General features: G+C 71.1%; 51 protein-coding genes (2 of these 51 running past the window's edge). 33 read left to right on the forward strand and 18 right to left on the reverse strand.

Annotated elements, in window-relative coordinates; genetic code table 11:
* From ABZU91_RS08595 to ABZU91_RS08660, 14 genes are all read left to right on the forward strand, one after another.
* Positions 1-1,133: the 3' portion of a biotin carboxylase N-terminal domain-containing protein gene (locus tag ABZU91_RS08595; RefSeq protein WP_355236345.1), read on the forward strand. The gene continues 631 nt to the left of window position 1, outside the view; the window shows 1,133 of its 1,764 coding nt (coding positions 632-1,764); its start codon lies beyond the left edge, outside the window; it ends in the stop codon at positions 1,131-1,133.
* A 158-nt stretch (positions 1,134-1,291) separates the two neighbouring features.
* Complete coding sequence (locus ABZU91_RS08600) at positions 1,292-2,755, forward strand: FAD-dependent monooxygenase (RefSeq protein ID WP_355236002.1); 1,464 nt, start codon at positions 1,292-1,294, stop codon at positions 2,753-2,755.
* A 47-nt stretch (positions 2,756-2,802) separates the two neighbouring features.
* Positions 2,803-3,132, forward strand: coding sequence for a TcmI family type II polyketide cyclase (locus tag ABZU91_RS08605; protein WP_355236005.1), 330 nt, complete (start codon positions 2,803-2,805; stop codon positions 3,130-3,132).
* Complete coding sequence (locus tag ABZU91_RS08610) at positions 3,129-4,400, forward strand: beta-ketoacyl-[acyl-carrier-protein] synthase family protein (RefSeq protein WP_355236008.1); 1,272 nt, start codon at positions 3,129-3,131, stop codon at positions 4,398-4,400. The genes ABZU91_RS08605 and ABZU91_RS08610 overlap by 4 nt, the downstream gene beginning before the upstream one ends.
* Complete coding sequence (locus ABZU91_RS08615) at positions 4,397-5,614, forward strand: ketosynthase chain-length factor (RefSeq protein WP_355236011.1); 1,218 nt, start codon at positions 4,397-4,399, stop codon at positions 5,612-5,614. Before ABZU91_RS08610 ends, ABZU91_RS08615 begins: the two co-directional genes overlap by 4 nt.
* Before the next feature lie 54 nt (positions 5,615-5,668).
* Entirely contained in the window at positions 5,669-5,917 is a 249-nt protein-coding gene (locus ABZU91_RS08620) for an acyl carrier protein (protein WP_355236348.1), read from the forward strand.
* Positions 5,918-5,943: 26 nt separating this feature from the next.
* Positions 5,944-6,726, forward strand: a complete 783-nt coding sequence (gene fabG, locus ABZU91_RS08625; RefSeq protein ID WP_355236014.1) for a 3-oxoacyl-ACP reductase FabG — start codon at positions 5,944-5,946, stop codon at positions 6,724-6,726.
* Positions 6,727-6,741: 15 nt separating this feature from the next.
* Complete coding sequence (locus ABZU91_RS08630; protein WP_355236017.1) at positions 6,742-7,677, forward strand: aromatase/cyclase; 936 nt, start codon at positions 6,742-6,744, stop codon at positions 7,675-7,677.
* A 2-nt stretch (positions 7,678-7,679) separates the two neighbouring features.
* Positions 7,680-9,935: an SDR family oxidoreductase gene (locus tag ABZU91_RS08635; RefSeq protein ID WP_355236020.1), complete on the forward strand. Its 2,256-nt coding sequence runs from the start codon at positions 7,680-7,682 to the stop codon at positions 9,933-9,935.
* 34 nt (positions 9,936-9,969) lie between these two features.
* On the forward strand, positions 9,970-11,184 hold the full coding sequence (locus ABZU91_RS08640) for an MFS transporter (RefSeq protein WP_355236023.1): 1,215 nt from the start codon (positions 9,970-9,972) through the stop codon (positions 11,182-11,184).
* A gap of 4 nt (positions 11,185-11,188) precedes the next feature.
* Positions 11,189-12,754 carry an acyl-CoA carboxylase subunit beta gene (locus ABZU91_RS08645; protein ID WP_355236026.1) on the forward strand — a complete coding sequence of 522 codons (1,566 nt, stop codon included), beginning with the start codon at positions 11,189-11,191 and terminating at the stop codon, positions 12,752-12,754.
* Entirely contained in the window at positions 12,751-12,990 is a 240-nt protein-coding gene (locus ABZU91_RS08650; RefSeq protein WP_355236029.1) for an acyl-CoA carboxylase subunit epsilon, read from the forward strand. Before ABZU91_RS08645 ends, ABZU91_RS08650 begins: the two co-directional genes overlap by 4 nt.
* Complete coding sequence (locus ABZU91_RS08655) at positions 12,987-13,853, forward strand: NAD(P)H-binding protein (protein ID WP_355236032.1); 867 nt, start codon at positions 12,987-12,989, stop codon at positions 13,851-13,853. The genes ABZU91_RS08650 and ABZU91_RS08655 overlap by 4 nt, the downstream gene beginning before the upstream one ends.
* An 11-nt stretch (positions 13,854-13,864) precedes the next feature.
* The gene (locus tag ABZU91_RS08660) at positions 13,865-14,515 is read left to right on the forward strand and encodes an antibiotic biosynthesis monooxygenase (RefSeq protein WP_355236035.1); all 651 of its coding nucleotides are present in this window, start codon (positions 13,865-13,867) and stop codon (positions 14,513-14,515) included.
* A 30-nt stretch (positions 14,516-14,545) separates the two neighbouring features.
* Here ABZU91_RS08660 and soxR read toward each other — a convergent pair whose 3' ends face one another.
* Entirely contained in the window at positions 14,546-14,992 is a 447-nt protein-coding gene (soxR, locus tag ABZU91_RS08665) for a redox-sensitive transcriptional activator SoxR (RefSeq protein ID WP_355236350.1), read from the reverse strand.
* Positions 14,993-15,124: 132 nt separating this feature from the next.
* Between soxR and ABZU91_RS08670 the strand changes: the two genes are divergently transcribed.
* The 6 genes from ABZU91_RS08670 to ABZU91_RS08695 all read left to right on the forward strand — a co-directional run bounded on the left by ABZU91_RS08670 (position 15,125) and on the right by ABZU91_RS08695 (position 19,984).
* Positions 15,125-16,345 carry a cytochrome P450 gene (locus ABZU91_RS08670; protein ID WP_355236038.1) on the forward strand — a complete coding sequence of 407 codons (1,221 nt, stop codon included), beginning with the start codon at positions 15,125-15,127 and terminating at the stop codon, positions 16,343-16,345.
* Positions 16,342-16,599 carry a ferredoxin gene (locus ABZU91_RS08675; RefSeq protein ID WP_355236041.1) on the forward strand — a complete coding sequence of 86 codons (258 nt, stop codon included), beginning with the start codon at positions 16,342-16,344 and terminating at the stop codon, positions 16,597-16,599. Before ABZU91_RS08670 ends, ABZU91_RS08675 begins: the two co-directional genes overlap by 4 nt.
* Before the next feature lie 3 nt (positions 16,600-16,602).
* Positions 16,603-17,373 (forward strand): class I SAM-dependent methyltransferase, encoded by a 771-nt coding sequence (locus tag ABZU91_RS08680; protein WP_355236044.1) that lies wholly within the window; start codon positions 16,603-16,605, stop codon positions 17,371-17,373.
* 83 nt (positions 17,374-17,456) lie between these two features.
* On the forward strand, positions 17,457-18,734 hold the full coding sequence (locus ABZU91_RS08685) for an MFS transporter (RefSeq protein WP_355236047.1): 1,278 nt from the start codon (positions 17,457-17,459) through the stop codon (positions 18,732-18,734).
* A complete protein-coding gene (locus ABZU91_RS08690) occupies positions 18,724-19,356 on the forward strand; it encodes a DsbA family oxidoreductase (protein WP_355236050.1) in 633 nt (210 codons plus the stop codon). The genes ABZU91_RS08685 and ABZU91_RS08690 overlap by 11 nt, the downstream gene beginning before the upstream one ends.
* Positions 19,357-19,405: 49 nt before the next feature.
* The gene (locus ABZU91_RS08695; RefSeq protein ID WP_355236053.1) at positions 19,406-19,984 is read left to right on the forward strand and encodes an NAD(P)H-dependent oxidoreductase; all 579 of its coding nucleotides are present in this window, start codon (positions 19,406-19,408) and stop codon (positions 19,982-19,984) included.
* Positions 19,985-19,987: 3 nt separating this feature from the next.
* Here ABZU91_RS08695 and ABZU91_RS08700 read toward each other — a convergent pair whose 3' ends face one another.
* Positions 19,988-20,659, reverse strand: a complete 672-nt coding sequence (locus ABZU91_RS08700) for a response regulator transcription factor (RefSeq protein ID WP_355236056.1) — start codon at positions 20,657-20,659, stop codon at positions 19,988-19,990.
* A gap of 251 nt (positions 20,660-20,910) precedes the next feature.
* Here ABZU91_RS08700 and ABZU91_RS08705 point away from each other — a divergent pair, with 251 nt between their 5' ends.
* The 4 genes from ABZU91_RS08705 to ABZU91_RS08720 are packed head-to-tail and all read left to right on the forward strand — an operon-like array spanning position 20,911 to position 25,639.
* Entirely contained in the window at positions 20,911-22,278 is a 1,368-nt protein-coding gene (locus ABZU91_RS08705) for a polysaccharide biosynthesis protein (protein WP_355236059.1), read from the forward strand.
* Positions 22,275-23,471: a hypothetical protein gene (locus ABZU91_RS08710; protein ID WP_355236062.1), complete on the forward strand. Its 1,197-nt coding sequence runs from the start codon at positions 22,275-22,277 to the stop codon at positions 23,469-23,471. The genes ABZU91_RS08705 and ABZU91_RS08710 overlap by 4 nt, the downstream gene beginning before the upstream one ends.
* Positions 23,468-24,151: an HAD family hydrolase gene (locus tag ABZU91_RS08715; protein WP_355236065.1), complete on the forward strand. Its 684-nt coding sequence runs from the start codon at positions 23,468-23,470 to the stop codon at positions 24,149-24,151. Before ABZU91_RS08710 ends, ABZU91_RS08715 begins: the two co-directional genes overlap by 4 nt.
* A gap of 6 nt (positions 24,152-24,157) precedes the next feature.
* Complete coding sequence (locus ABZU91_RS08720; RefSeq protein ID WP_355236068.1) at positions 24,158-25,639, forward strand: trehalose-6-phosphate synthase; 1,482 nt, start codon at positions 24,158-24,160, stop codon at positions 25,637-25,639.
* A gap of 46 nt (positions 25,640-25,685) precedes the next feature.
* Here the strand turns inward: ABZU91_RS08720 and ABZU91_RS08725 are convergent, their stop codons facing one another.
* The gene (locus tag ABZU91_RS08725) at positions 25,686-26,318 is read right to left on the reverse strand and encodes an NAD(P)H-binding protein (protein ID WP_355236071.1); all 633 of its coding nucleotides are present in this window, start codon (positions 26,316-26,318) and stop codon (positions 25,686-25,688) included.
* A complete protein-coding gene (locus ABZU91_RS08730; protein ID WP_355236074.1) occupies positions 26,309-27,286 on the reverse strand; it encodes an NAD-dependent epimerase/dehydratase family protein in 978 nt (325 codons plus the stop codon). The genes ABZU91_RS08725 and ABZU91_RS08730 overlap by 10 nt, the downstream gene beginning before the upstream one ends.
* Before the next feature lie 86 nt (positions 27,287-27,372).
* On the opposite strand from ABZU91_RS08730, the gene ABZU91_RS08735 reads away from it, so the two are divergent.
* Positions 27,373-28,017, forward strand: coding sequence for a ScbR family autoregulator-binding transcription factor (locus ABZU91_RS08735; protein ID WP_355236077.1), 645 nt, complete (start codon positions 27,373-27,375; stop codon positions 28,015-28,017).
* A gap of 5 nt (positions 28,018-28,022) precedes the next feature.
* On the opposite strand, the gene ABZU91_RS08740 is transcribed toward ABZU91_RS08735, so the two are convergent.
* Positions 28,023-28,910, reverse strand: coding sequence for a ScbA/BarX family gamma-butyrolactone biosynthesis protein (locus tag ABZU91_RS08740; protein ID WP_355236080.1), 888 nt, complete (start codon positions 28,908-28,910; stop codon positions 28,023-28,025).
* A 485-nt stretch (positions 28,911-29,395) separates the two neighbouring features.
* On the opposite strand from ABZU91_RS08740, the gene ABZU91_RS08745 reads away from it, so the two are divergent.
* Together ABZU91_RS08745 and ABZU91_RS08750 are read left to right on the forward strand one after the other, a co-directional pair.
* Positions 29,396-30,091: a response regulator transcription factor gene (locus tag ABZU91_RS08745; RefSeq protein ID WP_355236083.1), complete on the forward strand. Its 696-nt coding sequence runs from the start codon at positions 29,396-29,398 to the stop codon at positions 30,089-30,091.
* A gap of 75 nt (positions 30,092-30,166) precedes the next feature.
* Positions 30,167-30,379 (forward strand): DUF1737 domain-containing protein, encoded by a 213-nt coding sequence (locus ABZU91_RS08750; RefSeq protein ID WP_355236086.1) that lies wholly within the window; start codon positions 30,167-30,169, stop codon positions 30,377-30,379.
* Positions 30,380-30,473: 94 nt separating this feature from the next.
* Here the strand turns inward: ABZU91_RS08750 and ABZU91_RS08755 are convergent, their stop codons facing one another.
* Positions 30,474-31,718 (reverse strand): PQQ-dependent sugar dehydrogenase, encoded by a 1,245-nt coding sequence (locus ABZU91_RS08755; protein WP_355236089.1) that lies wholly within the window; start codon positions 31,716-31,718, stop codon positions 30,474-30,476.
* 404 nt (positions 31,719-32,122) lie between these two features.
* On the opposite strand from ABZU91_RS08755, the gene ABZU91_RS08760 reads away from it, so the two are divergent.
* A complete protein-coding gene (locus ABZU91_RS08760; RefSeq protein ID WP_355236092.1) occupies positions 32,123-33,628 on the forward strand; it encodes an endo-1,4-beta-xylanase in 1,506 nt (501 codons plus the stop codon).
* A gap of 146 nt (positions 33,629-33,774) precedes the next feature.
* Positions 33,775-34,548, forward strand: a complete 774-nt coding sequence (locus ABZU91_RS08765) for a hypothetical protein (protein ID WP_355236095.1) — start codon at positions 33,775-33,777, stop codon at positions 34,546-34,548.
* Positions 34,549-34,705: 157 nt separating this feature from the next.
* On the opposite strand, the gene ABZU91_RS08770 is transcribed toward ABZU91_RS08765, so the two are convergent.
* From ABZU91_RS08770 to ABZU91_RS08815, 10 genes are all read right to left on the reverse strand, one after another.
* The gene (locus tag ABZU91_RS08770; RefSeq protein ID WP_355236098.1) at positions 34,706-35,254 is read right to left on the reverse strand and encodes a copper resistance CopC family protein; all 549 of its coding nucleotides are present in this window, start codon (positions 35,252-35,254) and stop codon (positions 34,706-34,708) included.
* A gap of 23 nt (positions 35,255-35,277) precedes the next feature.
* Positions 35,278-36,483 carry a Dyp-type peroxidase gene (locus ABZU91_RS08775; protein WP_355236101.1) on the reverse strand — a complete coding sequence of 402 codons (1,206 nt, stop codon included), beginning with the start codon at positions 36,481-36,483 and terminating at the stop codon, positions 35,278-35,280.
* Positions 36,484-36,506: 23 nt separating this feature from the next.
* Positions 36,507-37,109, reverse strand: coding sequence for a copper chaperone PCu(A)C (locus tag ABZU91_RS08780; protein WP_355236104.1), 603 nt, complete (start codon positions 37,107-37,109; stop codon positions 36,507-36,509).
* Positions 37,110-37,419: 310 nt separating this feature from the next.
* Complete coding sequence (locus ABZU91_RS08785) at positions 37,420-38,730, reverse strand: ricin-type beta-trefoil lectin domain protein (RefSeq protein WP_355236106.1); 1,311 nt, start codon at positions 38,728-38,730, stop codon at positions 37,420-37,422.
* A 375-nt stretch (positions 38,731-39,105) separates the two neighbouring features.
* Positions 39,106-40,320 (reverse strand): nucleotide disphospho-sugar-binding domain-containing protein, encoded by a 1,215-nt coding sequence (locus ABZU91_RS08790; protein ID WP_355236109.1) that lies wholly within the window; start codon positions 40,318-40,320, stop codon positions 39,106-39,108.
* Entirely contained in the window at positions 40,317-40,994 is a 678-nt protein-coding gene (locus ABZU91_RS08795) for a VC0807 family protein (RefSeq protein ID WP_355236112.1), read from the reverse strand. Before ABZU91_RS08795 ends, ABZU91_RS08790 begins: the two co-directional genes overlap by 4 nt.
* On the reverse strand, positions 40,991-41,608 hold the full coding sequence (locus ABZU91_RS08800; protein WP_355236115.1) for a TetR/AcrR family transcriptional regulator: 618 nt from the start codon (positions 41,606-41,608) through the stop codon (positions 40,991-40,993). The genes ABZU91_RS08795 and ABZU91_RS08800 overlap by 4 nt, the downstream gene beginning before the upstream one ends.
* Before the next feature lie 120 nt (positions 41,609-41,728).
* Positions 41,729-47,923 (reverse strand): S8 family serine peptidase, encoded by a 6,195-nt coding sequence (locus tag ABZU91_RS08805; protein ID WP_355236117.1) that lies wholly within the window; start codon positions 47,921-47,923, stop codon positions 41,729-41,731.
* Between the two features lie 13 nt (positions 47,924-47,936).
* Complete coding sequence (locus ABZU91_RS08810; protein WP_355236120.1) at positions 47,937-48,080, reverse strand: hypothetical protein; 144 nt, start codon at positions 48,078-48,080, stop codon at positions 47,937-47,939.
* A 98-nt stretch (positions 48,081-48,178) separates the two neighbouring features.
* On the reverse strand, positions 48,179-51,133 hold the full coding sequence (locus ABZU91_RS08815; RefSeq protein WP_355236123.1) for an AAA family ATPase: 2,955 nt from the start codon (positions 51,131-51,133) through the stop codon (positions 48,179-48,181).
* 99 nt (positions 51,134-51,232) lie between these two features.
* Between ABZU91_RS08815 and ABZU91_RS08820 the strand changes: the two genes are divergently transcribed.
* Positions 51,233-52,480, forward strand: a complete 1,248-nt coding sequence (locus tag ABZU91_RS08820; protein WP_355236126.1) for an NAD(P)/FAD-dependent oxidoreductase — start codon at positions 51,233-51,235, stop codon at positions 52,478-52,480.
* 8 nt (positions 52,481-52,488) lie between these two features.
* Entirely contained in the window at positions 52,489-53,001 is a 513-nt protein-coding gene (locus tag ABZU91_RS08825) for a MarR family transcriptional regulator (protein ID WP_355236129.1), read from the forward strand.
* Here ABZU91_RS08825 and ABZU91_RS08830 read toward each other — a convergent pair.
* Entirely contained in the window at positions 52,977-53,738 is a 762-nt protein-coding gene (locus tag ABZU91_RS08830; RefSeq protein WP_355236131.1) for an IclR family transcriptional regulator, read from the reverse strand. The two genes, ABZU91_RS08825 and ABZU91_RS08830, sit on opposite strands and share 25 nt — an antisense overlap.
* A gap of 219 nt (positions 53,739-53,957) precedes the next feature.
* Between ABZU91_RS08830 and ABZU91_RS08835 the strand changes: the two genes are divergently transcribed.
* A complete protein-coding gene (locus ABZU91_RS08835; RefSeq protein ID WP_355236134.1) occupies positions 53,958-55,196 on the forward strand; it encodes a fumarylacetoacetate hydrolase family protein in 1,239 nt (412 codons plus the stop codon).
* Positions 55,193-56,710 carry an aldehyde dehydrogenase family protein gene (locus ABZU91_RS08840; protein ID WP_355236137.1) on the forward strand — a complete coding sequence of 506 codons (1,518 nt, stop codon included), beginning with the start codon at positions 55,193-55,195 and terminating at the stop codon, positions 56,708-56,710. Before ABZU91_RS08835 ends, ABZU91_RS08840 begins: the two co-directional genes overlap by 4 nt.
* A gap of 244 nt (positions 56,711-56,954) precedes the next feature.
* Here ABZU91_RS08840 and ABZU91_RS08845 read toward each other — a convergent pair whose 3' ends face one another.
* A protein-coding gene (locus tag ABZU91_RS08845; protein WP_355236140.1) for an alpha-N-arabinofuranosidase crosses the window boundary here: on the reverse strand, positions 56,955-57,152 show its 3' portion. 1,326 nt of this gene lie beyond the right edge of the window; only the last 198 of its 1,524 coding nucleotides appear in the window; its start codon lies off the right edge, out of view; the stop codon is at positions 56,955-56,957.

The following is a 57,152-nucleotide window of genomic DNA, read 5'->3' on the forward strand; positions in this document are numbered from 1 at the left end:
AGTGTCTGGCCGACCGGCACGGCGGCGTGGTCGTGGTGTCCACCCGGGACTGCTCGCTGCAGCGACGGCACCAGAAGCTGGTCGAGGAGGCGCCGGCGCCGTTCCTCTCCGACGCGCAGGTCACGCAGCTCCGGGAGTCGTCGAAGGCGATCCTGCGCGAGGCCGGCTACGTCGGCGCGGGCACCGTGGAGTTCCTCGTCGGCGCCGACGGCGCCGTCTCGTTCCTCGAGGTCAACACGCGGCTGCAGGTGGAGCATCCGGTGACCGAGGAGGTGACCGGCATCGACCTGGTCCGGGAGCAACTGCGGATTGCCGAGGGGGAGCCGCTCGGCTACGACGACCCGGTCCCGCACGGGCACGCCATGGAGTTCCGGATCAACGGCGAGGACGCGGGCCGCAACTTCCTGCCCGCGCCGGGCACGATCACCCGGTTCGCGCCGCCTTCCGGGCCCGGCGTGCGTCTGGACAGCGGGGTGCAGACCGGCACCGTGATCGGGCCGGCCTGGGACTCGCTGCTGGCCAAGCTGATCGTCACCGGGCGCACGCGCGCCGAGGTGCTGCAGCGGGCGGCGCGAGCGCTCGCCGAGTTCGAGGTGACGGGCCTGCCCACGGTCATCCCGTTCCATCGTCGGGTCGTCGCCGACCCGGCCTTCGCCCCCGAACTGACCGGCTCCGACCGGCCGTTCACCGTGCACACCCGGTGGATCGAGACGGATTTCGCGAACGACATCCCGCCGTACGCGGGCGGCGTCGAGGCCGCCGAGCCGCCGGACCGCGAGACGGTGGTGGTCGAGGTGGAGGGCCGGCGGCTGGAGGTGACGCTGCCGGCGGCACCGGTCGGCGCCGCGGCGCCGGTCGCGGCCGGGGCGGTCCGGGTGCGGCGAGGCCAGGACCGCCCCGCGAGCCGGGCCGGGTCCGGCGACGCGGTGACCGCGCCCATGCAGGGCACGGTCGTCAAGGTCGCGGTGGCCGACGGCCAAGCCGTCACGCCGGGGGAGGTACTGGTCGTCCTCGAGGCGATGAAGATGGAACAGCCGGTGACCGCGCACCGGGCTGGGGTCGTATGCGATCTGCGGGCCACCGTCGGGGACGCGATCGCGACCGGCGCCGCGATCTGCCGCGTCGTGGACTGAGCGGTCCGGGGCAGTTTGCATTCGCCGACGCGACCTTGCAGTTATCTGCACATGTTCCCGTTGACCCACGCGGTCGGTCTGGTGACGATGAAATGGCGTCACGAATAGTCGCTCTCACCATTCTTGCCCGATATTCATCAACCGATGAGGGAGCATGCATGGATCCCGAAGTAATTGTCGTGGGCGCCGGTCCCGCGGGGCTGATGCTGGCCGGGGAACTGCGGCTGGCCGGGGTCCCCGTGACCGTCCTCGAACGGCTCGCGGCGCGCACCGGGGAGTCCCGAGGGCTCGGGTTCACCGCACGCACGATGGAGGTGTTCGACCAGCGCGGCCTGCTGAGCCGCTTCGGCGACGTCGACATCAGCAACCAGGGCCACTTCGGCGGCCTGCCGATCGACTTCGGGCTGCTCGACGGCGCGCACCAGGCTGCCAAGACCGTGCCGCAGTCGCACACCGAGAGCGTGCTCGAGGAGTGGGCCGTCGGGCTCGGGGCGGACATCCGCCGAGGTTGGGAGGTCACCGCGATCGCCGACGAGGGCGACGTGGTGACGGCCCAGGTCCGCGGACCCGACGGGGAGCAGCGGCTGAGCGCGCGCTACCTGGTGGGCTGCGACGGCGGCCGCAGCACGGTCCGTAAGGCGGCCGGGTTCGACTTCCCCGGCACGCCCGCCACGATGGAGATGTTCCTGGCGGACGTCAAGGGCCTCGACCTTGCCCCGCGCATGATCGGTGAGACGCTCCCGGGTGGGATGGTGATGGTCGGCCCGCTGCCCGGCGGCGTCACCCGGCTGATCGTCTGCGAGCGCGGCGCGCCTCCGCAGCGGCGTACCGCCCCGCCCGAGTACGACGAGGTCGCCTCCGCCTGGAAACGGCTGACCGGCGACGACATCTCGCACGGCGAGCCGGTGTGGGTCAGCGCGTTCGGCGACGCCACCAGGCAGGTCACGCGTTACCGCAAGGGTCGGGTCCTGCTGGCCGGCGACGCCGCGCACATCCACCTGCCGGCTGGTGGCCAGGGTATGAACGCCAGCATCCAGGACACGGTGAACCTGGGCTGGAAACTGGCCGCGGTGGTCCGCGGCCGCGCGCCCGAACGCCTGCTGGACACCTACCACGACGAGCGGCACCCGGTGGGTCGACGGCTGTTGATGAACACCCGGGCCCAGGGCCTGCTGTTCCTCAGCGGCCCCGAGGTCCAACCGCTGCGCGATGTCATCACCGAACTCATCAGGTACCCGGAGGTCAGCCGGCATCTGGCCGGCATGGTCAGCGGCCTCGAGATCCGGTACGACGTCGGTGGCGGCACCAACCCGTTGCTCGGCGCACGGATGCCGCACGTGGCGCTCGTCGGCGACGTGGCCAGCAGCACCGCAGCGTTGCACGGAGGCCGGGGCGTGCTGCTGGACACCGAGGACAACGCCGCTCTGCGCCGCCGGGCCGCAGGCTGGCGGGACCGGGTCGACATCGTCACCGCGACCCCTGCCGGGCAGGCCGACATCCGGCGGCTCGCCGGCAGTACGGCGGTGCTGGTCCGGCCGGACGGCTACGTCGCCTGGGCCGCGCCCGGCAGCCACAGTGACCTGCCGGCGGCCCTGGACCGCTGGTTCGGCCCGTCGCGATGACCCGCCACGGCATCGCCGGCAGTCATCAGGAACAGCCAGGAGGAGACATGTACAGCACGCTCATCGTCGCCCGGATGGACCCGGGCAGCTCCGACGCCGTCGCCGAGGCGTTCGGCGCGTTCGACCGCACCGAGATGCCGCATCTGATGGGTACCCGGCGACGGCAGCTGTTCACCTACCGCGGGCTCTACTTCCACCTCCAGGACTTCGCGTCCGAGGAGGGCGACCGGCGGATCGAGGAGGCCAAGACGGACCCCCGGTTCGTCGCGATCAGCACCGACCTCAAGCCGTACATCCAGGCCTTCGACCCGGCCACCTGGCGCTCGCCGGCCGACGCGATGGCCACGCGCTTCTACCGGTGGGAGGCCTCGGCATGAGCCAGCGGCGTGTGGTGATCACCGGCATCGGCGTGCTCGCGCCCGGTGGCCTCGGCGCGAAGAACTTCTGGAGCCTGCTCAGTGAGGGCCGTACGGCCACCCGCGGCATCACGTCCTTCGACCCGGCGCCCTTCCGGTCCCGGGTCGCGGCCGAGATCGACTTCGATCCGGAGGCGCACGGCCTGAGCCCGCAGCAGATCCGCCGCATGGACCGCGCCGCCCAACTGGCCGTGGTGGCCGCGCGGGAGGCCGTCACGGACAGCGGGCTGGAACTGTCCGAACTCGACCCGCACCGCATCGGCGTCACCGTGGGCAGCGCGGTCGGGGCCACGATGGGACTCGACCAGGAGTACCGGGTGGTCAGCGACGGCGGACGGCTGGATCTCGTCGAGCACGAGTACGCGGTGCCGCACCTCTACAACTACTTCGTGCCCAGCTCGTTCGCCGCCGAGGTGGCCTGGTCGGTGGGCGCCGAGGGACCGGGCACGGTGGTGTCCACCGGCTGCACGTCCGGACTGGACGCGGTCGCCTACGCGGTCGAGTTGATCCGGGAGGGCTCCGCCGACGTCATGATCGCCGGGGCGACCGATGCGCCGATCTCACCGATCACGCTCGCCTGCTTCGACGCGATCAAAGCCACGACACCGCGCAACGACGACCCGGAGCACGCGTCCCGCCCGTTCGACGGCACCCGTAACGGGTTCGTGCTCGGCGAGGGCTCGGCGATCTTCGTACTGGAGGAGCTGAGCAGTGCCCGGCGACGGCGGGCGCACCTCTACGCCGAGATCGCCGGCTACGCCTCGCGGTGCAACGCGTTCCACATGACCGGCCTGCGGCCCGACGGCGCCGAGATGGCCGAGGCGATCCGGGTGGCGCTCGACGAGGCGCGGCTGGACGCCACTGCCGTCGACTACGTCAACGCGCACGGCTCCGGCACCAAACAGAACGACCGGCACGAGACGGCCGCCTTCAAGCGCAGCCTGGGCGACCACGCGTACCGGACGCCGGTCAGCTCGATCAAGTCGATGGTCGGCCATTCGCTGGGCGCCATCGGTTCCATCGAGATCGCCGCATCGGCCCTGGCCATGGAGCACAGCGTCGTCCCGCCCACGGCCAACCTGCGCACCCCCGACCCGGAGTGCGACCTCGACTACGTGCCCGTGACCGCCCGCGACCAGCGCATCGACACCGTCCTGACCGTCGGCAGCGGCTTCGGCGGCTTCCAGACCGCGATGGTGCTCACCAGGCCGGATCGGGGGCGGGCATGAGTGCGACCGCGGTGATCACCGGCCTCGGCGTCGCCGCGCCCACCGGTCTGGGCGCCGAGCGGCACTGGGACGCCACCCTGCGGGGCGAGAACGCGATCAGCACCATCGAACGGTTCGACGCACGCCGCTACCCGACCCGGCTCGCCGGCCAGATCACCGGCTACACCGCCGAGGAGCACCTGCCCAGCCGGCTGCTGCCGCAGACCGACCGGATGACCCGGATCGCCCTCACCGCCACGGACTGGGCGCTCGCCGACGCCGGCGTCCGCCCGGAGGAGTTCGACGACTACGACATGGGTGTGGTGACGGCCAGCTCGGCCGGCGGCTTCGAGTTCGGTCAGAACGAACTGCGGAAGCTGTGGAGCAAGGGCAGCCAGCACGTCAGCGCGTACCAGTCCTTTGCCTGGTTCTATGCCGTCAACAGTGGCCAGATCTCGATCCGCAACGGCATGAAGGGCCCCAGCGGCGTGGTCGTGAGCGACCAGGCGGGCGGGCTGGACGCGCTGGCCCACGCCCGCCGGCAGATTCGCCGCGGCACCCCGGTCCTGGTCACCGGCAGCATCGACGCCTCGGTGTGCCCGTGGGGGTGGGTGGCCCAGATCGCCGGTGGCCGCCTGAGCACCGAGCCTGATCCCGACCGCGCCTACCGGCCGTTCGACGCGGACGCGTGCGGGCAGGTGCCCGGCGAGGGTGGCGCCGTGCTGATTCTCGAGGACCTCGGCGCGGCCCGGCGGCGCGGTGCTCGGATCTACGGCGAGATCGCCGGGTACGGTGCCGCGCTCGATCCGCCGCCGGGCAGCGGTCGCGGGCCGAACCTGCGCCACGCGATCGACCTCGCCCTGGCCGACGCCGGGGCCGCTCCCGCCGACATCGACGTGGTCTTCGCCGACGCCTCCGGACTGCCGGCCGAGGATCGCGCCGAGGCGGACGCGATCACCGCCGTCTTCGGCCCCCGGGGTGTCCCGGTCACCGTCCCCAAGACCATGACCGGGCGGCTCAACTCCGGCGCGGCACCGCTCGACCTGGCGACGGCCGTGCTCGCCATCGCCGAGGGCCGGATTCCGCCCACGATCAACGTCACGCCGGCCACGGAGTACCGGCTCGATCTGGTCATCGGGGAACCGCGTCCGGCGCTGGTGCGTGCCGCCCTGGTGCTCGCCCGCGGCCACGGCGGCTTCAACGCCGCGATGGTCGTCCGGGCCGTCGCTTCCTGATCTTCTTCCCGCTCAGAGCCGGCCCGCCGGGCCAGCTCCCGCACGACGGAGGACATCTTGCAGATCAATCTGGACGACCTGCGGCGCATCCTGCGCGAGGCGGCCGGCGCCGACGAGGGCACCGACCTCGACGCGGAGATCCTCGACCACACCTTCATCGAGCTCGGCTACGACTCGCTCGCCCTGCTCGAGACGGCCGGGCGCATCGAGCGCGAGTACCACGTCGCCCTCGACGACGCCGTGGTGGTCGAGGCCGAGACCCCACGGGCGCTGCTCGACGTCGTCAACGCCCAGCTCGCCTGACCCACCCGCCCGCGAAAGGAACCACCATGTCGCAGCAGCAGCGCGTCGTGCTCGTCTCGGGCGCGACAAGCGGTATCGGCCTCGCGATCGCCCGTAGCCTGGCCGCGCAGGGCCACCGGGTCTACCTCGGCGCCCGCAACGCGGAGAACGTCGCCACCACGGTCAAGCAGCTGACCGAGCAGGGTCACACCGTCGGCGGCAGCGCGCTGGACGTGCGCTCCGGGGAGTCGGTAGGGGCGTTCGTGCGGGCCGCGGTCGCCCACTTCGGCCCGGTCGACGTGCTCGTCAACAACGCCGGGCGCAGCGGTGGCGGTGTCACCGCCGACATCACCGACGAGCTGTGGGAGGACGTCGTGGAGACGAACCTCACCAGCGTCTTCCGGATGACCCGGGAGGTCCTCACCACCGGGGGTCTGCGCGACCGGTCGTGGGGCCGCATCATCAACATCGCCTCCACCGCCGGTAAGCAGGGCGTGGTGCTCGGCGCCCCGTACTCGGCGTCCAAGCACGGGGTGGTCGGGTTCACCAAGGCGCTGGGAAACGAGCTGGCGCCTACCGGCATCACGGTCAACGCGGTCTGCCCGGGCTACGTGGAGACCCCGATGGCCCAACGGGTGCGCCAGGGCTACGCGGCCGCGTACGACACCACCGAGGACGCGATCCTCAGCAGGTTCGAGGCGAAGATCCCGCTCGGGCGCTACTCCACCCCCGAGGAGGTCGCCGGGCTGGTCGGATACCTGGTCTCGGACACCGCCTCCTCGATCACCTCCCAGGCCCTGAACGTCTGCGGCGGCCTGGGCAACTTCTGAGCCACGGAGGACGACATGACCACCCGTCAGGTAGAGCACGAGATCGTCGCCGAGGCCCCGGCGTCCACCGTCTACGACCTGATCGCCCAGGTCGGGAACTGGCCGCGGCTCTTCCCGCCGACCATCTACGCCGAGCAGGTGGAGGCCGGCGACGGTGCGGAGCGGATCAGGATCTGGGCGACCGCCAACAACACCGCCAAGACCTGGACCTCGCGCCGGACCCTGGACCCCGAACGGCTGACGATCGGATTCCGCCAGGAAATCTCGGCGCCGCCGGTGGCCGCCATGGGCGGCACCTGGAAGATCGAGCCGCTGACCACCACCCGCTGCCGCATCCGACTGCTGCACGACTACCGCGCGGTCGACGACGAGCCGGACTCGCTGCGCTGGATCGACGAGGCCGTGGACCGCAACTCGCGCTCCGAACTGGCCGCGCTACGGGCCAGCGTCGAGGCGACGGTCGCCGACGCCGGACTGTCGTTCTCGTTCGAGGACACGGTCCGCGTCGACGGCTCGGCCAAGGACGTCTACGACTTCATCAACGAGGCCGGGTTGTGGGAGCAGCGGTTGCCGCACGTCGCCCGGGTCACGCTCACCGAGGACACTCCCGGGCTGCAGGTGCTCGAGATGGACACGCGGGCGCGGGACGGCTCCACGCACACCACCAAGTCGTACCGGGTGACGCTGCCGTACCACCGGATCGCCTACAAGCAGGTGACTCTGCCCGCGCTGATGACCCTCCACACGGGCGTGTGGACGTTCACCGACGACGACCAGGGCGTGACCGCCACCTCGCAGCACACGGTCGTCCTCAACCCGGCCGCCATCGCCCGGGTGCTGGGCGAGGACGCGACAGTCGACGACGCCCGGACGTACGTCCGCGAGGCGCTGAGCGCGAACAGCCGGGCGACCCTGGGGCACGCCAAGGATTACGCCGAGAAGAAGCGCTGACCATGGCCACCCCCGGACGGGAGTGCGAGGTGCTCGTCGTCGGCGCCGGCCCGGTCGGGCTCATGCTGGCCGGGGAACTGCGGCTCGCCGGCGTCGAGGTGGCGGTCGTCGACCGGCTGCCCGCGCCGACCAGCGAATCCCGGGCCTCGACCCTGCACGCCCGCACGATGGAGCTGCTGGACAACCGGGGCCTGCTGGCCCGCTTCGGCACGTTGCCCAACGACGTGATGGGCCACCTCAGTGGCATCCCGCTGAGCCTGGACCTGGACACGCCGTACCCCGGGCAGTGGAAGGTGCCGCAGACCCGGACCGAGGCGATTCTCGGGGAGTGGGCCGGTGACCTCGGCGCGCACGTCGCGCGGAGCCGCGAGCTCGTCGGGTTGACCGAGCGGGCCGGCACGGTGGAGGCCGTCGTCACCGGTCCCGCCGGCACCGCGACCGTGCGCGCCCGTTACGTCGTCGGCTGCGACGGTGAGGACAGCACCGTCCGCCGCCTGGCCGGGATCGACTTCCCTGGTCACGGCACCGCGCGGGAGATGATCCGGGCCGACGTGGCCGGCATCGACATCCCGAACCGCCGGTTCCAGCGTCTCCCGGCCGGGCTGGCGATCGCGGCGCGTTCCCGCGACGGGGTGACCCGGGTGATGGTGCACGTCTTCGACCGGCGGGACACCGGCCGGCGGGACGCGCCCGACTTCGCCGAGGTCTGTGCCGACTGGCAGGCGGTGACCGGCGAGGACATCAGCGGTGGCACGCCGTTGTGGGTGAACGCCTTCGGTGACGCCTGCCGGTTGGCAGCCCGATACCGGCGGGGCCGGGTGCTGCTCGCCGGGGACGCGGCCCACCAGCAGATGCCGATCGGCGGACAGGCGTTGAACCTGGGCGTGCACGACGCTGTCAACCTCGGCTGGAAGCTGGCCGCGGTGGTGCGGGGCCGGGCCCCGGAGCGACTGCTGGAGACCTACCACGACGAGCGGCACGCGGTCGCCGCCCGGGTTCTCACCGGCATCGAGGCGCAGGCGGCGCTGCTGCTCGGCGGTCCCGAGGTGGAGCCCGTGCGGGAGGTACTCGCCGAGCTGGCTGCCTACGAGCCGGTCCGACGGCACCTGGCCGCCACGATCTCCGGATTGGACGTGCGCTACGGCGCTGACAGGGATGACCAACCGCTGCTCGGTGGCCGGCTGGCCCCCGTCGCCCTGCGGACCGCATCCGGCCCGACCACCTCGGCCCGACTGCTGCGCGACGGCCGAGGGCTGCTGCTGATCCCCGCGTCCGACGACGACCGAAAGGCCCGTCTGGTCCGGGCCGTCCACGGGTGGCGGGACCGCGTCCAGGCGGTCCCCACCGAGGCGGCCCCTGGTCTGCCGGACCCGGTGCTCGTGCGGCCCGACGGCCACGTTGCCTGGACCGCACCCGACGGCACCGCCGGGCTGACCGAGGCCCTCGAACGCTGGTTCGGGCCGTCCGCGCCCGATCACCTCACGGAAGGAACCACAATGGATCGACTGGCTGGCAAGACAGCCCTGGTCACCGGTGCGAGTCGGGGTATCGGCCGCGCGATCGCGGTGCGCCTGGCCGCCGAGGGGGCCCTCGTCGCGGTGCACTACACCGCCCGCGCCGACGCCGCCGAGGAGGTCGTCGCGACCATCGAGAAGGACGGCGGTCGCGCTTTCGCTGTCCGCGCCGAACTCGGGGTCAGCGGCGACGTCCACGAGCTGTTCCTCGCCCTGGAAGAAGGCCTCAAGGAGCGCACCGGCGACACCCGACTCGACATCCTGGTCAACAACGCCGGCCAGATGGGCGGGGTGGCGCCCGAGGAGACCACGTCCGAGCAGTTCGACAGGCTGTTCGCGGTCAACGCCAAGGCGCCGTTCTTCCTCATCCAGCGCGCCCTGCGCAACCTCGCCGCCGGTGGCCGCATCGTCAACATCTCCTCCGGGCTGACCCGGGTCGCCAACCCCTCGGAGATCGCGTACGCGATGACCAAGGGCGCGGTCGAGCAGCTCAGCCTGCACTTCGCGAAGCACCTGGCACCACGTGGCATCACCGTGAACAGCGTCGCGCCGGGCATCACCCGCAACGGCAACCCGGTTTTCGACATCCCCGAGGCGGTGGAGCAGATGGCGCAGCTGTCGGCGTTCCAACGGGTCGGCGAGCCGGAGGACGTGGCCGATGTGGTGGCCTTCCTGGCGTCCCCGGACGGCCGCTGGGTGACCGGTGCCTTCCTCGACGCGACCGGGGGCACGCTGCTCGGCTGAGCCGCCCCGCCGCCCTCCGTTCCGGGAGCTTCCGATGCGAACCTCTGCCCGCTGGGCTCTTCTGCTGGTGCTGGCCGGCACCATGCTCATCGACTCTCTCGAGGTGTCGATGATGGTCGTGGTGCTGCCCTCGGCCGGCCGCTCCCTGAACCTGGCGGTGACGCAGGTGCAGGCCCTGGTCACCGGGTTCGCGCTCGGCTTCGCCGCGCTGTTGCCGCTCGGTGGCCGGGCCGTGCACCGGTTCGGCCGACGGCGGGTGTACCTCGGCGCGCTGTTGCTGTTCGCCGCCGCCTCGGTGCTCGGTGGCCTGTCCGCCGACTTCCCGCTCATCGTGGCCACCCGCGTGGTCAAGGGGTGCTGCGCGGCGCTGACCGCACCGGCAGGGCTCACCATCATCGCCACGGCCTTCCCGCCGGGCCGGGAGCGCGACCGGGCGATCTCGGTCTACACGATCGTGGCCGCTACCGGCTTCACCGGTGGGCTGCTGTTGGCCGGGGCCGTGGGCGCGGCGGACTGGCGCTGGACGCTCATCGCTCCGGCGCCGGCGGCGCTCCTGCTGTTCCTGCTCGGGCTGGCCGTCCTTCCGGACGTCGCCGCGCCCCCACCGGTACGCCTCGGCGCGGGTGCGGTCGCCGCCGCGCCAGGGCTGCTGCGCGCGATGGCCGGGGCGGCCACGCTCAACGGCTCGTACCTGGGTCTGCTGCTACTGGCCACGGTGTGGCTACAGAGCAGTGCGGGCTGGTCGCCGCTGCGGACGGCAGTGGCGCTCCTGCCCGTCAGCGTGCCACTCGCGCTGGCCGCACCGTTCTCGGGCCGGGTGGTCAACCGGTTCGGTGTCCGCTGGCCGATCCTGGCCGGGGCAGTCACCGTCTGTCTGGGTTATCTGGTGTTCGGGCGGGTCCTGCGGCCGGGGCCCGTCGACGCGTCCGCGGTGCTGCTCCCGCTGCTGCTCGTGGGCATCGGGTTCGCCCTGAGCTTCACCGCCCTCAACGTGCAGACGGCCACCGCCGTGCCGCCCGAGCAGCGCGCCGCGGCCACGAGCCGGTACCAGACCGCGGTGCAGGCGGCCGCGGTGGTGGTGCCGTTGGCGGTGGCCGTCCTGCTGAGCTGGTCCGCCCCGCAGGCGCTGTGGCTCGTGATCGCCCTCGGCTCGCTCGGTGTGGCGGTTGCCGTCACGGGCCTGCTGCGACCGGCCAGGGCCGCCGGATATCCCCTGCCCACCCCCATCCGTACCGAGCACAGGAGTTAGCCGTATGACAACCGCCACCGATCCGGTTCGTCCGGGCGCGGACGAGCTCTCCCGGATGAAGGACGAGATCCGCCGTGGCCCCGACCCGGCGGCCACCGAACGCCAGCACGCCAAGGGCAAGCTGACCGCGTACGAACGTATCGACCTGCTGCTCGACCCGGGGTCGTTCCACGAGGTGGAGGCGCTGCGCCGGCACCGGGCCACCGGCTTCGGTCTGGAGGACAAACGCCCGTACACCGACGGTGTGGTGACCGGCTGGGGCACCGTGCACGGACGCACGGTCTTCGTCTACGCCCACGACTTCCGCATCTTCGGCGGTGCCCTCGGCGAGGCGCACGCAACCAAGATCCACAAGATCATGGACATGGCCCTGGCGGCTGGCGCCCCGTTGGTGTCGCTCAACGACGGCGCCGGCGCCCGCATCCAGGAAGGGGTCGCGGCGCTGGCCGGGTACGGCGGCATCTTCGAGCGCAACACCCGGGCTTCGGGCGTCATCCCGCAGCTCAGCGTCATGCTGGGGCCGTGCGCGGGCGGGGCGGCCTACTCGCCGGCGCTCACCGACTTCGTGCTCATGGTGCGCGGCACCGCGCAGATGTTCATCACCGGCCCCGACGTCGTGCAGGCGGTCACCGGCGAGGTCATCACCCACGACGGCCTCGGCGGCGCCGACGTGCACGCCGGGTCGTCAGGGGTCGCTCACCTGGCGTACGACGACGAGCGCGCCTGCCTGGCGGACACCCGGTATCTGTTGTCGCTGCTGCCGTCCAACAATCGCGTGCTCGCACCGGCGGTGCCCTGCGACGATCCCGGGGATCGTCCCAACGACGGCCTGCTCGACCTGGTGCCCGAGGATCCCAGCCGCGGTTACGACATCCGGTCCGTGATCGAGGAGATCGCCGACGACGGCGAGTACTTCGAGGTGCATCCCGACTTCGCCGGCAACGTCGTGTGTGCGCTGACGCGGTTCGGCGGCGAGGTCGCCGGCGTCGTCGCCAACCAGCCGGCCGTGCTCGCCGGCGTGCTCGACATCCATGCCAGTGAGAAGGCGGCGCGGTTCGTGCAGTTCTGCGACGCGTTCAACATCCCGCTGGTGACTCTTGTCGACGTGCCCGGCTTCCTGCCCGGTGTGGACCAGGAGCACGACGGCATCATCCGGCACGGGGCGAAGCTGCTGTACGCGTACTGCAACGCCACCGTGCCGCGCATCTCGATCGTGCTGCGCAAGGCGTACGGCGGTGCCTACATCGTCATGGACTCACGCTCGCTCGGCGCTGACCTCGCCTTCGCCTGGCCCGGCAACGAGATCGCGGTGATGGGCGCCGAGGGGGCGGCCAACGTCATCTTCCGGCGCGAGATCCAGGCCGCCGACGACCCGGAGGCGGTACGACAGCAGAGGGTCAAGGAGTACCGGACCCAGCTCATGCACCCCTACTACGCGGCCGAGCGCGGGCTGGTCGACGACGTGATCGACCCGCGCCAGACCCGGCAGACCGTCGTCCGCGCGTTGGCCATGCTGCGCGACAAGCACCGCGACCGGCCGTCGCGCAAGCACGGCAACCCGCCGCAATGAGCACCGCAAGCACCCCCACCCACGTCCGTGTCGAGCGGGGACAGCCGAGCCCGCAGGAACTGGCCGCCGTGGTCGCGGTCCTGCTGACGCGTCGCGTCGCCTCCCCGGCTCCCGCCCCGGCGTCCCGTGACCGGACCGCGGGCTGGCACCGGCACGGGCTGATCGCGGAACAGTACTGCCCGCGGAGCTGGCGCACCGCCGCACGGGCCTCGGACCGAGAAGGAGAACTGCGATGAACGATCAACGGACCGTGCTGGTGACGGGGGCGACCGGCAACGTCGGCCCACACGCCGTCAGTCAGTTGCTGGCGGCCGGCGCCCGGGTGCGGGCGCTGGTGCTCGCCGACGACCCGAACGTGGATCGCCTCCCCGCCGGCGTGCAGCTGTGCACCGGCGACCTGGCGGACCCGGACAGCCTCGACGCGGCCCTGGACGGAGTGGACGGCGTCTTCTGGATGTGGCCGTTCTTCTCGCTCAGCACCGCCACCGCCCCGGCGGTGCTGAAGAAGATGGAGCAGCAGGTCGACCGGGTCGTGGTGGTCTCCTCGGTCGGCGTCCACATCGGACTGGAGCCGGTCGACAACAACTGCCACGCCTACCTGGAGCACCTCCTCGAGCAGAGCACGCTGACCTGGACCTTTCTGCGCACGACCGGCTTCATGGCCAACGCCCTGGGCTTCGCGGCGCAGATCCGCGGCGACGGGCGGGTGGTCCGCTTCCCGTACGGGGACGCCGCCCGCACCTCCGTGCACGAGGCCGACCTGGCTGCGGTCGGGGTACGGGCGCTGCTCGACGACGGGCACGAGCACCGTAGATATCTGGTGTCCGGCCCGGAGGTGCTGACCCAACGCGAGCAGGTCGAGATCATCGGTGAGGTCGTCGGTCGCCCGCTCCAGTGGCAGGACGTACACGCCGAGGAGGCCCGGCGGCAGATGGTGGCGACCGGCTGGCCCCCGTCGTACGCCGACGGCGCCCTCGACTACTTCGCGATGCTGACCAAGGAGTCGGAGGTCGGGTCCACCGTGGTGGCGGAGGTGACCGGGCAGCCCGCCCGGACGTTCCGCCAGTGGGCGCACGAGCACGCTGCGGCGTTCCGCTGAGCGGGGCGGACATGGGACACTTCGCCGCCTTCGACATCTTCCGCCTCGCCGAGCCGGCGGACGCCGGGGAGGTCGTTGCCGCGCTGGCCGCCGTCGTGGACGCCCGCGCGCGGACCACCCCCGGATTTCTGCTCTCCCGGGTGCATCTGACCCTCGACGGCTCGACGTTGGTGCACCACACCCGGTGGACCAGTGAGCGGAACTACCGCCTCTGGTGTCCCGACGACGCCGCGGTCGGAGAGCCGGGCCCCCCGTACCGGCATGCGGCGGTGCGTACGGCCGTCACCGTGACCGGCATCGCGGCCGGCGGAATCCAGGGTCCAGCCGTCGGCCAGCCCCCACGGGTGGCGGCGGTCGCGATCCGACACTTCGCCGGCCCCGAACCGGCGGCGGCGGTGCTCGGCCTGCTGCACCGTTCCGGGCAGTGGAAGCGCGATCATCCCGGGTTCATCGCCGCCGACGTCTGCCTCAGCGCCGACGGCCGGACGTTCGTCAACTATCCGGCGTGGACCGGGCGCAGCGCGTACGAGGCGTGGATGGCCGATCCGCGCATCAGTGCTGGTCAGGCCGAGGTCGCGCGGCTGGAGCTGGCACCCCCGCAGTACTTCGTGTGCACCGTGGAGCACGAGGTGGTGGGGCACCACATCAGCCCGCAACGGTGACCGCGATGGCTCCACCGGTAGAGGAGCGCCTCACTCGATCTGCAGGCGGCGCGGGCCGGCACCCTGCCGGCCCAGCACGTCGTACGGGTTGACCAGGACGCACCTCTCCAGGGTCAGGCAGCCGCAGCCGATGCAGTCGATCAACTCGTCGCGCAGTTTGAGTAGCTGGGCGATGCGCCGGTCGAGGTCGGTCCGCCACTCCTCCGACAACTGCACCCACTGCTCCTGACTGGGCGCCCGGTCCGTCGGCAGGATGCTCAGCGCCTCGGCGATCTCGGTGAGCGGGATGCCGACCCGCTGGGACACCCGGATGAACGCCACCCGGCGCAGCGTGTCGCGCGAGTAGCGACGCTGATTGCCCGGGGTGCGACGGCTGCGGATCAGCCCCTCGCGTTCGTAGAAGCGCAGGGCCGAGGTGGAGACGCCACTGCGCCGGGCCAGCTCGCCGACCGTCAGCTCCTTGGCGATGGGGGACATCTGCGTCATGCCCGCCAGCGTATGCCCTGTCGATTCTTTGCATTTCTTGACGTGGCTCTGGCACGGGTGCCGTTGCTGGTGCCGGAGTCGACAACCAGACTCGGTCCGAATGGTTCCGGAGGGACGTAAACAATGGATACCTTGCCTGCTCCGCTGTTCAGTGCGACGTATTTCCAAGACCCCTATCCGACGCTCGGATGGCTGCGCGACACCTCGCCGGTGCACGAATTCGCGTTCCCGGTCGGCGGCGTGCGTACCTGGATCGTGACCCGCTTCGACGACGTGCGGACGCTCCTGGCCGACCAGCGGTTCAGCTCCGAGGGCGGCACCTGGGGCAACCCGGAGTTCCAGGCGGCGGGCCTGGTCAGCGGGGCCGGCAGTGTGCTCGAGAAGGCGGTCACGGTGGTCGACCCGCCGGCACACACCCGCCTGCGGCGGTTGGTGATGAGCGCGTTCACGCCGAGTCGGATCGCCCAGTGGCAGACCGTTGTCGAGAAGGCTGTGGCGGCGGCGCTCGACCGTTGCGAGGCGCGCGGCTCGTTCGACGTGATGGAGCACTACGCCGGGCCGGTCTCGTCCGCCGTGATGGGCGAGATCCTGGGCCTGCGCATCGACCGCCACGAGCAACTCGTGCAGGCGCTCGCCCAGGCGTTCCCGTCCGACGACGCGCAGATGGCCCAGGTCGCCGAGGGCTTCGCCCGGATCTGTGACTACGCCGCCGACCTGGTCGCCGAGAAGCGCCGGCGGCCGGACGACGACCTGACCACGGCGCTGCTGCAGGCGCGCGAGGACGGGGACCAGCTCTCCGAGGAGGAACTCGTCGCCACCGTCGCGGCCATGATCCTGGCCGGCAGCGACACCATCCGGGCCTTCGTCGGCAACGCGGCACTCGCCCTGCTCGACCACCCGGACCAGCGCGACCTGCTGGTCGAGCGGCCCGGCATCGAGGAATCGGCGGTCGAGGAACTGCTCCGGTACGAGGGCGCGCTCAGCACGGCGCTGTTCCGGGTCACGACCGAGGAGCTCACGTTCGCGGGCACGGTGCTGCCGGCCGGCGCTCCGGTGATCGCTGCCCTCCTGTCGGCCAACCGCGACCCACGCCAGTTCGACGAGCCGGACCGTCTCGATCTGACCCGGACCCGGCTGCGCCACGTCGGGCTCGGCCACGGCCTGCACAACTGCCTCGGTGCGGCGCTGGCCCGGTTAGAGGGACGGATCGCCATCCCGGCGCTGTTCCGCCGGTTCCCCCAGCTGGACCTCGCCGTTGCCCGGCAGGACCTGCGCTACATCGAGAACTGGGCGATGCGCCGCCTGGTCACGCTGCCGGTACGGACGACGGGCACGCAACGGTGATCTCCGGCGACCGGGAGACCGAAGCCACCGTGCACGTGAACCCGCGGCTGTGCCGCGGCACCGGGCTGTGCCAGGCGATGTCGCCAGCGCTGTTCCGGCTGACTGCGGCCGGTCATGCCGTGGCCGTCGAGGCCCGGTTGACCGGCCCGGAAGAACTCGAAACCGCCCGTTCTGTCGCGGACTGCTGCCCGATGGGAGCCGTCGAGCTCACCGTCGGGCCAGCCACCGGCGGATCGGGCCGACCGGAGAGGTGAGCCATGACGTTGACCCAACCGACGGCGCAGGAGGCCGAGGCCATCCTCGCGGCGTTGTGGGAGCGTAACTACGACCCCCTGACGACCGAGTTGATCGGCCGGTTGCCGCTCGGGCCCGGCGCCCGCTGCCTCGACATCGGCGCCGGCGCCGGCTCGATGACGAAATGGCTCGCCGCGCGGGTTCCGCAGGGATCGGTGCTCGCCGTCGACGTCAACACCGATGGCCTCGACGACGTGCGCGTCCCCGGGGTGACGGTGCGGCAGGGCGACATCGAGACCGAGCAGTTCGCGCCCGGATCGTTCGACTTCATCCTGGCCCGTGGGGTGTTCTCGGTCCTCAAGAGCCCCGACGAGCTGCTGAGCCGGGCCGTGCGGTGGCTGGCTCCGGGCGGTTGGGTGCTTGTCGAGGACTTCTACTTCATGCCGGCCGAGGACGCGGCCACCCCGCTGGGTCACCGGGTCATCGAGGCCTACCTGCGTGCGTTCCGGGCACAGGGTGCTGACATGCGGTTCGCCCGCCGGCTGCCGGCCCGGCTGGCCGCCGAAGGGCTCGCCGGGGTGGACTTCCACCTGCGGCCGCTCGGCCCCGGTCAGGGGCAGTACGAGAACGAGCTGATGCGTCGCCGGCTTGAGCTGCAGGGCCAGCCGCTGGTCGACAACGGCTGGGTCAGCGCGCAGGACCTGGCCGACTTCGTCGCCACCATCGAGGCGCCGGCGTCCCGGGATGTCACGACCCTGCTCTTCTCGGTCTGGGGCCAGCGACCACCGGTCTGACGGAACTTGACTTCATCCTTGGTTCAGCTTCTACGGTGTGAATGTCCGTGATTGCACTGCGAAACCGAGGAAAGGAGCCTGGCGTGCACCCTCCCGACAGCCCCGGCCGGACGGCGGGACCGCCCCCGGGCGCGCAGGCAGCGGTCCTGGTCCTTGCGGGCATGCTGACGATCATGGCGGGAGCGGTCGTGTCACCCGCCATTCCCGGCATCCGGGCCGCGTTCGCCGACACGGCCGACGCCGACCTGCTGTCCCGCATGATCACCAGCACCCACGCGCTGGCGATCGTGGTGTTCGCCCCGTTCGCTGGCGCGCTGTCCGAGCGGATCGGGCGGAAGCGGGCTCTGGTCATCGGCATGCTCGCGTTCGCCCTGGGCGGCAGCTCCGGGTTCTACCTGTCCGACCTCTACAGCATCCTGGTCGGTCGGATCGTGCTCGGCCTCGGGGTCGCGCTCGTGATGACCACCAGCGTCGCCATGGTGGCCGACCTCTACGAGGGGTCCCAGCGGCAGCGGTTGCTCGGCCGGCAGACCTCCGCCGGGGCGTTCGGTGGAGTGCTCCTGCTGGTCGGCGGTGGCGCGCTGGCCGGGCTGGGCTGGCGCAGCGTCTTCCTGGTCTACCTGCTCGGCGCGGTGCTCGCCGTCGCCGCGCTGCGCTACCTGCCCGGTGGTGCCCGCCCGCCCGGCTCCGCCGACAGGGACGCCGGCTCCGGCGTCCCCGCCCGGCGCTGGTGGCCGGTGGGCATCACCGCGGCGCTCGTCGCGATGCTGCTCGGTCAGGTCGCGTTCTACTCGGTACCGGTGCAGGTGCCGTTCCTGGTGGAGAACGACTTCCACGCGACCTCGATCGCCACCGGCGCGGTCATCGCGGTGCAGACCCTGACCACCGGCCTGGTGTCGCTGCGCTTCGCCGCGATCCGGCGGCTGGCCGGTGAGTACGTGCTCGTCGCCGTGGCCTTCGCCGCGATCGGAGCCGGTTATCTGGTGCTGTTCGCGGCCCCGCACGTCGTCGTGCTGGGCGTGGGCACCCTGGTCATGGGCGTCGGTCTGGGCATCCTGATGCCGACGCTGAACAACTGGGTGGTCAACACCGCGCCGGAGGACTCCCGTGGCCGGTACGCCGGCTTCCTGACCACCGCCCTGTTCCTGGGTCAGTTCCTGGCGCCGATCGTGACCCAGCCGGCCGTGAGCCGCCTCGGCATCCAGCCGCTGTTCCTGATCATCGCGACCGGCGCGCTGATCGTCGCCGCCGGCTACCTCGCCGCGTCCCGGCGTCGTGCCCGCGCGGACGCCGAACCCGACACCGACCGGGCCGACGTGCTCGCGTCCCGACTCGACCAAGGATCTCCCCATGCCCGCTGACGCCGACCGCTCGACGCGGGTCGAGTTCGTCCTCGACCTCATCTGCGTGCACTCGTACCTGGCCTTCACCCGCTTCGAGAAGGCCGCCGCCCGTCGGCGCGCGGACGGCCGGACGATCGAGGTGACGTTCCGGCCGTTCCAGATCGACGCCGGGGCCCCCGAGGAGGGCGAGCCGCTGACCGAGCGCCACCGCCGGGACTTCGGTGCCGCTGCTGAGGAGATGGTGCAGCGCATGACCGGCACCGCCGCCCGCGACGGCCTCAGCCTCGACTTCGGCCGGGCCGTCTTCGTCAACACGTTCCGGGCCCACCTGCTGCTGGCGACGGCGCAACGACAGGGGCGGGCGGAGGCGGCCGCGGAACGGCTGTTCCGGGCCTACTTCAGCGAGGGCCGCAACATCGGAGATCCGGACACGCTGGACGAACTAGCCGCCGACGCCGGTGTCACGCCGGTGACGGCCGGCGGAAGCGGTCCCGGACCGGACGAGGTCGCCGCCGCCCTTCTCGCAGTGCGGGAGCGAGGCGTCACGTCGGTGCCGCTGGTGCGGGTGGACGACGGCCCGGAGCTGTCCGGCGCCCGCTCGGAAGACGAGTACCTGGACGCGCTGTCCCCGACCAGGTGACGCGCGTACCGCCACCGATCACGCCCCCAGACGAAAGGAACACCCGCACATGGCTTCCCTGCGGCTCGCAGTGATTTGCGGCAGCGTCCGCGACGGCCGGTTCGGTCCCACGGCCGCCCGGTGGATCGCCGACCAGGCCGGCAGTCGTGACGATCTCGAGGTCGACTACATCGATCTGATCGACCATCCGCTGCCGGTGGGACTGACCCAGTCGCCGGACCCGGACGTCGCCGAGACGCTCTCCCGGATCGGGCCCCGGCTGGCCGAGGCGGACGCGTTCGTCGTTGTCACGCCGGAGTACAACCACAGCTACCCCGCGTCGCTCAAGTCCTTCATCGACTGGCACTACACCCAGTGGCAGGCCAAGCCGGTCGCCCTGGTCTCCTACGGTGGCATGGCGGGTGGCCTGCGTGCCGCCGAGCACCTGCGGCTCGTCTTCGCCGAGCTGCACGCCATGACGATCCGCGAGCAGGTGAGTTTCCACATGGCGTGGGAGAAGTTCGGCCCGGACGGCAACCCGGTCGATCCGGAGGCGGTCGGTGCGGCCGTCAAGACGATGTTCGACCAGCTCGTGTGGTGGGGCGAGGCGCTGCGCGCGGCACGCGAACGGCACCCGTACGGCAAGTAGCGCTCACGCCGCAGCGCTGAAGCCGCGGCCGAGCTGGAAACCGACACCCCGTACGGTGACGATCCACCTGGTGTCGCCCAGCTTGGCCCGCAGGCTGTTGACGTGGGTGTCGATGGTCCGGCCGGTGGCCGTGGCGCTGTCGTGCCACACCTGGGCCCGTAGTTCCCGCCGGCTGAACACGACCCCGGGGCGGGCGGCGAGCAGCTGCAGCAGGTCGAACTCCTTACGGGTCAGCGCGAGCGCCCGGTCGCCGAGCCGGGCCTCACGCCGGGCCACGTCGATGTGCAGCGGGCCGTGCGAGATGGTGTGGGCGTCCGGGGCCGGGCGCAGCCGCCGCAGCACGGCATCGACCCGGGCCAGCAGTTCCTCTGCGCCGAACGGCTTGTCGAGGCAGTCGTCGCAGCCGGCCCAGAAGGCCAGCACGCGTTCGACCTCGGTGCCCCGGCCGGTGAGGGCGATGATCGGGGTGTCCGACTCGCGGCGGATCTCGGTGCAGACCAGCAGACCGTCGATGTCGGGTACGTCCATGTCGAGCACCACCAGATCCACCCGGTGGTGCTGTTGCAGGGCCGACTTGCCGGTGCCGGCGCTCCATGCCTCGTATCCGTGCTGTTCCAGCCGGTGTACGAGGTGACGACGGCCGGCGAGGTCGTCCTGTACGACGAGGACGCGCATGTCGAAAGACCCTCCAATAGCGATTGACATCGATGAACCGTCACTGAGTATGCCTCGAATCGAGGGGGGTGGCATAACAATGTGATTCGGTTCCGACGCGTTCAGTGATTGGTGTGGGCAATGCAAAATGAGCGTCAATTGACTGCAAAGTTCACCAATTTGGCTTGATGGATGAACATTGCGATCGTAGCGTTCCCCGGGGGCGATCAGTCGCGTTGTCGCGACGACCGGCTGCAACGGGGAGGATGATCATGCAGAGTGCGTTGGACACGCTGTGCCGGATGACTCAGGTCGCACCGCCCGGGCGGACGCCCGCCGGCGAGGAACTCGACCGGCTGCGTCGGCTGACGGGGCAGCTGATGGCGTCGCAACCGGACAGCCACACCGAACTGGCCCGCTATCTGTCCGTTCAGGAGCGCGGCATACCGGTACCCGAACAAGAGGCTGGAGCAGCGATCCGCGGCCGACGGGTGCTGGTGACCGGTGGCAGCGGCTGCATCGGCACCGAACTGCTGCGTACGCTGGCAGCCCTGCAGCCGTCGGTGCTCGTGAGTGCCGCCAACACGCCGCCGGCCCACAGCGTTCCCGGCGTCCGCTACCTGCACCTCGACGTCGGCGACCGCCGGCGCACCGAGGAGTGCCTGCGGGCCCTCCGGCCGGACGTGGTGTTCCACCTGGCCGCCCAGCGTGACCCCGGGCGGGCCGAGGAGGAGGCCGCCCTGACCGTGTACTCGAACGTGCTGGGCACGCGCAACGTCGCCGAGGCGGCCGAGCGCGCCGAGGTCCCCGACCTGGTCTACGCCTCCACCGGCAAGGCGCTACGACCGTGGACCAACGACGTCTACGCCGAGTCGAAGCGGATGGGCGAGTACGTCCTGAGCCGGGTGGCCGCGCGCGGTCGCATGCGCTGCACCGGGGTGCGCTTCACCCACGTGGTGGACAACTCGATCGTGTTGAACCGGTTCCGTAGCGCCTGTCACCTCGGACTGCCGCTGCGGCTGCACTCCGCCGAGACCGTGTTCTACGTCCAGTCGGCCAAGGAGTCGGCCCAGCTGATGCTTGTCGCCCTCGCCGAGTCGACGCACCGGCCCAACCGGGAGATGCGGATGTTCATGATCCGCGACCTCGGATGGCCGGTGAGCCTGCTCGACCTGGCTCTCGGCATCATCGAGGAGTCGGGCAGCGACTCACCGCTGTACGTTGCCGGTTACGACCCCGGCTACGAGCAGGCGCCCTACCCGGGCCTCTACGATCCGGCGCTCGCGGGCGACGTCAGTCCACTGATCAACGCGATCGAGGCCCACGAGGCCAGGGAGAGCCTCTCGCCGGCCGTCGACATGATCCCGGTACGCGCCGCCAACAGCCCGGCCTTCGACGCCTTCCTCGCCGAGGCGGAACGCGGTTGCGCCACGAACGACGATCAGGCGGTGCGCGAGGTCTTCCAGTCGGCGGCGTGGGCGCTGCTCGAGGCGACCGTGCAGACGGTCTCCCCGGCGATCCTGCACCGCATCACCGGACTGACCGCAGCCCACCGTCCGGTGATGGGCCCCAACCACCTCCGGATGGACGACATGTTCCGCCGGTTCGCGGGATTGGCCCAGCCGGTGTCCTTCTCGTGACCGTCGATACGCGACAGCCGTCCCGTACCGGAGCACCCGTCCTGCTCTACGCCGCCCAGGCGGTGGCCGCCGTCGGCATGGCGGCGGGCGGCTCGGCCGGTGGCTTGCTGGCCACCGACCTCACCGGCTCGGCCGCCGCGGCCGTGCTCCCGCTGGGCGCGATCGCCGTGGGGGCCACGGTGGCGGTCCTGCCGGTCGGCGCGACCATGCGCTGGCGCAGCCGAAAGGCCGGGCTCCTGCTCGGGCTGGTGGCGGCGGTCGCCGGTGCGGTCGCCGTGGTGGCGGGTGCCCGACTGGCCGACCTGTCCCTCGTCCTGGCCGGCAATGCGCTGCTCGCCGCTGGCAACACTGCTGTCATGTTCGGCCGCTACGCGGCGGCCGACTTCGTCCCGGCCGAGGCGCGGACCCGCGCGGTGGGCGCGGCGCTGACCGCGGCATCGGTCGGTGCGGTACTCGGACCGAACCTGCTCGGGCCCGCCGGTGGCCTCGCCGTGGCGGCCGGGCTGCCCGCCGCGGCGGGCCTCTACCTGCTGGCCGTGCCCGCCTTCGGCATCGCCGCCCTGCTCGTAGCCCGAATGCCGGCGCCTACGGCGCTGCCGGTGGCAGCCCGATCCGATCCGACCCCCACGGCCCGGATCGGGCTGCCACCCCTGCCGGTGCTGGTGCTCGGTGGCGCGAACGCGACAATGGTGACGATGATGGCGGTGGTCCCCCCGGCCATGCACCACCACGGGTGGGGCCTGGGAATGGTGGGCGCGGTGGTCAGCGCGCACGTGGCGGCGATGTTCGGCTTCTCCTCGGTAACCGCCCGGCTCTGCGACACCTTCGGGGCGGTCACGGTGGCCGCGGCGGGCGCGATCCTGTCCGCTGTCGGCGCGCTCGGCGCCGGCCTGACCGCTGGCCGGCCGCACAGCGGCGCGGCGGCGGCCGGGTTCCTCCTCGTGCTGGGGTTGGCGTGGAACGTACAACTGGTCAGCGGCACCGCGCTGCTGCTGGCCCGCACCCGCGAGTCCGCCCGGCGGCGGGCCGAGGACCTCGGCGAGATCATCATGGGTACGGCCGCTGCGGCCGGCACGCTGCTCGCCGCGCCGCTGCTCGGCGTCGCCGGCCTGACCGGCGTGGCGGTCGCCGCATTCGCCCTCAACGCCGGCACGGCCCTGGTCCTGAACCGCTCCCGAGGTGGCCTGCCGTGACCATCGAGACGGTGCTGTTCGACTTCTCGGGCACGCTGTTCGACCCGGCGCGGGTCGTCGACGGCCCAGCTTTCGCCGCCTGCGCGAAGCGACGTGGCAGGGAACTCGCGGAATCGCGGGCCCACACCCTGGGGCACCGGATCCTCGAGTACGGCGAGAGTCCGGCCGGCCTGCGGGAGCGCGTGCGGTGCGACCTGTCCGCGGCCGAGCACCGGGCCGGCTGGGTGGCGACCGCCGTCCTCGTGCCGGGCGTCGACCCGGTCCTGGCCGAGGCGTTCCACGACTGCATCACCGACCCCGCGCGCTGGCGCCCCTATCAGGACACGGGACCGGTGCTGCGGGCGCTGCGCGACGACGGCGTACGGGTCGGCGTGGTCTCCAACTGCGGCTGGGATCTGCGGGGGTCGTTCGAACGGGCCGGGCTCGCCGACCTCGTCGACGCCTACGCGCTGTCCTTCGAGCACGGCTGCGCCAAACCGGGCCCCGAACTCTTCCGCGTCGCCCTCGACGCGTTGGCCGCCGACCCTGCCCGCACGGTCATGGTCGGCGACGATGCCCGCACCGATTCCGGCGCGCTGTCGGTTGGTATAGCCGTACGTCTGCTGCCCGCCGCCCCACCGCACCCGGCGCCCCGTGGCCTGGGCCGGGTGCTGTCGGCCGCGACTCTCCTGAGGGAATGATCATTCATGTCGCACGCACTCGTCATCGCCTGCAACCGGGGTCCGGTCGACTTCCGTACCGACCCGAGCGGGACGATCAGCTACCGCCGGGGCGAGGGCGGGCTGATCGCCGTGCTCACGCCGGTGCTCGCCGACGGCGAGGGCGTGTGGATCGCCGGTGCGCGCACCGACGGCGACCGGATCGTCGCCCGCCGCGCGACGTCGTCCGGTGAGCCCACCGCTGTCGACCTGCCGGACGGGGTCGTGGCCGTCCGCTACCTCGACCTCGACCCCCGGGCCTACGCCGCCTACTACGGGACGATCGGGACCGAGACTCTCTGGTTCCTGCACCACCACCTGCCGATCCCGGCGTCCGGTCCCGCGTTCGAGGCTGCCTGGCAGGACTACGAGCGGGTCAACGACGAGTTCGCCGCCGCCTGCGCCGATGCCGCCGCCCCGGGCGCGACCGTGCTCCTGCAGGACTACCACCTGGCGCTGGCACCGTCGCAGTTGCGGCGGCGGCGTCCGGACGTGCGGACCGCCCACTTCACCATGTGTCCGTGGGCCGATCCCGCCCACTTCCGGCAACTGCCGGAGCACACAGCCCGGTCGCTGATCCACGGCATGCTCGGCGCCGACCTGCTCGCCTTCCTGACGCCGCGTTGGGCACAGGCGTTCCTGGCCTCCTGCGCGGACCTCGGTTACGCCGTCGACCCGGCACGGCGCGAGGTGCGACTCCCCGGGCGTACGGTGTCGGTGCGCGTCTATCCGGTCGGGGTCGACGTTCCCATGCTGCGGGAACGCGCTGCCGCCGGTCCGGCCCGCGTCGAGGGGGAACGGCTCGACGAGGTGGTCGCCGGGCGGACGCTGGTGGCCCGGGTCGAGCGGATGGAGCCGGCGAAGAACGCCGTGCGTGGCATCGAGGCGTTCGGGGAGCTGCTGCGTGCCCGCCCGGAGCTGGTGGATCGGGTTGTCCACTACGTACTGGCGTACGAGTCACGCAGCTCGCTTCCGGCCTATCGGGAGTACGCCGCGGCCGTTGCCACGGCCGTGAGCGCGGTCAACGCGCGCCATCTGACCGCCGCCCGTCCGCCGGTCGTCCTCGACACGCGCAACAACCTCGACCGTGGGCTGGCGGTGCTGACCCGCGCCGACGTCCTCGTGGTCAACTCGTGGCGCGACGGGATGAATCTCGTCGCGAAGGAAGGTGCCGCGGTGAACGCGCGTGACGGCGTTCTGATCCTGTCCCGGGACGCGGGTGCCGCCGACCAGCTGTCGCCGTACGCCCTGACCGTCGACCCCGGCGATGTCGGGCAACTGACCCGGGCGCTCGCCGCCGCGCTCGACCTCCCGGCGTCGCGTCGCCGGGAGTGGCTGCACGGCCTGCGTCAGGCCTCGGGTGCGATGCCGCCCCGGGGATGGCTCGAGGCTGTGCTCACCGACATGGCCGCGCTGCCCGATCATCTGGACACCAGTGTCGGGTCCCACGCCGGCGCGTCGTCGGCCTGACGCATCCGACAGCGCAACGGCACCGGTCGCCGCGGTGTCTGCCCTCTCAGGCCGCCACGTTCACCGCCTGACGGACGAGCTGGTCGTCGCTCGTCGCCGCCAGCATGGCGGCGGCCAGGTCCGCGCGGCGCAGTGTCCAGGCGCGGGGCAGTGGGGCGTCGACGGCGCTGCGCCAGGTGCCGGTCGCCGGGCCGTCGCGCAGGTACGGAGGGCGGAAAACCGTCCAGTCGCTGTCGCTGGCGGCCAGGACGGCCTCCATCCGGCGCATGTCCTCGTACGCGCCGCCGAAGAACCGGTGCAGGAGCGGATGCACCAGCCGGCGCTGCAGCGCGTCCTGCTCGGCGACGGGGGCGATCGGCAGGGCCGTGATGGCCACGAGCCGTCGGATGTCGAGGTCCCGCATCGCCGCCAGGATCGCGCTGCCCCCCGCCGAGTACACCCGCGTGGGTCTGCCGGCCTCGGCGGAGCCCAGCGCGGAGAGCACCGCGTCCGCCCCGTCGAGCGCCGGCGGCAGCGATCCCGGGTCGAGCACGTCCGCGACAACTACCCGTAGTCGCGGGTGGTCTGGGCCGGGCCAGCCCCGCCGGACGACCGCGGTCACCGCGTGACCGCCGGCCAGCGCCTGTTCGACCAGCAGGGTTCCGGTCCCTCCGGTCGCACCGATAACGGTCAGTCGCATGTGTCAGCTCCTGGGTGGGGGGTGGGCGAAGCGGCGCGGGCAAGGTCCGGGTACCACTGGGCCGCCCTGGCGAGGTCGTTCGGGAAGGCGGCGCCGGGGCGGCAGCCGGTGGCAGCCCACACCCGGTCCGAGTCGTACCAGTGGTCCATGGAGATCAGGTCGAGGTGCCGCCGGCGCAGGCCGGGCGGGAGCGTCAGGTCGGCGAGCGCGGCCGCCCGCACGTCACCGGTCGGCAGCCGGACTCCGAGGTGCCGGGCCAGCGCCTCGCCGGCGGCGTGAACGGTGACCGGGTCGGGATGGTTGGCGTGGTAGACCGTTCCGGGCGGTGCCGGTGTGACGACCAGCGCGACGACCAGGCGCGCCAGGTCGTGCACCCCGATCATCGACAACCGGGGTCGGCCGCCGTCTATCCAGCCGGGCAGCCAGCCCAGCAGGGCCGCGAGCGTGGGTACGACCCATCGGTCGCCCGAACCGTAGACGAGGTGGGGGCGCAGGACGGTTCCCCCGCGGGCGAGAACCTCCGCCTCGGCGGCGGCCCGGCTGGCGCTGGTCGGGGAGACCGGGGCCGGGTCACGGACTCCCTCGGTCAGGCCGCGGTGCGGTCCGGCGCCGTAGACGGCCGCCGTGCTGATGTAGATCACGTGTCGGACGTCGGCCCGTGCCGCCTCGGCCAGGAGGTGGCAGGTGCCGAGGTGGTTGACCTCCCGGCAGCGTCGCGCATCGGCGCCGACGTGGGAGGCGGCGTGGACGATCACGTCGATGTCGTCGCAGCTCCCGCGCAGTGAGGCGGGGTCGGTCAGGTCGCCGCGGAAGGCCCGAGCCGGGCCGGCGAGCCCGGTCGGGACGTCGCCGCGAATCAGTCGACGGACGGCCGGCAGGCCGGCTCGGATGAGGCTGTGGTGTACTGCCGAGCCGATGAATCCGGTCGCGCCGGTGAGGAGTACCCGGCTGTTCCTGCCGTTCACCATGCTGTATCCGGTCGATTAAGTCTTGCGGGCAAGACACCTGTCCGAGAAAATACCGAACGACCGGTTTTTTTGGAGGAGGCGTATACATGGCGAGGCAGGCGCGTGCCGAAATGACCAGGTCCACCATTATCAGGGCTGCGGCGGACCTCTTCGACCGTTACGGATACGGTGCCACCAGCCTCGGCGACATCATCGCCCACGCGGGGGTGACCAAGGGGTCGCTCTACTTCCACTTCTCGTCCAAAGAGGACCTGGCGCACGCGGTGGTGCAGGAGCAGCACGCCATCTGGACAGAACACTCCCGGTCCTTCGTCGATGGTGATCCGGCCCTGGAGTCGCTGATCCGGATGTCCTTCAGCCTCTCCACCCAGCTCGTCGAACATCCACTGGTACGCGGCGGGATTCGGCTCACCCTGGAGCACGGCACCTTCCAGCGGCCACTGCCCGACCCGTACCTCGACTGGATACTGATCGTCACCGGCCTGCTGGAACGTGCGACGGCCGAGCGCGACGTGCGTACCAGCGTCGAACTGGACCGGTTCGCCAAGTTCATCGTCAGCTCCTTCACGGGTCTCCAGCTGGTCGCGCAGGTCCTCAACGAGCGGCGCAACCTTCCGGACCGCATGGTGGATCTCTGGCAGATCGTCCTGCCCGGCCTGGTGCTGTCCAAGCGGCTGCACTACTACCTGAACTACGTGGTCGCCGTCCGCAAGGAACTCACCGACGGCTGAACCGGTCAGCGGGCGAGGGCCACTTCACCGCGGACAGCAACGGCACCGTCCTGCACGAAGTGGAGGTTGACGAGCTGCCGGTCAGGTGCGGCGGTCACCGAGTGCACCACCAGATCACACTCCCGGTCCAGCTCCAGGAAGGCGGGGAAGGTCGCGTCCGCACCGACCACCAGGGCGTCAGGTCGACCGACGGCCGCGAGGGCGGCCTGCCGCATCGCCTCCAACGCCAGCATGCCGGGGACGTGGTCCAGGGGGTGATCGAAGAGGACTGGATGGTCCAGGGCGACCCGGAGCTGACGGATGCCCTCCGGGTCCGGCGGGCCGACCACCACGTCGGCGGGGAGTTGACGCCCGACCGAGGCGGGGTCGGCCGGGGCCACCAGCGGCGGGGCACCCACCGCTCTGGCCGAGCCGCCCCAGCGCAACCGCTCGTACGTCGCCGGGGAGATGCAACGCAGCCACCCGCTGCCCTCGCCGACCACGTCGTTGCCGTGTCGCAGCGTGACGTCGATCCGCATTCCGCCGATCGTGCACGCCCGGCGGATGACCCCGCCGACCTCGACAGTGACGACCAGATCGAACGGCTCGTCCGACGCGTGCAGCTGATCCGGTGCGCAGTCGAAGGCCAGTCGCTGCATGAGGAAGGCGCAACTCTGCGGTACCTCGAAGCCGACGTGCGCCAGCAGGATCCCGACCTGACGGATCGTCTCGGCGGCCAGCAGCGGGTCGAACCGGCCGCCGCGGACGCCGTAGAGCGAGTGCCCCCTCGGCCACTGCGCGGCCACGATGAACATGTCCGGGCCTGTCTGCCGCCAGTCGGTGAGCAGGACCTCGGCAACGGCTGACCGGTGTACCAATTGACGGGAAACCGTGAAGTCATAGGAAAGTTTCATCGGCTCGCCACCCTGCTCTCGCGAAGCCCTGCGGCAGACGAATCAGACATGACCGGACCCCCGTCGTCGGTCGGCTGGCAGGAAAAAAAGATACCAGATAGGCTGTTATAGATAATGTGACGATTGTCACCGTCGATGCCCACAGTTCCGTAAGGCATGGACGCTACGCCCGTTCTGCCCGCATTTATCCACGCGAATTCGACGACCTGTAACGAACTCGTCGCCTGATGGGCATGACGAAGAGTCACCATCGTTTAACGAATGCCGTTTGACGAAACGGGTCGGTCGGTTTCTTATTGAGGTAGCCAGGGTCGTCGGACCGTCGTGCCGGGCGGAACGGGCAGGGCGTACCTGATCGAAGCTTGTCGATCAATGTGGTCTACCCGGCATGGACCGTCGATCCCTGGCACGGTCGAGGTTCCATCGGCGCGCCGATGGGCGGCCGAGGCCACCGAGTTGCCGTTCTGAAGACGCGGGGGAGCCACATGCACGTACTTGCGGTTGAGCACAACGGTTTCGCGGCGGAGCGGCTCGTCGGCTGCACACGCCGCCTGGGCTATCGCGCCACGCTGGTGCACAGTGGCAGGCAGGCGCTCTCCTCGTTCGACGACAGCGACCTGATCCTGCTCGGCTTGGACCTGCCCGACATCGACGGACTCGACGTGTGCCGGCGCATCCGCGCGGCGGGCGACATCCCGATAATCGCCTTCTCCGCCGGCAACAGCGAGGCCGACCGCGTACTCGGCCTCAAGGCCGGCGCGGACGACTGCATGGGCAAGCCGTACGGCCTGCGCGAACTGGCCGCCCGCATGGAGGCGCTGCTTCGCCGAACCGGAACGGCGCGAGACGGCGGCACTCTGCAACACGGGGCACTGCGCATCGATCCGGCCCTTCGGCAGGTCGCCGTGGGTCGGCGCCCGGTCACCCTGACCCGTAAGGAGTTCGACCTGCTCCACCTGCTCGCCTCCAATCCGGACCGGGTGTTCACCCGGGAAGAGTTGATGGCGCGGGTCTGGCAGGACACCGGCGCCGTTGCTCGACGGTCGTCGCGGGCCAGCCGGACGCTCGACACCCACGTCGGCACCCTGCGGCAGAAGATCGGGTCGGGTGGTTCGATCATCACGGTGCGGGGTGTGGGGTTCCGGCTCGGCTTCGACGAGTCGCACGCGCTCGCCTCCTGAGCGGGCCTGCCAGGCCCGGCGGGTGGCCGGCCCGGCGGGTGATGCTCGGGCAGCCGCGCAGGGGACAATGCAGCGATGTCGGATCTCACCGAGCCGCTCGGCTACCGCCTCATCACCGGGCCTGACGACGCTGAGTTCTGTGCCCGCGTCAGCGCCCTTCTCGACCAGGGCTACCAGCTGCACGGGTCGCCGGCGCTGACCTTCGACGGCGAACGCGTCATCGCCGCTCAGGCGGTGGTGCTGCCGCGCTCTGTCGACTCGGGGATCGGCTCTGCCACGCATCTGTGAGCGGTCCACGACGACGCGGTGGACGTGTGGGGACGGCCGCGCCTGCGCGGCCGTCCCCGGCGGTGTCACGGATGCGGGGGATCGTTCCCGAGGGTCAGCGGATCGCCGCGCTGGCGCTCGGGGTGGGCTGAACCCGCTCGAACCGCACCTTGCTCAGCCATCCCGGGAGGTCACTGAGCACGTACAACTCGCCGTTCACATCGGCGCCGAACGCCGTCGGCTGAGTGGGGAAGGTGCCGATCTCGGCGGTCTCGTAGCTACCCGAGGACGTGGGGCGCACGGCGAACGCGCGGGTCGAGCAGTAGTCGCTCGCGATGTAGGTTCCCCGCGCCTCCGGGGTGACGGACCCCCGGTACACCAGGCCACCGATGATGGAGCAGTTCTCGGTCAGGTAGTGCTCGTACTCGGCAACCGGATCGGTGAGTCGCACGCCCGGCCGGCACTGCGTCTGGTCGAAGACCGGCGTGCCCTCCTTGCAGGACCAGCCCAGGTTCGCGCCACGCTGCGACGGGCGGATGTGGTTGATCTCCTCGATCAGGCCCTGGCCGACGTCGCCGATCCACAGCGAGTTGTCGACCGGGTCGATGGAGAACTTCCACGGGTTGCGCAGCCCGTAGACCCAGATCTCCGGCCGTGCGCCCGCCGTGCGGACGAACGGGTTGTCGACGGGTACGCAGTAGGGCTTGCCTCCGCAGCTGCGGTTGACGTCGATGCGCACGATCTTGCCGAGCAGGGTGCCGAGGTTCTGACCGCTCTTGAACGGGTCGTTCGCGTTGCCGCCGTCGCCGGTTGACCAGTAGAGGTAGCCGTCGCGGCCGAAGGCGACCTGTCCGCCGTTGTGGTTACCGAACTCGGCGTGCTCCTGCGTGAGCAGCACCTGGAGCCGGTTGGGAGCGCCAAGGGGCACTCGCGCCAGGGTCAACGTGCCGGCCGGCAGGCTCGTGTAGGCCACGTAGAGCATCCCGGTGCGGGCGAAGTTCGGCGCGGGCGTGATGCCGAGAAGGCCACGCTCGTTGTCGGACGTGTCGATCCGGGCGGTCAGGTCGAGCACCGGCTCCGCCGCCAGACCGCTGTCGGGGTGGTAGGAGCGCACGGTGCCGTTCTTCTCCGCGATCAGCATCCGACCGTCCGGCAGTCCGGTGATCGCGATCGGCCGTTGCAGACCGAACGCCACCCGTTCGGAGACCACGGTCAGCTCGGTGAGTGGCGCCGCGCGGGTGTGGGATGTGCCGGCTGCCGCGGTGCCGGCCACCGATGCCGGTGGCAACAGAAGTGCGGACAGGGCCAGGGTGAGCAGACCGGCCAACGTGGTGGCCGGGCGATAACGCCGTCGCTGCATGTTCAGCTCCTCGAGCAGGTGGGTGGAGGTGTGGTGTGGTGTGGGAGCGTTTCCACACTACATTGAGACAAGTCGATGCCAAACTCGTCGAACGCCCGTCGCGCCGCGTCGACACCATCGGCCACCGGCCGCGCAGATCGAACCAATTCGATATAGCATCGCGGTAGGGCAGTGGCACTCCGCAGGGGCGTACGGCGCGGAGTGCTCGCCATCCATCGGGCGGACCGGGCAGCCCGCGGTGGCCACCGATTCGGGCACGGCTGGATTCACGCCGGCTCGACGTCACCTGCGGCGTGCTGGCCCAACGGCGAGCACGACGCGCCGGTCGTCGGCCGTGCGGTGATCGTCTGTTCCGTGCCTCGCGTCGGCAATGGACCAGACAGAGCACCGAGGAGAACGCGCAGATGAACGACGTACCCGCTCGACCGAAACGCCGCACCAGGGGCGCCGCCAGGCTGCTCCTGGGTGGGGCCTGCGCCCTGGCGATCACCGTGTCCTCGATGGCCGTGGCGACCTTCGCCCGTGCCGATCTCAGCGGACCGCCCGGGACCACCCTGAAGGCCGCCGCCGAGCGCAGCGGCCGGTACTTCGGCGCCGCGATGGGGGCGGACCGCCTCAACGACTCGGGCTTCCTGACCATCGCGAGCCGCGAGTTCGACATGATGACCGCCGTCAACGAGATGAAGCCCGACGCGACCGAACCCAACCCCGGTCAGTTCGACTTCCAACGCGGTGACGCGATCTACAACTGGGCCACCCAGCGCGGCATGCGCTTCCGTGGTCACACCCTGGCCTGGCACGCCCAGCAGCCGAGGTTCTGGGGGAGCCTCAGCGGCAGCGCCCTGCGGTCCGCGATGATCAGCCACATCAACGGCGTCATGGCGCACTACAAGGGCAAATTCGCCTACTGGGACGTCGTGAACGAGGCCTTCGCCGAGAACGGCAACCGGCGGTCGTCGAACCTGCAGTCCACCGGGAACGACTGGATCGAGGTGGCGTTCCGGACCGCGCGCGCCGCCGACCCGAGCGTGAAGCTCTGCTACAACGACTACAACATCGAGAACTGGACGTACGCCAAGACGCAGGGCGTCTACAACATGATCCGGGACTTCAAGTCCCGGGGCGTTCCGGTCGACTGCGTCGGCCTCCAGACCCACTTCACCGGTGGCAGTTCGCTGCCGGGCAACTTCCAGCAGACGCTGTCCAGCTTCGCCGCCCTCGGGGTCGACGTGGCGTTGACCGAGGCCGACGTCACCAACGCCTCGACCAGCCAGTACCAGGGCCTGACCCAGGCCTGCACGAACGTCCCCCGCTGCGTCGGCATCACGACGTGGGGCATCCGGGACAGCGACTCCTGGCGCGGTAGCGAAAGCCCGCTGCTCTTCGACCGCAACAGCAACCCCAAGGCGGCGTACACCGCCGTCCTGAACGCTCTCAACGCCGCCTCCACCACCGTGCCGGGCACGCCGCCGACCACGGCCCCACCGACGACGGCGCCACCCACGACCGCTCCGCCGACGACCGCTCCACCGACGACGGCGCCACCCACGACCGCGCCACCCACGACGGCTCCGCCGACCACCGCTCCGCCGACCACGCCGCCGCCGGGTGCCTGCACCGCGACGTACCGCATGGTCAACAGCTGGAACGGTGGCTTCCAGGGAGAGGTCACCGTGGCCAACAACGGTTCCGCCACCCTCAGCGGCTGGACCGTACGGCTGACGCTCGCCGGTGGGCAGACCATCGCCAACGTCTGGAACGGCGTCAACACCGGTACCAGCGGAACGGTCAGCGTCCGCAACGCCGACTACAACGGCTCCCTCGGCGCGAACGCCTCGACCACCTTCGGCTTCCTGGTCAACGGCAGCAGCAGCACCGCGCCCAGTGGTCTCTCCTGCACCAGTCCCTGACCGGCGACACGTACCGGCCCTGTCCGTCAAGACGCTGCCCGGGCCCGGAGTCATCGGCTCCGGGCCCGGGTGCCGTCGTGTTCGGACCGGTCCGCGACCGGAGTAGCCGCCTTCGCGTACCGCACCTCGTCGAATGGAGTACGACCATGCGCAGATTTCTCGCGGTGTTCAGCGCCGCCCTGATCCTCGGCACCTCAGTCGGCAGCGCTCCCGCCGGGGCGTCGGGTGCCACCCGGCCGTCGTGCCCCCGTGGCCTGCTCTTCTGTGAGGACTTCGAGCGACTGCCCGCCGGCGGGGCCAGCACGGTGAACTGGGGCGTCGACACCCGGCACGGCACGCTCACCGTCGAACGCGCCCGCCGCGGCAACCAGGTGCTGCACGTCCACACGGTCGACAACGGACGCGCCTTCCTGCGCGTCGACGACTTCGCGGCGCCCGGCAACCGCTTCTACGGCCGGATGCGCCTGCGGGTCGACGCGTTCCCCACCGCCCCGGACTGGGCGCACTTCACGCTGGTCGAAGCGACCGGCGCAGGCAGCACGGAGGTCGTTCGGCCAATCGGTGGCCAGTACGCGCCCACCGTCCCCGGAACGTTCTGGGGCATCGGCGCCGACGGCGGTCCCACCGGCGACTGGACCAACTGGCGGGAATCCGCCCCGGTCGTCGAGGACACCTGGCAGTGCTTCGAGTGGAAGATCGACGCGGCGGACAACCGCGTCGCCGTGTGGATCGACGGCGTGGCGAACCCGGAGCTGACCGCCTCCACGAACGACCACGGCGGCAACGACGTTCCCTTCGTCCTGCCGACGGTCGACACGGTGAAGATCGGCTGGCAGCTCTATCAGGGCGGGACGACGCCGGGCGAGTTCGACCTCTGGATCGACGACATCGCCCTCTCGACCAAGCGGCTCGGCTGCTGAACCGACGCCCGGTGGATGCCCGGGGGCGCTCGACGGGGCGTCGCCGCCATCCAGGCCGGTGGGGGCAGTCGCTGCGCCCGTCCCCACCGGCCAGGGCGTCACACCAGTCGGCGACGTACCCACCAGAGCGTCAGCAGGATCTGCGGGAGCGGCCCGGTCATCGACGCCTCGCCCGCCGCCACAGCAGCCCGACGCCCGCGACGACCAGAACGGCCGCTGCGGTGCCGCCGGCGAGGACGCCCGCGCTCGTGCCGCGCTCGCGCGGCGCGGACGCCTCGTCGATCGTCGTGCTGACGACAGGCGCGACGCTCGAGTCGGGGTCGGCCACCGTGAACGGGTACGAACCCTGGGCCGGGTGCCCGTCGGTGGAGACGACCCGGTAGGCGACGGTGTACGTCCCGTTGGGTAGCGCCTCGGTGACCTGGATCGATCCCTTTGCCCCGCTGACCACCGCGTCGCCGGTGGGGACCTTCCGCCGGGCGGCGTCGGTGAGCACGATGGTGGCGAACGCGGGGTCGAGCCGCTGAGCGAATTCGAGCACGATCTCGGTGGGTGCGCGGGACAGAGTCGACTCCTGGACCGGTGCCGCCGACCGCAGTGCGTTGTGCGCCCACGCGGGGCTGGCCGGGATGAGGATCGCCACGACGACGGCGAGCACTGCCGCGCCGAGCCGGAGGACGATCGGTCGGGACGGCGATGCGGTCATGACGACACTCCGGTCGACGCGGCTCACCCGAGGACCTGCTCGCCGATCCAGCCGCCTGGTGGGCAGCCGGGTGGGATGGCGAAGACGGCGGATCCGATCGGGGTGGTCCACTCGTTAAGCAGGTCCCGGTCGGCGAGTCGGCGTTGGACCGGCAGGAACTGACGGGTGATGTCGGCCTGGTACGAGGTGAAGATCAGTCCGCTGTCGGCGTGGCCGTCGGCGTTGGGGACGCCGTCGTAGTTGTAGGGCCGTCGCAGGATCTTGAGCCGGTCGTCGGTGACGTGGGCTCGGGTCATGTGGGAGAAGTCGGGGATGACGGTGAGCCCGTCGGGGCCGGTCGCCGCGAAGTCGGGTTCGTCGTGTTCGGCGCTGCCGCTGAGTGGGGCGCCGCTGTCGAGGCGCCGACCGACGGCGAGCTCGCGGTCGGCGCGGCCCAGGAGGTCCCAGGTTTCCAGGTTCATGCTGATGCGTCGGACGACGAGGGTGGTGCTGTCGCGCAGCCACGCCGGGCCGTCGGGCACGAAGACCGCCGAGTCCATCGGTGTGCCGGGGCGCGGGTTGGCGGTGCCGTCGAGTTGACCGAAGAGGTTGCGTTGGGTGTGGCCGCTCGGCTCGACGCCGGGACTGCGGCGAAAGCCCTGCTGCACCCATCGGACGGTGGCGAAGGGCCGGCTGTCCTTGAGCAGCACCCGCTGGGTGTGCGCGACGGTGATCGCGTCGTCGGCGCAGATCTGAAGGAGCAGGTCGCCGCCGGACCAGGCTGGTTGGAGCCGGTCGATGCGGAACGCGGGTAGGTCGGTGACCGAGGTCGGTCGCCGGTCGTCGGCGCCGGCGGCGCGGTAGAGGTTCGGTCCGAACCCGAACGTCACGGTGAGGCGTGCGGGAAGGAGCCCGAGTTCGGCCTCGGTGTCGGCCAGGGCCGGTTGGCCCTGGGTGAGTCGCACGGCGTCGTCGGTGAGCAGCCGCAGCATCCGGCCCAACGCGGCCCGGTCGACGCCGGACTGCAGGGTCAGGGCCACGAACGACGCGTGGGCCTGCGGTTCGGTCGACACGCCGGCTTGTCGGGGCCCGTAGAAGGGCTCGACCAGGCTTCCGACGCTCGCTACCGGCGTCGCGTCGGCCGCCTGCGGCCCACCCCGTCCGGTACGGGTCGCGGCGATGGCGGCTGCGCCCGTGAGCGCACCTCCGGCGGCCAGTGCCCCCCCGGTGAGCAGACCGCGTCTGCTCATCGGGCGAACCCGCGGGGTATCGGTCACGATGCCGGGCTCGTGCTCATCTCCGGCGTGGCGCTCATGCCCGGCACGGGCTCGCCGTGGCCCGGGGCATAGCTCTCCTGAGCGCCGGTGAACGGCTTGGCCACGGCGGTGAACTGCTGGGTCCTGCCGTCGGCGAAGGTGAGAGTGAAGGTCAACTCGTCGCCGGCCTGCACGGGCTTGGCGATGCTCATGAGCATCAGGTGGTCGCCGCCGGGCTCCAACGCGTGGCTGCTCCTGGCCTTGATGACGATGCCGCCCTGCTTCTGCTGCATGACCATCTTGCCGTCCTTCATGGTCATCTCGTGCAGCTCCATCGGGGAGGCCGAGGTCGCGGCGCTGGTCAGCGTGACATCAGTGTCCGCGTCGTTGACCAGGGTCCCGAAGGCCGCCGTCATCCCCTTGTCGGCGGCCTTCACCCACGGATCGCGGACCGTCACCACGCCAGCAGTGGCGCTTGCCGACACCGACGGGCTCGGCTGCGCGGCCGACGACGGGTCCGACGAGCCGCACCCGGTGGCGCCGAACGCCACGAGCGCGGCGGCGACGGCGAGTGCGACGGCCGGGCGTCGCTGTGAGCCGAAAGGGCTGGTAGTGCGCATGAATTCGTCCTCCGATGGTTGCTGCTGCTCGTTGGTCGGTCGCCGCGGCACGAAAGTTCCGGGTGCGCGTTCGCGATCGCGCGGAGGAAATCTCCGGCGCGTCCTGCCGCGACTGGCCCCCGGCGCGGCGTCGCCCCGCTGGCGCACGCCGTGGCCGCCGCGCAGCGTGACGTGCCATCGCACGTGGACGACCTTGCGCTCCCTGGCGACCCGGCCAAGGTCGCACGCGCAAGTGCGATTGGACCCAAAGGAGACGCGCCGCCCGGGAAGAACCCGAGCGGCGCGTCTACGACATGCGGGGGGCGAGGCCCTAGGTACGCGTGCTCCACTGCTGGTTGGCGCCGCCGTTGCAGGCCCAGAGGTGCAGCTGCGTTCCGTTGGCCGTGCCGGAACTGACGGCGTCCAGGCAGAGCCCCGACTGCACGGAGGTGATGGTGCCGTTGGAGTTGACGTTCCACTGCTGGTTGGTCTGGCCGTTGCAGTCCCAGATGATGACGGCGGTGCCGTTGCTGCTGCCGGCCCCGCTGGCGTCCAGACACTTGTTGCCGTAGACGGTCAGCGTGCGGTTGGCGGTCCGTGTCCAGCGCTGGTTGGTGCCGCCGTGGCAGTCCCAAAGCTGCGGACGGGCACCGTTGGTCGTGCTGGAGTTGGGGACGTCGACGCACCGACCGGACTGGCTGCCCACGATCAGCACGCTCTGCTGACTGGGTGGCGGGGTCGTCGGCGGGGGAGTGGTGGGCGGGGGAGTGGTGGGCGGCGTGCCTCCCCCGAACTGGGCGAAGAAGTTCCACACCTCCTGCTTGACCCAGCTCCGCGCGCCGCTCTCACAGCCGGCACACCCGTCCACCGGGCCCTGCTGGTGGCCGCCGTCGAACGCGGCCCAGAGCACCGGGTATCCGGGCTGGCAGGAGTAGGCGGTGGTGATGTGGGTCCGGCTGCCCGACGCCGGTTCGGGTGGGTTCTGCGCGGCGCATCCGTTGTTCCGGACGAACCGGTCGCGTAGTGCCCGCCCGTTCGCGATGTTGTCGTTGATGCCGTGAATCCCGAGGTACGCCACGGGCTGGGTGCCGCCGCTGCATCCGCTGATCGCTCCCGGTGCCGCGATGGCCGCGACCGCGCGGAACACCGTCGGCCGGGAACACGCCAACGAGTAGCTCATCGCGCCGCCGTAGCTGAACCCGACGGAGAAGAGCTGCGTCGTGTCGACGCAGAGGGCGTTCTCGATCACACGGACCATGTCGTCGGTGAAGGTGACGTCCTCACCGTTGGCGTTGCCCCAACCGTTGTTGAGGCCCTGCGGGGCCACGAAGATCGTGGTGTTGTTCGCCTGCGAGAGCATGCCGTAGTAGGCCCACGGCGCGCCGTCGGTCCCGCCCGACGCGACCTGGCTCGCGGTGCCGCCCAGCCAGTGGAAGCCGAAGGCCAGCCGGTGGGCGTAGGTGTTGTTGTAGCTGTCGGGTAGCCGGAGGATGAAGCTGCGGCTCTTCCCGCCGCTCTGGATGGTGTGGGTTCCGCTGGTCAGTCCGGGCGCCTTACCGCAGCCGGCGGTGGTGGCCGCGGCTGCCGGAGTGACGCTCGTGACGACGTACGTTCCGACGGCGATCAGGACCAGGGCCGCCATGGCTGCCCCTATCCAGGGGACGGACAGTCTGCGAAGTGGCACAGCTGGATCTCCTTGCTCGGGTGGAATGGTGTGCGACGACCGCGCGCTCCGTCACCGTCGGTCACTCCGTCCACCGGGCTCGCCGCCGAGAAACCCTGAAGACGTGATGTGCCCACGAGGACGGCCGGCTCGGGCCACGGGTGCCCGTCACTGGTCTCGCCGCCATGCGGGACCGAGCAGCCGTCGAATCGTCGGTGGCCCACAACGTTCGCCCGAACACCACGCGACCGACCGTCGGAGGGTGCCGGAGCACCAGATTCGAGGGTCGAACCGATTCGACTCGACGCTAGATCACGCAATTGCAAGTGTCAATGTCTGAGGATCCGCTTGTGGTCAGGCGCGGACCGGATCCCCGTCGGAGGCGATGCCCATCTCCACCGCGTCCGCCGCAGCTCGGCGCCCTCCCGCCGCCCGCACCGTCGCCGACGCGGTACGCAGACGCTCGCGGATCGTCGAATCGTGCGTGAGGTCGCGGATGCCGGCCTCGATGTCGCTGCTCTGACCAGCACCGTTCGACATGGTCACCCCGAGACCGAGAGCCTCGACCCGTGCCGCGACGACATGCTGTTCGCTGGTACGCGGCGCGCACACCATCGGAACGCCGAACCAGAGGGCCTCCATGACGCTGCCCATCCCGGCGTGCGTGACGAACAGGTCGGCCCGCGCCAACGCGGCGAGCTGGTCGACGTGCTCGTGGACTTCGACCCGGTCGGGCAGCGTCCCGAGATCGGCGATCGGGAGCCCACCGGTGGATACGAGCACCCGGCGGTCGGGCGACGCGGCGGCCGCTGCTCGGATCAGTGGCCGTAGCGCCTCGGGCTCGGCCGCCGCGGTGCCCGCGCTCACGTACACGAGGCGCTCGTGCACTGCCGGTCCGGTGCCGAGCCGCGAGCGCAGGCACGGTCCGACGAAGTGGTGGTCCGAGCCGAAGCCCTCCCCGTTCCACTGAAACCAGCGCGGGAGAAACGCGATCGATCGCCGCTCGCGTGCCTCGGCCAGGTCGCGTACGGTGCCGCGCTCCAGTCCCCAGCGCGCGGAGAACTGGTCGAGCTGGTCCTGCAACGGGGTGAAGGCGGGGTGTGCCGGGTCGAGGACGCTCGTCTGCCCGGTGGCGGCGGCCAAGGACCACGCCGGCCCCTGTGCGAAGGACGGGAACATCGCCACCGCCGGCCGATTCAGCAACTGCGCCAGCGCGCGGCCGGCCGGATGCGCGGCCCGATCGTAGAGCAGGACGTCGGGAACGTCGCCGCGCAGGACGGGGATGATCTGCGGTACGACGGCGGCTGCCTCCGCCACGAGCACGAACGGGAGCCACACCGCGAAATCGGCCGGCGGCACCGCCGACGACGGGCGCGTGACAAGCGTGGACTCGTACGTCACGACGTCCGCGCCGGCACCTCGCGCAGCGGGTGCCGCGACGTCCGGGGCGAAACAGGTGACCCGGTGCCCGCGGGCCCGCAACTCCTCGATGACGTCGAGGACGGGCAACAGGTGACCAGTGGCCCCGACGGCGAGGACGGCGACGTGCGCACCGGCCTTCGTGCTCACGCGCGCAGCCCGTGCCGGGCGGTGTACCAGAAGAACCAGGACAGCAGGCCGGCGAGCATGATGACGTACTGCACGTTGGTGACCGTCGCGACCGCGTCGAGGTCGATCACTGACGCGATGGCGACGCGGACCACGGCGTCCAGCATCAGCACGACGCCGACCACCACGCTCACCAGGCGCAGGCGGCGCCGGAAGACCGGATCGTCGGTCCAGCGCTGCTGCCATGCCGCGGCGCCCTCATCACCGACCTTCGCCGTGGCGATGGCCGTGCCGAGGTGGAGCATGAACGGCCGCTTCATGGTCAGCGACAGCAGCACCCACGCGCCGAGCAGACCGGTGAGCCAGCCGTCCTTGACGTACAGCAGCCGCGCGTCCCCGGTGACCACGCTCAGCGCGCCCCCCGCCAGGAAGAGGCTGACGACGACAAGGCCCGCGACGTCGATCCGCCGGCTGCGTGCGGCGACCAGGGCGGCGTTCGCCGCGGGAACCGCCCCGGCGGCGAGGGTGGCCGCCAGCACGCCGGCGCCCAAGGCGCGAAGCGCGTAGTAGGCGACCAGGGGCAGGACCACGTCGACGACGATTCGTCCGACCAGAGCGCGGCGCGCGCTCTGGCTCGTGGGCGTCGCCTCGGCACCGGTCACCACCTGTTGGTCGGCGTTCCTGGCTGGCCTCATGGGAGCACCTCGCCGAGATCACCTGCGGCGGGGTCCACGGCGATCGCGCGATCGAAGAGCGTGCACAACTCCTCCGCGTAGGCGGCCAGGTCCAACCCTGCACCGCTGGCGAACCGCTCGACGGCGGCGTCGACGGCGGCGCGGACCGTCAGCGCCATCACCACCGGGTCGAACGTGCGCAGTTCCCCGGACTCCTGGCCGGCGATGAACAGGTGCGCCAGCAGCATCACCGGTACGTCCTCGTGGACGTCCGCATCCGCCGTGTCCCTGGGCAGGTTGCGGACGATCTCGACGGCCGCGCGGGCGTACGCCGGTCGTTCACCCAGGAAGCGGAAGTTCGAGCGTAGGTACGCGGCGAGCTTGCCACGTGCCGTCGACTCAGCCTCGATGGCCGGGACCATGACCTGTTGCGCCCGGTCGACGATGTGGCGCAACGCCGCGGCGACCAACTCCTGCTTGGTGTCGTAGTGGTACGTGATGAGCCGTGTGCTGCTGAGTCGCGCCGTCTCGACGATCCGCGCGAACGTCGCCCCCGCGTAGCCGTGTTCGGCCAGCAGCTCGACGAACGCCTCCAGAATCTGCGTCTTTCGATCGGCCTCCGGTATTATCTGCATAGATAAAAGTTCAGCAGAAGGCCGGCTTCCCGTCAAGCGCGTAAGGATCGGTGCGGCGTGTGCGGGAAACGGCAGAGCCTCCCCGGCGACGTCGCCGGGGAGGCTCTGACCAGTGAGCGGCTATCTCTTCAGGCGCGGGTCCTCCTGCACCTTCAGCGCGTTGAGGATCGGATCGCCCTCGCCCTTCTCCCGGGTGAACTGGATCGTCAGATCGCCACCGGTGTGCTCGACCGTGACCGTGTTCGTGTCGACGGCCAACGCGCCCACCTTCGCCTGCACGTCATGGTCGTACAGCACGACCTTGCCGTTGGCGAGCACGTCGAAGGCACGCTTGCCGACCTTGACCTTCTCGAGCTCCGTGAAGTCGAGGTCGATCCGGTACGTGCCGGCGGGGGCGTTCTTGAACACGTAGCTGAACGTGTCGCCGGTCCGCTGGGTGCGGAACAGCGCGTCGTCCGTCGTACCGGCGATGTCGGCCTTCGTGGTGTGCGCCTTGCCGCCGACGTAGCCCCACTGCCGCGAGCCGAGCGCCTGGTCGGGCGCCCAGAAGAAGCCCGCGGCGTCGACGTACCCGGACCCGCCCGCGTCGACGCCCTTCCAGTAGGCCGACGTCGCCAGGCGGACCGCCTTGAGCTGGCTCTCACCCTTGCCGGCGTTGGACGCCACGAGCACGTCCCCGACGAGTACGCCGGGCTTGATGCCGGCGTTGTCGGCCGTCACCGTGACCGTGGTCGACGTGCCGGCCGCGAGCGTGACCGGGCCGGTCGCGGCCGGGCCCGAGAGGGTCAGCCACGGCAGGTCGGCGGCCTCGTGCCCACCGTCGTCGGTGCGCTTCTGCTCGCTGACCCGCACCTGAAGCGGTGCGGAACCGGTGTTGGTGACGGTCACATCGGCCGTCGCCTTCTGGCCCTTGTCCAGGAGCCAGTCGAAGTCAGCCGCCGCGACGGTGGCGATGCCCGTCGTCAGCGCCGTGTCGACCACCTCGGCCTGGTCCTTCGTGGCGATGGACACGGAGTGGCTGACCGCGACGTAGTTCGGCGCCTCGATCTGGACGGTGTTCTCGCCGACGAGCGCCTGGGCCTTCCACCGGCCCTTGACGTCGGTCGTAATGACCCGCTCACCCGCCGGCCCCTTGAGCGTGACGATCGCTCCTTCGATCGGCTTGCCGTCGTTCTTGTCGGTGACCGTGCCCTCGATGGTGCCCGCGGCCGGGAGGGTGTACTCCAGGCCCAGGCCGGCCTTCAGGACGGGCTGGTCGAAGGAGTACTGGCTCGCGGGGTTGCGGTTCAGGCTCTCCACGCCGACCGTCGCCGACGAACCCTTGGTGAGGGGATTGTCGCCGCCGACGCCGTCGCCGTAGCCGATCTGGATCCGTCCGTCCGCGATCAGGGTGACCGAGAAGCTCACCCGGGCGCTCGGGTCAGCGAAGAAGGTGACGTTGCGCCATTCGATGACCTGCGCCGGCAACCCGTCAATCTCGGTCGTGCCGAGGTAGATGCCCGCCTCGTCGTCCACGACGAGGTCGTCCCAGAACGGGTAGACCGCGTCGATCGGGGTGTCCGACGACGGGAGCGGCGTGTTGGTTGAAAACCCGCCGATGCGGTCGAAGGTCAGCGCGCCGTTCATCGTCGCGCACACGCCGTCCCAGGCCGTGTCGTAGAACGGCTGGAGGTAGCTGGCGTCGAAGAACAGCGGGCCGCAGCGCTCGTCGCCATGCCAGCCGGACTCCTGGGTGCCCTGGCGGTAGAGCCCCTCGGTCACCTTCATCGAGTACGAGCGACCGGCTGGGGCCACCGGCACCGGACCCGGGTCCGGCTGCTCGGGCTCCGGCTCCGGCTCCACCGTGTCCGCCCGCGGGTCGAGCGTCACCCGCAGCGCGGCGATGCTCGGGGGCTTCAGCCCCTTCGAGCCCCGCAACTCCACGGTCAGCGGACCGCCCTCGTGCTCGACGACGGCCTTACGCCAGTCCGCGGCGTTCGGCCCCACGGCCGCGGTCGGGTCGTACGCGTAGTTCGTCAGCGTCCCGTCCACGAGGACGTCGAACACCCGCTTGCCCTTCGGCGCCTTTTCGATCTCGGCGAAGCCGAAGTCGATCGCGTAGGTGCCCTTGGGCGCGTCCGGGAAGCGGTAGAACAACTGCTTTTCCGGCGTGGTGCGCTGCGACTGGAACAGGAGATCGTCCGTCGTGCCGGCGATCGGGGCCTTCGTGGAGGTGACCTTCGTCTTCCCCTCGTAGCCCCACGCCTTCTTGCTCGCCGGCTGGTCGGCGGACCAGGTGTAGCCGGTGCCGTCGGTGAGCTTCGCGCCGCCGGCGTTGACGCCGACCTGGTACTTCGTGGTCGTGAGCGTCACCGGCACGTACGTCTTGGACTGGCGTCCGGAGTCGGACCGCACGACGATGTTCGCGCCGAGGACACCGGGCTTGGCGCCCTTCGAGGAGATCGAGACCTGGACGGTCGTCGACTGGCCGGGGGCGAGGGTGCCGCCGGTCGAGGAGAGCGACAGCCACGGCAGGTCGGTGAGCAGGTCGTCCTCGACGTCGACGAGGACGACGTCGTCGGCGACCTGATCGACCGCCCACAGCGCGCCGGACGAGTCGGTCTCGAGGCCGCCGCCCTGGTTCGCCTTCTGGCCCGGGAACCACCACGCGTTCACCAGCGAGCAGTCGTCCGGGTCGACCTGCAACAGGCGGGTGGGCCGGTTCGAGGTGAGGTCGGTGTACCAGATCGTGTCCGACGCCTGGTTGTAGGCCAGGCCCATGATCTCGGGCAGCGGCGGCGTGCAGAAGGACAGCAGCGCGCCGGGATTGTCGTGCGAGGTGCCGGCGACCGTCCCGATCAGGCCGTTCGCCCGGCCACCGACGTAGAACACGTCCTTGGTCGGGTTGTAGGCGAGACCGGTGAGCTGAAGCGTGGACCAGTCACCCTTGACCTGGCGCGTCTCCTTGCCGGTTTCCCGGTTGAAGCAGTGGATGTAGCTGGCCGGGCTGTCCTCCATCTGGCACATGTCACCGGTCCTGGTGTCGAGCGCCATGTCGAAGGCCCGGTACGCGGGGTTCCACGTCGCGTCGAAGACCTTGCCGGTCTTCTTGCCGGTCACCGTGTAGGCGGTGTTGGTCCGCGCCCAGTAGTCGTGGACCCAGACGTCGCCGTCGTACCCGACGCCGGAGGGCTCCTTCTCCTCGATCGTGCCGGGGATCTTGATCCGGGTGATGACGTCTCCGCCGGAGGTCGCGCCGACCTTGGCTGCCGCCTGGGCCTCCGCGGTGCTCGACGTGGCGGTCTTGCTGTCGGTGCTGGACGGCTGCATACCGCTCGCGCCGGCCTTCCAGCCGGCGAGGTCGATCGTGCTTGCCGCGCCCGTGCCGGTGCGCACGGTCGCGCCGGTGGCATCGAGCTCGGGGTGCCGCGCGGCCTCGCCCAGGGTGTACGTGAGCGGGGCGGAGCCGGTGTTGGTCAACGTCAGCGAGCCGACGCCGTTCTGGTCGGTACCCAACAGCGTCTCGAGGCCGTCGGCCTTCAGGCCGGCGACACCCGTGGTCAGACGCGCGTCGATCTTCGCCTGCGAGAAGAGCTTGTCGAGCGAGAACGGGTACGACATGGTCGTGTAGTTCGGCGCCTCGACCGTCATGGTGTAACCGCCCGTCGGAAGCTGGCGGTGCACGAGGCCGGTTCCGTTGGTCGTGACGGTCTCGACGAGCCCGTCCTCGGTGCTGAAGGAGACCTTGGCGCCGGCCACCGGCAGCCCGTCGTTCTTGTCCACGACGGTCGCGTCGAGGTACCCGAAGTCCGGCATGTCGTAGGTGACAACCATCCCGTCGCGCAGCACGGGGGCGTGGTCGGAGAACCGGATGCCGTCGACGCCGGCCCAGCCCTGGATGCCGGTGACGCCGTTCGCGCCGGCGGTCACCGGATCGTCAGATCCGACGCCGTCGCCGTACCCGAAGATCATCGTGCCCGAGCGGGTGAACGTGGCCGAGAAGTTGACCGGTTCCGTGTATTCCGATCGGATGGGGTAGGCCCAGAGTTTGGCCTTGCGGTACTCGACGACGAACGCGTCCTCACCGTCGACCTTCGTGGTGGCCGTGAAGACACCACCGCCGGGGGCGAACTCGATGGGGCCCTCCAGGTAGAACGGGAAGGCACCCGCGCCGCCGTAGCCGGGGCCGGTGCTGCCGTCCGGAGAGATGATGCCGCGCAGGCCGACGCCGAGCGTGTCGTGGCTGCCGTTGTACAGCGCGATCGGGAACGGCAGCTGCACCGTTGCCCACACCCCGCTGCCGAACGTGACCTGCTCGGTGCCGCGCAGGTACTCGCCCTCGGTGACGGCGCAGCTGTAGCCGCCCTTGTCGACCACGAGCCCGACCGGGATCTCGGGCGACTCGTTCTGCGCTCCCACGGTCAGCGGGAGCGTCGAGGGGGAGAAGCAGGCGTTGGGGGTGACGGCCAGCTTGTACGCGCCCTCGGGGACAGCGGTGATCGTGAACGCGCCGTTGGCGTCCGTGCGTACCGGCTTCAGCGGCGTGTCCCGGATCGCGACGTCCGCGTTCGGCACGGGCCGCTTCTTGTCGTCCACGACCCGGCCGCTGATGTCGTGCTTCGCGGCGGCCGTGAGGGGCAGCTTGACCGAGGTGTCCTGGCCGAGGGAGACGCTGACGGTGGCGGTCGCGGTCAGGTAGCCGAAGACCTTGGTGCTGAGCTGGTAGTCGCCCACCGGGAGGTTCGTGGTGAACCGACCGTCCTTGTCGGTGCCGATCGACCGGCTGAACGGCCCGCTGATCGTCACGTCGGCGGCGGGGACTCCGGCGCCGTCGGCGGTGACGACACCGGTGAGGGTGCCGCCCTTGCGGGGCGCGAGCTCGAGCAGGCGGACGAGGTCGAGCCGGCCCTCGCCGTACATGTTGTTGAGCTCGGCGGTGCCGCCGCACTCGGTGTCGTCGACGTCGGTGGCCGACTCGGCGAGCAGGCGACGGGTCTCGTCGACCTGCCCGATCAGGGTCGGGTCGTAGCTCCAGAGCGCCGCGACCGCGCCGGCGACGTGCGGTGACGCCATCGACGTACCGGCCATCTCGACGTAGCTGTTGTTCGGATAGGACGAGCGGACGTTGACACCCGGCGCGGAGATCTCGGGCTTGATCCGGCCTCCCTCACCCTCGCCCTTGCGGGAGAACGACGCGAGCGTGCCGTCCTCGGCGTAGGCGCCGACGGAGTAGGCGCTCGCCGCGGAACCCGGCGAGGAGACCGTGTCACAGGCCGCGTACGGCGAGGTGTTTCCTGACGACCAGGTGCTGAAGATGCCCGCGGCGGTCCAGGCCTCGTCGACGGCCTGGAAGAAGTCGTCGAAGTCGTGCTCGACGGTCTGGCCCCACGAGTTGTTGACGACGTGCGGGCGCTTGGACGGGTCGGGGTTGTTTCCCGCAAGGTCGGTCGGGGCGAGCAGCCACCAGCCGGAGCGCAGCAGCGACTCGACACCGGTGCTGTCACAGCAGCCGTTCGTCGCGATCCACTGCGCGTCCGGGGCGACGCCGACGTGGTCGGTGCCGTCGACGCCGACCATGGTGCCCATGGTGTGCGTGCCGTGTCCGTTGTCGTCGCACGGCGCGCCCGTGCACGAGCCCCGGGTGGCCATCCAGTTGTAGTTGTGGTCGACGGTGCCGTCCGGCTTCGCGCCCCGGTACTGACGCGCCAGGGCGGGGTGGTCGAACTGGACGCCCGAGTCGAGGTTGGACACCGTGATGCCGGCGCCGGTGGCGCCCATGGCCCAGGCCTGCGGGGCGTGGATGGCGTCCAGACCCCACGTGACGGCGTCGTCCGCGCCCTTCTTCGGGGTGGCGGGGCGGGCAGCCTGGTCAGCGGGGAGCTTCTTCTCCACGGGCTGTACCAGGGCGACCTGCGGCGTGGCGTGGATCTCGGCGACCTGCACCCGCGCGGCCACGTCGAGAGCGAGCTTCTCGCTGCCGCCCTTGACGAGTACGGCGTTGGCGATCGGGTAGGGGGTGTACTTGACCCCGGCCCGGTCGAGTTCGGTGGAGACGGAGGCCAGGGAGTTCTTCGACGCCGTGGTCAGTGCGTCGTAGACGAACTGACCACGGGCCGTCCAGTCGGCGATCTTCTTCGCCGGCCCGAGGTCGGGCTTCGTGTCGAACGTGATCCAGAAGTCGGAGGCCGGCTGTGCGCGGAAACGGTCTTTCAGGGTCGGCGCGATCTTCCTGGCCGCCGTGCCGGGATCCGGCTCGGCGGCGGACGCCGGTATCGGCTGGAGCATGCTCAGGCCGACCGCTGCGGCCAGCGTTGCCGCGAGGGCTGTGAATCTCATCGGGGTCCTTCGCCTACAGGGGTTGGTAGGGGTCGTGGCTCTCGTGGTCGACGGCACCGTCGGCGTCGCGTACGTCGGAGGCGTCGCGCGGGGTGACGCGCGATTCGCCGAGCCGCTCGGGTGGCGGCTGGTGTTCGAGGGCGGAGTCGTCAGGCACGACGGGACGCTCAGGCATTCATCGCCCATGGGCTATGGATCATGGACTCATGCTGGATGAGCCGGGTGGCCTTAGCTATCCGGCGGATACGTCAAAATTCACGATGCATTGTCGAGGGATTCGTCCTCGGCGAACACGCCGGCCTCCACCGCCTTGACCGCGAGCGCGGTCCGGCTGCTCACCTTCAGCTTGCGCATCGCCGCGCGTAGCTGCTGGTCCACCGTGGCCGGCGACTTGGCCAGGATCCGGCTGATCTCCCGGTTGGTCTTGCCGGCGACGACCAGTTGGACCACGTCGAGCTCGCGGGGGGAGAGCTGGTCCCCGTACCCGCGTCGGCCGCCGCGCCACAGTCGCGGGACCTCGGCGCCGTGCTCGCGAAGCCGCTGCGCGACACGGTCCGCGTCGCCGCGGGCGCCGAGCCTGAACAGCCGCTCGTACTGTGCCGCCAGCAGCTCGCCACCCTGCTCGGTCCGGCCCTGCGCGATGATCGCCTCGGCTTGGCGCTCGCGGGCACGCATCGCGTCGTAGGGGCGCGGCAACGCGCTCCAGGCACGCGCCGCGCGGTCGTACGCCGTCGCCGCGCGGGCGTGCTCCCCGGTCGCGGCGAGCAGCAGGGCGCGACACACGGTGAGCGCGGCGCGCGGCGCGGGCGCCGTACGGCCACGCAGTCCTCTGGCGAACTGGTCGGTCAGGCGCGTCGCGGCCGTCAGGTCACCGGCGGCGAGGTACGCCTCGATCCGGGCGGGTACGAGGTCCGTCGCCCAGACCCAGACGCCCTTTCGCCGGACGGTCTCCATCGGCTCGTTCGTGATCCGCAGGGCTCGGCCGCTGTTGCCGTCCGCCAGCCACAACCTGGCCAGCGCCGCGGCGGCCTCCATCGTGTCGTCGGCCGCGCCGAGGCGGGCGGATTCCTCGAGGACGAGCCGGAACTGCTCCTCCGCGACACGCCGCCGTCCGGCTGCGGCCGCCAGGCGGGCGGCGAGGCGAATGCTTCCCAGGTAGTGTGCCGGCCGGTCCCGGTCGGCGTCGGCGAGTGCCGCGCTCGTCTCCGTGAGGCCGTCCCACCGACCGGTGAGCCACGCCAGATTGGCCTGTTCGAGTCGGACGTTGTGCTGCAACCGGGACGCCTGCTCGACCTCGGCGAGGCTCATGGCGACGTCGAGGTGTTCCTCGGCGTCGGCGTACCGCCCCCAGATCAGCGCGCCGGTGCCGACATTCGTGTGGATGCGGGCCACGTCGAGACGCTCCGCCGAGGTCGTGCCACCGACGGGCAGGTCGGCGACGACCTCCCAGGCCTCCTCCTCGCCCAGCATCAGCAACGCCGCCGCCCGGTTCCCGGCCAGGTTCAGCTTCTCGGCGGGGGAGTCGATCTGGGCGGTGAGGTCGGCGGCGCGGTCGAGCCATCGCCGATGGGTGGACGCCGGCCACGGCCCCGCGTACGCCCAGCCGAGGTAGGTCATCGCCCGAGCCGCCTCGACCGGGTCGTGGTCGAGGTTGGCGACCGCCTGCTCCAGCTCGCGGAGGGCGGCCTGCGCCTCACCCCCGGTGATGAGAAGCCGACCCAGGGGGTTGCGGATCTCGGCCTGCTGCCGGGCGGAGAGGCCGGGGGTCTCCAGCACCGAACGCAGGGTACGGATAACCCGGTGGTAGACCTGGTCGACCTGTTCTCGGCGGCCCAGTGCGGCGACTCCGGCGATGCGGGCGACCCGCGCCCGGTCCACCGGCGGCAGCACGGCCCACGACAGCAGGTCGACAAGCATGTCGGCCGCCTTGGTGTGGTCGCCCGAGGCGATGGCCAACTCGGCGCCCTGCTCGGCGTACCGCGCCCAGGACCGGGTCTCGCCGGCCTCCCGGAAGTGGTGGGCGAGGCGCGCCACGGGCGGCGGGTGCAGGTGCTCCAGGGAGCGCCCGGCCAGCAGGTGGACGTGTCTGCGGTCGGTCAGCGGGATCGACTCGTAGACGGCGGTGGCGGCCAGTACATGCCGGAAGCGCCACCTGCCGCGCTCGTCTCCGTCCAGGACACCGGCGCTGGCCGCCTCCGCGATGGCGGCCCGGCACGCGGTCGGCGACAGGCCCGCGGTCATCGCGATCGTCGCCACCGAGGACCGTTCCGCCAACGTCGCCGCGGCGCGCAACGCCTGCTGCGCCGTGGGTGACAGGCGGCTCACCCGCTCGCGGGTGGAGTCACGCACCGTCGGCGGCACCTGTAGCTCGCGCAGCTTCAGCCGGACCCACTGGCCGTCGCGGAAGACGAGGTCGGCCCGATCGCACATGAGACGGACCGACTCCTCCAGCGCCAGCGGGACGCCGCCGGTCCGTTCGTGCATGAACGTCGTGAACTCCTGCGAGATCGGGTTGCCGTCCAGCATCGAGGACACCAGCGCCGCCGTGTCGTCGGGTCGCATGGGCGCCAGGGCGATCCTCAGCTGCGTCACGCCAGCGGGCAGCCGGGACGTCAGCCGCAGCAGCAGCGATCCGTCGCCGACCTCCTCGGGCCGGTAGGAGATGACGAGGCTCGGACCGTCCGAGTGCTGTCGGGAGATGACGAACAGCAGGAACTCGAGGGTCACCTCGTCGGCCCAGTGCGCGTCCTCGAGGACGAGGACGTCGACCCCCAGCGCCCGCATCAGCTCGTCCAGGGCGCGGAACAGTCGGTGCCGGGCCGCCTTCGCGTCGTCCAGGGGTGGCAGCGCGGGCGGCAGGCTCGCGGACCATTCGGGGAACAGGGGCCGGAGCGCGCCCGCGAGCGCGGTGAGCCGCAGCCGCGACACCGGACTGTCGATCCCCCGGAACGCGTCGACGATCGGCCCCAACGTGAGCGACTCGCGCAGCGGTGGGCACACCGACACCAGGGCGGTGCGCCGGGCCGGGGCGGCGTGCCACTCGCGTAGCAGCCGGCTCTTGCCGATGCCCGCCTCGCCCTCCACCAGCACGATCGCCGGTGGCCGGGCCAGGGCGCCCCGGAGTGCCGCCAGCTCCCGGTCACGACCCACGAAGCGCGGGGTGGAGACGGTTGGTGCGGTCCCGTCGTCCTCGTTTGCGGGGTCGAGCATGCGTGATGATCTCGCTTTTCGGCGCGTGGACACAAGACCATCGCCACCGACGGTCTCGGGCGACCTTGCGGAAATCATCTTAGTCATTAAGATAATCGCATGGGCATATCGACAGACTTCTCGGTGGCAATCGCCGGCGGCGGCCTCTCCGGCCTCTGCCTCGCCCAGTACCTGATGCGCGCCGGCATCGAGGTGCACGTCTACGAGCGGGACCCGGGCCCCTTCGTCCGGCGACAGGGCTACCGGATCATCCTCGACCGGTACGGGCTGGAGGCGCTGCGCGAGAGCCTGCCCCGCCAGCTGTACAACCTGGCGCTGGCCACGGGCGACGAGCCCGGCGGGCACCTCCGCTTCACCGACAGTCGACTGCGGGACGCGTTCACCATCACCTTCAAGGACGAGCCGTACGCGACCCGCCAGGTCGACCGGCTGACCCTGCGGTCGATCCTGCAGTCCGGGCTGAACGGACGCATCCACTACGGCAAGGAGGCCGTCGCGGTGGACAGCGGCGGCCCGGCAGGGCTACGGCTGCGGTTCTCCGACGGCGGGGCCGTGGCGGCGACGGTCGTCGTGGGCGCGGACGGCGTCGGCTCGGCGTTGCGCGCGCAGCTCATGCCGGACGCGCACCCGGCGAGCGCTGCACTGGCGGGCATCTACGGCCGGTCGCCCCTGCGCCGCAACGGCGAGAGCATGATCCCGGACGCGCTGCGCAGCAGCGGTGTCCTGGCCATCGGCGACCGGCCAGGTCGCGCCTTCTTCTTCACCTCGATGCGGTTCGGCGAGAGCCCACGGGAGGCGTTCGCGCGTCTGGCACCGGGCAACTACGCGCCCACCGGCGACGACTACGTCATGTGGGGACTGCTGCTTCGCCAGGAGGAGGTGCCCATCGGTGTCCGCGGGGACCTGTTGGCGCTGTGGAGACTGGCCGCCGGTATGACAACGGACTTCCACCCGCTCATCCGGCGGCTGGTCGCCACGGCCGAACTGGACGCCACGGTGCTCAATCTCTTCGCCACGGGCCGACGACCGCGTCGCTGGGCGGTGCCCCGGGCGACGATGATGGGCGACGCCGTGCACGTCATGCCGCCGTTCGGCGCGCACGGCGGCAACACCGCGCTGCGCGACGCCGCCCTGCTCGGCCGCAAGCTGGTCGAGGCCCGCGCGAGCGGCAGGGGAGTGGAGGAGGCGATCGCCGCCTACCAGGAGGAGATGGTTCCGTACGCCTTCCGTGCCGTCGACACCGCCGGTCGGCTGATGCGCCGCCTCACCGGGGGCGCGGCCGCACCCCACTGGGTGCTGACCCGCGTGTTACCTCGGCTGCACCGGGTCACCGTGCCGGAGGCATGATTGCGGGCATGTCCCACGTGCCGGCCAGGGCGTCCGCGATCGCCGACCTCATGCGCGCCGGCCGGGAGATGTCGCGGCTGTCCATGGTGTTCCGGTACGCCATCGCGGAGCAGTTGGGCCTCACCGTGAGCGACCTGGAGTGCCTGGACTTCCTGGCGGACGTCGGGTCCGCCACGGCGGGGCAGGTCGCCGAGCGGACCAACCTCACCACCGGTGCGGTGACCAGCATGCTGCGCCGGCTCCAGCAGGCGGGCTACGTGACGGCCGAGCGCGATCCGGCGGACCGGCGGCGGGTGATCGTCGCCCTGCGACCGGACCGGGTCGCCGAGCTGACGCGGCCGTACGAGCGGTTCGCCGGGCGCGTCGGGCGGCTCGTCGAGGGCTACCGTGCCGAGGAGGTCGAGCTGCTGGTCCGGCACTACGACCGCATGCACGCGCTGTACCTCGCCGAGCTGGACCGCTTCCGCGACGGCGACACCGCGCAACGGGAGCGCGGTCAGGTCGCGGAGGGCCGCGGGTAGCCGAGTTCGTACGAGATCTGGCTGGCGGTGTCCAGGAGGAGTGGCAGGTTGCCCTTCAACTCGTCGAGGCTCGCGATGACCTCGATCGCCGTGATCGAGACGGCGGCGATGACCTGCCCCCGCGAGTCCCTGATGGGTGCGGCCACGCACATCACGTACGCGTCGTGCTCGCCGTCGTCCACGGCCCAACCACGATCGTGGATGCGGACGAGTTCGGCATCGAGCGCCTCACGGTCGGCGAAGGTCGTGTCGGTGAACCTCTCGAAGACGACGGGGGAGAGCAGCCGCTCACGATCGTCCCGGGGCAGGTACGCCAGGATGGTCTTCCCGACGGCGCTCGCGTAGATCGACACCGCGCGCCCGACCCGCGAGGGCAGCTTGACGGCGTCGAACGCCGGGCTGTCCACCTTGTCGATGTAGATGATCTCGTCACCGGTCAGCTGTGCCAGGTGCACGGTGTGGCCGGTCTCGCGTTGCAGCGCACGCAGGTGCGCGGCGGCGGGCTGGCGCAGGTCCATCGAGCCGAGCGCGAGTTCGGACAGCTCGATCAGTCCGCTGCCGAGCACGTAGGTGCCCGCGCCGGTACGACGGACGAAGCGCGCGGATTCCAGTGTGTGCAGAATCCGCAGGGCCGTCGACTTGTGGACCCCGAGCACGTCCGCGGCCTCCGTCAGGGACAGCGGATGCTCGGCCGATCGACGGATGAGGTCGATCGCGCGGCGAATCGATTGCGCCACGGCTCTGTCTCCCCTCGCGCGACGCGCGGCTACGCCGCTGTCGTTGCATCATGTGCAATGTAGTTGACGCAATGCGCAATCGCCACTTGACAACGTTGCACATGTCGCTACGATCGTTGCAATTTATGAACTTGACTCCAACTCGTAATGGTGGAGCGACGATGGGTAAGCAGCGCGCTCGTATCGGCTTCGCCAGGGCGACGAATGACGGCGACCACCATGCCCTCGCGTCCTGAGATCGCCCACGAGCGGCTGACGCCGACCACCGACGGCGAATCTCCGCGCGCCGACTGGGTCGGTACCGCCGCCGAGGCCCTACCGGACGACGTGGACAGTGTCCTGGTCGGCCGGATCTGGGATCCGTCCGTCGACGGCCCGACGCCCGTCGCCGTGCGCGACGGTGTGGTCATCGACCTGAGCCATCGGTTCGCGACCGTCCGGGACATCTGCGAACTGCCCGACCCCGCCGCGACCGTGGCCGGGCTCGACGGGGCGCGGGTCGGCGACTTCGGCGAGATCCTGGCCAACACGGTGGCCGCGACCCGAGACGGTGGCAGACCCTGGCTGCTCGCCCCGGTCGACCTCCAGGCGCTCAAGGCCGCCGGCGTGACCTTCCCCATCTCGATGATCGAACGGGTCATCGAGGAGCGGGCACGGGGGGACCTGGCTCTCGCGGCGGACATCCGGCAACGGATGTTCGCCGACATCGGTGTCGACCTGCACAACCTGAAGCCGGGCTCGGGCGAGGCGGACCGGCTCAAGAGCATGCTGGTCGCCGAGGGCATGTGGAGCCAGTACCTGGAGGTGGGGATCGGCCCGGACGCCGAGATCTTCACCAAGGGGCAGATTCTCTCCGCCGTCGGCACCGCCGTCGACGTCGGTGTGCTCGCCGCGTCGACCTGGAACAACCCGGAACCCGAGATCACGCTCATCGTCCAGTCCAGCGGCCGGATCGTCGGCGCCACCCTCGGCAACGACGTCAACCTGCGCGACATCGAGGGCCGCTCGGCGCTCCTGCTTCCCCTGGCGAAGGACAACAACGCGTCCTGCGCCCTCGGCCCGCTGATCCGGCTCTTCGACGACCGGTTCGGCATGGAGCGGGTCCGCGAGCTCGAGGTGCGTCTGGAGGTCTGCGGGGCGGACGGCTTCCGGCTGGAGGCGGTCTCGCAGATGACGCAGATGTCGCGCGACCCGGAGGACCTGGTGCGGCAGTTGATCGGCCCGCACCACCACTATCCGGACGGCGCCGCGCTGATGCTCGGCACCATGTTCGCGCCGGTCCAGGACCGGGGCCGCCCCGGCGAGGGCTTCACCCACAAGGTCGACGACGTGGTACGGATCAGCTGCCCGGCCCTCGGCACCCTGGTCAACCGGGTGCGGCACGCCCAGGAGTGCGAACCCTGGCACTTCGGCGTCCGCGATCTGATGGGCAATCTGGCAAGGAGAGGACTGCTGTGAACGTGGTCAGCACCGTCGATCCGCGCGACGGCCGGCGTCGCGCGACGGATCTCAGCGAGACCGACGAGTCCCGCCTGGACGAGGTCGCCGGCCAGGCGTCCCGGGCGACGCGCTGGTTGGCCGGTCTGGGGAGGATCGGCAGGGCGGAGCTGATGGACGCCATCGCCGCGTCCCTGGAATCCCGTCGGAAGGACCTGGTCGCGGCCGCCGAGGCGGAGACCGGGTTGGCCAACGCACGACTGGACTCCGAGCTCACCCGGGCCGCGGTCCAGTTCCGGATGTTCGGCGACGTGCTGCGCGACGGCGCGTACGTCGAAGCGGCCATCGACCACGCCGCCGACACCCCACTCGGACCCGGTCCGGACGTGCGGCGGATGCTCGTACCCCTCGGACCGGTCGCCGTCTTCGGCGCCAGCAATTTTCCGTTCGCCTTCTCGGTCGCCGGCGGTGACACAGCCGCCGCCCTCGCCGCCGGCTGTCCCACGGTCCTGAAGGCCCACCCGTCCCACCCGCTGACGTCGCACGCGTCCGCCGCCGCGATCTCCTCGGCCGTCCGCGACCTGGGCGGACCCGAGGGTGTCATCGCGGCCGTGTACGGGGAACAGGCCGGCCGCTCGCTGGTGCGGCACCCCGCGATCCGTGCGGCTGCCCTCACGGGCTCGGTCAACGCCGCCCGCGCCATCCAGACGGCCATCGACGAACGACCCGATCCCATCCCCCTGTACGCCGAACTGAGCAGCGTGAACCCGATCGTCGTCCTGCCCGGTGCGACCGTCGACCGGGCCGAGGAGATCGCCGAGGGCCTGTTCGCCTCCTTCACGGCCTCCGGCGGTCAGCTCTGCACCAAGCCCGGCCTGGCGTTCGTCCCGGCTGGTAAGGGTGGTGACCTGCTGGTGGACACCCTGCGGCGGAGTGTCGCCAGCTCGGGCGGCGCGATCCTGCTCAACGAGCGCATCCGGGACGCGTTCGAGAGCCGGGCCACGGGGTTCGAGCGGGCCGGTGCCCGGGTCTCGGCGCAGGCCCAGGTCGACCCCGGGGCGGGCTTCGCTGTCGCGCCGAGGCTCCTGGAGGTCGACCTGTCGGGCCTGACCCCCGAGATCGCCGACGAGTGCTTCGGTCCGCTCATGGTCGTGGTCCGGTACGACGACGCCGCCGAACTGGACACCGCGCTGGACGCCGTCCCGCCGTCGCTGACCGGTTCCGTCCACCGGGGCGTCCAGGACGACGTCGACGTCGTACGCCGGCTGGTCGACGTGCTCTCCGCCCGCGCGGGGCGCATCGTCTTCGACGGCTATCCCACCGGTGTCCGGGTGTCGTGGGCCCAGCACCACGGTGGACCCTGGCCGTCGACGAACGCCGTGCACACGTCGGTGGGCGCCACGTCCATCCGGCGGTTCCTCCGGCCGTTGGCATGGCAGGACGCCCCGGCCTGGGTCCTACCCGAGGAGTTGCGCGACGAGTATTCCGCCATTGCGCGACGGGTCGACGGGAGGTTGACGCCAGCGGTCGAATAATTGCGTCCACGGGTCACTCGGGAGCGTTTCTCCGTCACCTGCGGGTGACGCGCGGATTCCTTTGCGGAACGAACCCGAGCGGATAGTTCGCGCCAGTTGTGCAGGCGCTCCCAGTGCCATTATCAGACGCGATAATTCGGTCCTGGTCTGACCGTCGACGCGATTCTCCGTACTTCCTGTGGTGGGGAAAGGCCCCGGCCGCGCACCCCCTGGTGTAGCGGGGGGCGCGCGGCCGGGGTTGGTCTTACGGGGTCGCGTCGGTGGTGCGCAGCCGCAGCATGGTCCACGACGCGGGCGGAAGGGTCAGCCGGACGCTGCCGCCGCCCGCCTGGGCCGTGTCGTTGGGACGCGGCTCGGCGTGGTCGGGACCGCCCGCGGTGTTCTTGGCACCGAGGTCGGCGCCCCCGACGGTGACGCATTCGATGATGCCGCCCACCTGGAC

The organism is Micromonospora sp. NPDC005174, from assembly GCF_040608495.1.
GTDB lineage: Bacteria > Actinomycetota > Actinomycetes > Mycobacteriales > Micromonosporaceae > Micromonospora.

Bases quoted from the DNA above. Each gene is read 5' to 3' on its own strand.
- ABZU91_RS08600 (WP_355236002.1), top strand. From the start codon at position 1,292: ATGGATCCCGAAGTAATTGTCGTGGGCGCCGGTCCCGCGGGGCTGATG.
- ABZU91_RS08605 (WP_355236005.1), top strand. From the start codon at position 2,803: ATGTACAGCACGCTCATCGTCGCCCGGATGGACCCGGGCAGCTCCGAC.
- ABZU91_RS08610 (WP_355236008.1), top strand. From the start codon at position 3,129: ATGAGCCAGCGGCGTGTGGTGATCACCGGCATCGGCGTGCTCGCGCCC.
- ABZU91_RS08615 (WP_355236011.1), top strand. From the start codon at position 4,397: ATGAGTGCGACCGCGGTGATCACCGGCCTCGGCGTCGCCGCGCCCACC.
- fabG (WP_355236014.1), top strand. From the start codon at position 5,944: ATGTCGCAGCAGCAGCGCGTCGTGCTCGTCTCGGGCGCGACAAGCGGT.
- ABZU91_RS08630 (WP_355236017.1), top strand. From the start codon at position 6,742: ATGACCACCCGTCAGGTAGAGCACGAGATCGTCGCCGAGGCCCCGGCG.
- ABZU91_RS08635 (WP_355236020.1), top strand. From the start codon at position 7,680: ATGGCCACCCCCGGACGGGAGTGCGAGGTGCTCGTCGTCGGCGCCGGC.
- ABZU91_RS08640 (WP_355236023.1), top strand. From the start codon at position 9,970: ATGCGAACCTCTGCCCGCTGGGCTCTTCTGCTGGTGCTGGCCGGCACC.
- ABZU91_RS08645 (WP_355236026.1), top strand. From the start codon at position 11,189: ATGACAACCGCCACCGATCCGGTTCGTCCGGGCGCGGACGAGCTCTCC.
- ABZU91_RS08650 (WP_355236029.1), top strand. From the start codon at position 12,751: ATGAGCACCGCAAGCACCCCCACCCACGTCCGTGTCGAGCGGGGACAG.
- ABZU91_RS08655 (WP_355236032.1), top strand. From the start codon at position 12,987: ATGAACGATCAACGGACCGTGCTGGTGACGGGGGCGACCGGCAACGTC.
- ABZU91_RS08660 (WP_355236035.1), top strand. From the start codon at position 13,865: ATGGGACACTTCGCCGCCTTCGACATCTTCCGCCTCGCCGAGCCGGCG.
- soxR (WP_355236350.1), bottom strand. From the start codon at position 14,992: ATGTCCCCCATCGCCAAGGAGCTGACGGTCGGCGAGCTGGCCCGGCGC.
- ABZU91_RS08670 (WP_355236038.1), top strand. From the start codon at position 15,125: ATGGATACCTTGCCTGCTCCGCTGTTCAGTGCGACGTATTTCCAAGAC.
- ABZU91_RS08680 (WP_355236044.1), top strand. From the start codon at position 16,603: ATGACGTTGACCCAACCGACGGCGCAGGAGGCCGAGGCCATCCTCGCG.
- ABZU91_RS08690 (WP_355236050.1), top strand. From the start codon at position 18,724: ATGCCCGCTGACGCCGACCGCTCGACGCGGGTCGAGTTCGTCCTCGAC.
- ABZU91_RS08695 (WP_355236053.1), top strand. From the start codon at position 19,406: ATGGCTTCCCTGCGGCTCGCAGTGATTTGCGGCAGCGTCCGCGACGGC.
- ABZU91_RS08700 (WP_355236056.1), bottom strand. From the start codon at position 20,659: ATGCGCGTCCTCGTCGTACAGGACGACCTCGCCGGCCGTCGTCACCTC.
- ABZU91_RS08705 (WP_355236059.1), top strand. From the start codon at position 20,911: ATGCAGAGTGCGTTGGACACGCTGTGCCGGATGACTCAGGTCGCACCG.
- ABZU91_RS08720 (WP_355236068.1), top strand. From the start codon at position 24,158: ATGTCGCACGCACTCGTCATCGCCTGCAACCGGGGTCCGGTCGACTTC.
- ABZU91_RS08725 (WP_355236071.1), bottom strand. From the start codon at position 26,318: ATGCGACTGACCGTTATCGGTGCGACCGGAGGGACCGGAACCCTGCTG.
- ABZU91_RS08730 (WP_355236074.1), bottom strand. From the start codon at position 27,286: ATGGTGAACGGCAGGAACAGCCGGGTACTCCTCACCGGCGCGACCGGA.
- ABZU91_RS08735 (WP_355236077.1), top strand. From the start codon at position 27,373: ATGGCGAGGCAGGCGCGTGCCGAAATGACCAGGTCCACCATTATCAGG.
- ABZU91_RS08740 (WP_355236080.1), bottom strand. From the start codon at position 28,910: ATGAAACTTTCCTATGACTTCACGGTTTCCCGTCAATTGGTACACCGG.
- ABZU91_RS08745 (WP_355236083.1), top strand. From the start codon at position 29,396: ATGCACGTACTTGCGGTTGAGCACAACGGTTTCGCGGCGGAGCGGCTC.
- ABZU91_RS08750 (WP_355236086.1), top strand. From the start codon at position 30,167: ATGTCGGATCTCACCGAGCCGCTCGGCTACCGCCTCATCACCGGGCCT.
- ABZU91_RS08755 (WP_355236089.1), bottom strand. From the start codon at position 31,718: ATGCAGCGACGGCGTTATCGCCCGGCCACCACGTTGGCCGGTCTGCTC.
- ABZU91_RS08760 (WP_355236092.1), top strand. From the start codon at position 32,123: ATGAACGACGTACCCGCTCGACCGAAACGCCGCACCAGGGGCGCCGCC.
- ABZU91_RS08765 (WP_355236095.1), top strand. From the start codon at position 33,775: ATGCGCAGATTTCTCGCGGTGTTCAGCGCCGCCCTGATCCTCGGCACC.
- ABZU91_RS08770 (WP_355236098.1), bottom strand. From the start codon at position 35,254: ATGACCGCATCGCCGTCCCGACCGATCGTCCTCCGGCTCGGCGCGGCA.
- ABZU91_RS08775 (WP_355236101.1), bottom strand. From the start codon at position 36,483: ATGAGCAGACGCGGTCTGCTCACCGGGGGGGCACTGGCCGCCGGAGGT.
- ABZU91_RS08780 (WP_355236104.1), bottom strand. From the start codon at position 37,109: ATGCGCACTACCAGCCCTTTCGGCTCACAGCGACGCCCGGCCGTCGCA.
- ABZU91_RS08785 (WP_355236106.1), bottom strand. From the start codon at position 38,730: ATGGCGGCCCTGGTCCTGATCGCCGTCGGAACGTACGTCGTCACGAGC.
- ABZU91_RS08795 (WP_355236112.1), bottom strand. From the start codon at position 40,994: ATGAGGCCAGCCAGGAACGCCGACCAACAGGTGGTGACCGGTGCCGAG.
- ABZU91_RS08800 (WP_355236115.1), bottom strand. From the start codon at position 41,608: ATGCAGATAATACCGGAGGCCGATCGAAAGACGCAGATTCTGGAGGCG.
- ABZU91_RS08805 (WP_355236117.1), bottom strand. From the start codon at position 47,923: ATGAGATTCACAGCCCTCGCGGCAACGCTGGCCGCAGCGGTCGGCCTG.
- ABZU91_RS08815 (WP_355236123.1), bottom strand. From the start codon at position 51,133: ATGCTCGACCCCGCAAACGAGGACGACGGGACCGCACCAACCGTCTCC.
- ABZU91_RS08820 (WP_355236126.1), top strand. From the start codon at position 51,233: ATGGGCATATCGACAGACTTCTCGGTGGCAATCGCCGGCGGCGGCCTC.
- ABZU91_RS08825 (WP_355236129.1), top strand. From the start codon at position 52,489: ATGTCCCACGTGCCGGCCAGGGCGTCCGCGATCGCCGACCTCATGCGC.
- ABZU91_RS08835 (WP_355236134.1), top strand. From the start codon at position 53,958: ATGCCCTCGCGTCCTGAGATCGCCCACGAGCGGCTGACGCCGACCACC.